General features: G+C 62.5%; 60 protein-coding genes (1 of these 60 only partly in view). 36 read left to right on the top strand and 24 right to left on the bottom strand.

What is annotated here, in order from left to right; translation table 11 throughout:
* Positions 1–809, bottom strand: the 5' portion of a protein-coding gene (locus ACX3P1_RS16650; RefSeq protein WP_459080711.1) for a branched-chain amino acid ABC transporter permease. The gene continues 97 nt to the left of window position 1, outside the view; only the first 809 of its 906 coding nucleotides appear in the window; the start codon lies at positions 807–809; its stop codon lies beyond the left edge, outside the window.
* A gap of 93 nt (positions 810–902) precedes the next feature.
* Between ACX3P1_RS16650 and ACX3P1_RS16645 the strand changes: the two genes are divergently transcribed.
* The 10 genes from ACX3P1_RS16645 to ACX3P1_RS16600 all read left to right on the top strand — a co-directional run bounded on the left by ACX3P1_RS16645 (position 903) and on the right by ACX3P1_RS16600 (position 12,802).
* The gene (locus ACX3P1_RS16645; RefSeq protein ID WP_459080710.1) at positions 903–1,511 is read left to right on the top strand and encodes a CGNR zinc finger domain-containing protein; all 609 of its coding nucleotides are present in this window, start codon (positions 903–905) and stop codon (positions 1,509–1,511) included.
* Complete coding sequence (locus ACX3P1_RS16640; RefSeq protein ID WP_459080709.1) at positions 1,504–2,034, top strand: hypothetical protein; 531 nt, start codon at positions 1,504–1,506, stop codon at positions 2,032–2,034. The genes ACX3P1_RS16645 and ACX3P1_RS16640 overlap by 8 nt, the downstream gene beginning before the upstream one ends.
* Before the next feature lie 114 nt (positions 2,035–2,148).
* Positions 2,149–5,622, top strand: coding sequence for an indolepyruvate ferredoxin oxidoreductase family protein (locus tag ACX3P1_RS16635; protein ID WP_459080708.1), 3,474 nt, complete (start codon positions 2,149–2,151; stop codon positions 5,620–5,622).
* Between the two features lie 139 nt (positions 5,623–5,761).
* Positions 5,762–8,074 (top strand): putative bifunctional diguanylate cyclase/phosphodiesterase, encoded by a 2,313-nt coding sequence (locus ACX3P1_RS16630; RefSeq protein WP_459080707.1) that lies wholly within the window; start codon positions 5,762–5,764, stop codon positions 8,072–8,074.
* 129 nt (positions 8,075–8,203) lie between these two features.
* Positions 8,204–8,980, top strand: coding sequence for an N-acyl amino acid synthase FeeM domain-containing protein (locus ACX3P1_RS16625; protein ID WP_459080706.1), 777 nt, complete (start codon positions 8,204–8,206; stop codon positions 8,978–8,980).
* Positions 8,981–9,074: 94 nt separating this feature from the next.
* Entirely contained in the window at positions 9,075–9,224 is a 150-nt protein-coding gene (locus tag ACX3P1_RS16620) for a DUF3096 domain-containing protein (protein WP_459080705.1), read from the top strand.
* Positions 9,225–9,394: 170 nt separating this feature from the next.
* The gene (locus tag ACX3P1_RS16615) at positions 9,395–9,622 is read left to right on the top strand and encodes an aa3-type cytochrome c oxidase subunit IV (RefSeq protein ID WP_459080704.1); all 228 of its coding nucleotides are present in this window, start codon (positions 9,395–9,397) and stop codon (positions 9,620–9,622) included.
* Between the two features lie 84 nt (positions 9,623–9,706).
* Complete coding sequence (locus ACX3P1_RS16610) at positions 9,707–10,981, top strand: Re/Si-specific NAD(P)(+) transhydrogenase subunit alpha (protein WP_459080703.1); 1,275 nt, start codon at positions 9,707–9,709, stop codon at positions 10,979–10,981.
* Entirely contained in the window at positions 10,978–11,400 is a 423-nt protein-coding gene (locus ACX3P1_RS16605) for an NAD(P) transhydrogenase subunit alpha part 2 (RefSeq protein ID WP_459080702.1), read from the top strand. The genes ACX3P1_RS16610 and ACX3P1_RS16605 overlap by 4 nt, the downstream gene beginning before the upstream one ends.
* Before the next feature lies 1 nt (position 11,401).
* Positions 11,402–12,802 (top strand): NAD(P)(+) transhydrogenase (Re/Si-specific) subunit beta, encoded by a 1,401-nt coding sequence (locus ACX3P1_RS16600; protein ID WP_459080701.1) that lies wholly within the window; start codon positions 11,402–11,404, stop codon positions 12,800–12,802.
* A 66-nt stretch (positions 12,803–12,868) separates the two neighbouring features.
* Here ACX3P1_RS16600 and ACX3P1_RS16595 read toward each other — a convergent pair whose 3' ends face one another.
* From ACX3P1_RS16595 to ACX3P1_RS16585, 3 genes are all read right to left on the bottom strand, one after another.
* A complete protein-coding gene (locus tag ACX3P1_RS16595) occupies positions 12,869–13,786 on the bottom strand; it encodes a hypothetical protein (RefSeq protein ID WP_459080700.1) in 918 nt (305 codons plus the stop codon).
* Between the two features lie 227 nt (positions 13,787–14,013).
* Complete coding sequence (gene gyrB / locus ACX3P1_RS16590) at positions 14,014–16,485, bottom strand: DNA topoisomerase (ATP-hydrolyzing) subunit B (RefSeq protein ID WP_459080699.1); 2,472 nt, start codon at positions 16,483–16,485, stop codon at positions 14,014–14,016.
* A 179-nt stretch (positions 16,486–16,664) separates the two neighbouring features.
* Positions 16,665–17,237, bottom strand: coding sequence for an NADPH-dependent FMN reductase (locus ACX3P1_RS16585; RefSeq protein ID WP_459080698.1), 573 nt, complete (start codon positions 17,235–17,237; stop codon positions 16,665–16,667).
* A gap of 150 nt (positions 17,238–17,387) precedes the next feature.
* Here ACX3P1_RS16585 and ACX3P1_RS16580 point away from each other — a divergent pair, with 150 nt between their 5' ends.
* Positions 17,388–18,755 (top strand): cytochrome P450, encoded by a 1,368-nt coding sequence (locus ACX3P1_RS16580; RefSeq protein WP_459080697.1) that lies wholly within the window; start codon positions 17,388–17,390, stop codon positions 18,753–18,755.
* A complete protein-coding gene (locus ACX3P1_RS16575; protein WP_459080696.1) occupies positions 18,752–19,027 on the top strand; it encodes an acylphosphatase in 276 nt (91 codons plus the stop codon). Before ACX3P1_RS16580 ends, ACX3P1_RS16575 begins: the two co-directional genes overlap by 4 nt.
* A 23-nt stretch (positions 19,028–19,050) precedes the next feature.
* Here ACX3P1_RS16575 and ACX3P1_RS16570 read toward each other — a convergent pair whose 3' ends face one another.
* The 7 genes from ACX3P1_RS16570 to rph all read right to left on the bottom strand — a co-directional run bounded on the left by ACX3P1_RS16570 (position 19,051) and on the right by rph (position 23,686).
* Positions 19,051–19,281 carry a DUF3297 family protein gene (locus tag ACX3P1_RS16570; protein WP_459080695.1) on the bottom strand — a complete coding sequence of 77 codons (231 nt, stop codon included), beginning with the start codon at positions 19,279–19,281 and terminating at the stop codon, positions 19,051–19,053.
* Positions 19,282–19,365: 84 nt separating this feature from the next.
* A complete protein-coding gene (locus ACX3P1_RS16565) occupies positions 19,366–19,761 on the bottom strand; it encodes a YraN family protein (protein ID WP_459080694.1) in 396 nt (131 codons plus the stop codon).
* A gap of 8 nt (positions 19,762–19,769) precedes the next feature.
* On the bottom strand, positions 19,770–20,663 hold the full coding sequence (gene rsmI, locus ACX3P1_RS16560; RefSeq protein WP_459080693.1) for a 16S rRNA (cytidine(1402)-2'-O)-methyltransferase: 894 nt from the start codon (positions 20,661–20,663) through the stop codon (positions 19,770–19,772).
* 63 nt (positions 20,664–20,726) lie between these two features.
* On the bottom strand, positions 20,727–21,890 hold the full coding sequence (hemW, locus tag ACX3P1_RS16555; protein WP_459080692.1) for a radical SAM family heme chaperone HemW: 1,164 nt from the start codon (positions 21,888–21,890) through the stop codon (positions 20,727–20,729).
* The gene (gene rdgB / locus ACX3P1_RS16550; protein ID WP_459080691.1) at positions 21,887–22,543 is read right to left on the bottom strand and encodes an RdgB/HAM1 family non-canonical purine NTP pyrophosphatase; all 657 of its coding nucleotides are present in this window, start codon (positions 22,541–22,543) and stop codon (positions 21,887–21,889) included. The genes hemW and rdgB overlap by 4 nt, the downstream gene beginning before the upstream one ends.
* Positions 22,543–22,953 carry a VOC family protein gene (locus tag ACX3P1_RS16545; protein ID WP_459080690.1) on the bottom strand — a complete coding sequence of 137 codons (411 nt, stop codon included), beginning with the start codon at positions 22,951–22,953 and terminating at the stop codon, positions 22,543–22,545. Before ACX3P1_RS16545 ends, rdgB begins: the two co-directional genes overlap by 1 nt.
* A gap of 16 nt (positions 22,954–22,969) precedes the next feature.
* Positions 22,970–23,686, bottom strand: a complete 717-nt coding sequence (rph, locus tag ACX3P1_RS16540) for a ribonuclease PH (RefSeq protein WP_459080689.1) — start codon at positions 23,684–23,686, stop codon at positions 22,970–22,972.
* A 146-nt stretch (positions 23,687–23,832) separates the two neighbouring features.
* Here rph and hrcA point away from each other — a divergent pair, with 146 nt between their 5' ends.
* The 7 genes from hrcA to ACX3P1_RS16505 all read left to right on the top strand — a co-directional run bounded on the left by hrcA (position 23,833) and on the right by ACX3P1_RS16505 (position 31,512).
* A complete protein-coding gene (hrcA, locus tag ACX3P1_RS16535) occupies positions 23,833–24,918 on the top strand; it encodes a heat-inducible transcriptional repressor HrcA (protein WP_459080688.1) in 1,086 nt (361 codons plus the stop codon).
* Between the two features lie 28 nt (positions 24,919–24,946).
* Positions 24,947–25,144: a hypothetical protein gene (locus tag ACX3P1_RS16530; protein WP_459080687.1), complete on the top strand. Its 198-nt coding sequence runs from the start codon at positions 24,947–24,949 to the stop codon at positions 25,142–25,144.
* 117 nt (positions 25,145–25,261) lie between these two features.
* Positions 25,262–26,611 (top strand): PQQ-dependent sugar dehydrogenase, encoded by a 1,350-nt coding sequence (locus tag ACX3P1_RS16525; protein ID WP_459080686.1) that lies wholly within the window; start codon positions 25,262–25,264, stop codon positions 26,609–26,611.
* A gap of 213 nt (positions 26,612–26,824) precedes the next feature.
* On the top strand, positions 26,825–27,805 hold the full coding sequence (cysK, locus tag ACX3P1_RS16520) for a cysteine synthase A (RefSeq protein WP_459080685.1): 981 nt from the start codon (positions 26,825–26,827) through the stop codon (positions 27,803–27,805).
* Positions 27,806–27,967: 162 nt separating this feature from the next.
* The gene (locus ACX3P1_RS16515; protein WP_459080684.1) at positions 27,968–28,927 is read left to right on the top strand and encodes a TAXI family TRAP transporter solute-binding subunit; all 960 of its coding nucleotides are present in this window, start codon (positions 27,968–27,970) and stop codon (positions 28,925–28,927) included.
* A gap of 96 nt (positions 28,928–29,023) precedes the next feature.
* Positions 29,024–31,138, top strand: a complete 2,115-nt coding sequence (locus ACX3P1_RS16510) for a TRAP transporter permease (RefSeq protein WP_459080683.1) — start codon at positions 29,024–29,026, stop codon at positions 31,136–31,138.
* Positions 31,135–31,512 (top strand): DUF1850 domain-containing protein, encoded by a 378-nt coding sequence (locus ACX3P1_RS16505; RefSeq protein WP_459080682.1) that lies wholly within the window; start codon positions 31,135–31,137, stop codon positions 31,510–31,512. Before ACX3P1_RS16510 ends, ACX3P1_RS16505 begins: the two co-directional genes overlap by 4 nt.
* Here ACX3P1_RS16505 and ACX3P1_RS16500 read toward each other — a convergent pair.
* A complete protein-coding gene (locus ACX3P1_RS16500) occupies positions 31,506–31,661 on the bottom strand; it encodes a hypothetical protein (protein WP_459080763.1) in 156 nt (51 codons plus the stop codon). The two genes, ACX3P1_RS16505 and ACX3P1_RS16500, sit on opposite strands and share 7 nt — an antisense overlap.
* Positions 31,662–31,898: 237 nt before the next feature.
* Complete coding sequence (locus ACX3P1_RS16495) at positions 31,899–32,579, bottom strand: ArsR/SmtB family transcription factor (protein ID WP_459080681.1); 681 nt, start codon at positions 32,577–32,579, stop codon at positions 31,899–31,901.
* A gap of 67 nt (positions 32,580–32,646) precedes the next feature.
* Here ACX3P1_RS16495 and ACX3P1_RS16490 point away from each other — a divergent pair, with 67 nt between their 5' ends.
* On the top strand, positions 32,647–32,862 hold the full coding sequence (locus ACX3P1_RS16490; protein WP_459080680.1) for a DUF1127 domain-containing protein: 216 nt from the start codon (positions 32,647–32,649) through the stop codon (positions 32,860–32,862).
* Positions 32,863–32,968: 106 nt separating this feature from the next.
* On the opposite strand, the gene mbfA is transcribed toward ACX3P1_RS16490, so the two are convergent.
* Positions 32,969–33,952 (bottom strand): iron exporter MbfA, encoded by a 984-nt coding sequence (gene mbfA / locus ACX3P1_RS16485; RefSeq protein ID WP_459080679.1) that lies wholly within the window; start codon positions 33,950–33,952, stop codon positions 32,969–32,971.
* Positions 33,953–34,126: 174 nt separating this feature from the next.
* Between mbfA and ACX3P1_RS16480 the strand changes: the two genes are divergently transcribed.
* The gene (locus ACX3P1_RS16480) at positions 34,127–34,450 is read left to right on the top strand and encodes a hypothetical protein (protein ID WP_459080678.1); all 324 of its coding nucleotides are present in this window, start codon (positions 34,127–34,129) and stop codon (positions 34,448–34,450) included.
* A 288-nt stretch (positions 34,451–34,738) separates the two neighbouring features.
* Here the strand turns inward: ACX3P1_RS16480 and ACX3P1_RS16475 are convergent, their stop codons facing one another.
* Complete coding sequence (locus ACX3P1_RS16475; protein ID WP_459080677.1) at positions 34,739–35,134, bottom strand: hypothetical protein; 396 nt, start codon at positions 35,132–35,134, stop codon at positions 34,739–34,741.
* Between the two features lie 382 nt (positions 35,135–35,516).
* On the opposite strand from ACX3P1_RS16475, the gene ACX3P1_RS16470 reads away from it, so the two are divergent.
* The 5 genes from ACX3P1_RS16470 to ACX3P1_RS16450 all read left to right on the top strand — a co-directional run bounded on the left by ACX3P1_RS16470 (position 35,517) and on the right by ACX3P1_RS16450 (position 39,464).
* Entirely contained in the window at positions 35,517–36,515 is a 999-nt protein-coding gene (locus tag ACX3P1_RS16470) for a threonine ammonia-lyase (RefSeq protein WP_459080676.1), read from the top strand.
* 156 nt (positions 36,516–36,671) lie between these two features.
* Positions 36,672–37,598: an ABC transporter ATP-binding protein gene (locus tag ACX3P1_RS16465; protein ID WP_459080675.1), complete on the top strand. Its 927-nt coding sequence runs from the start codon at positions 36,672–36,674 to the stop codon at positions 37,596–37,598.
* The gene (locus ACX3P1_RS16460; protein WP_459080674.1) at positions 37,595–38,356 is read left to right on the top strand and encodes an ABC transporter permease; all 762 of its coding nucleotides are present in this window, start codon (positions 37,595–37,597) and stop codon (positions 38,354–38,356) included. Before ACX3P1_RS16465 ends, ACX3P1_RS16460 begins: the two co-directional genes overlap by 4 nt.
* Positions 38,357–38,426: 70 nt before the next feature.
* Positions 38,427–38,765 (top strand): hypothetical protein, encoded by a 339-nt coding sequence (locus tag ACX3P1_RS16455; protein WP_459080673.1) that lies wholly within the window; start codon positions 38,427–38,429, stop codon positions 38,763–38,765.
* Positions 38,766–38,789: 24 nt separating this feature from the next.
* A complete protein-coding gene (locus ACX3P1_RS16450) occupies positions 38,790–39,464 on the top strand; it encodes a phosphatase PAP2 family protein (protein ID WP_459080672.1) in 675 nt (224 codons plus the stop codon).
* 15 nt (positions 39,465–39,479) lie between these two features.
* Here ACX3P1_RS16450 and ACX3P1_RS16445 read toward each other — a convergent pair whose 3' ends face one another.
* Both ACX3P1_RS16445 and ACX3P1_RS16440 read right to left on the bottom strand, forming a co-directional pair.
* A complete protein-coding gene (locus tag ACX3P1_RS16445) occupies positions 39,480–40,280 on the bottom strand; it encodes a C40 family peptidase (protein WP_459080671.1) in 801 nt (266 codons plus the stop codon).
* Positions 40,281–40,330: 50 nt separating this feature from the next.
* Complete coding sequence (locus ACX3P1_RS16440; protein ID WP_459080670.1) at positions 40,331–40,804, bottom strand: CYTH domain-containing protein; 474 nt, start codon at positions 40,802–40,804, stop codon at positions 40,331–40,333.
* Between the two features lie 104 nt (positions 40,805–40,908).
* On the opposite strand from ACX3P1_RS16440, the gene ACX3P1_RS16435 reads away from it, so the two are divergent.
* The 5 genes from ACX3P1_RS16435 (at position 40,909) to ACX3P1_RS16415 (ending at position 45,153) form a co-directional block, all read left to right on the top strand.
* Entirely contained in the window at positions 40,909–41,619 is a 711-nt protein-coding gene (locus ACX3P1_RS16435) for a CerR family C-terminal domain-containing protein (RefSeq protein ID WP_459080669.1), read from the top strand.
* The gene (locus tag ACX3P1_RS16430) at positions 41,616–42,563 is read left to right on the top strand and encodes an HlyD family secretion protein (protein ID WP_459080668.1); all 948 of its coding nucleotides are present in this window, start codon (positions 41,616–41,618) and stop codon (positions 42,561–42,563) included. Before ACX3P1_RS16435 ends, ACX3P1_RS16430 begins: the two co-directional genes overlap by 4 nt.
* 115 nt (positions 42,564–42,678) lie before the next feature.
* Positions 42,679–43,599 carry an ABC transporter ATP-binding protein gene (locus tag ACX3P1_RS16425; protein WP_459080667.1) on the top strand — a complete coding sequence of 307 codons (921 nt, stop codon included), beginning with the start codon at positions 42,679–42,681 and terminating at the stop codon, positions 43,597–43,599.
* 100 nt (positions 43,600–43,699) lie between these two features.
* Positions 43,700–44,836 carry an ABC transporter permease gene (locus ACX3P1_RS16420; protein ID WP_459080666.1) on the top strand — a complete coding sequence of 379 codons (1,137 nt, stop codon included), beginning with the start codon at positions 43,700–43,702 and terminating at the stop codon, positions 44,834–44,836.
* A gap of 59 nt (positions 44,837–44,895) precedes the next feature.
* Positions 44,896–45,153 (top strand): PepSY domain-containing protein, encoded by a 258-nt coding sequence (locus ACX3P1_RS16415; RefSeq protein WP_459080665.1) that lies wholly within the window; start codon positions 44,896–44,898, stop codon positions 45,151–45,153.
* 8 nt (positions 45,154–45,161) lie between these two features.
* Here the strand turns inward: ACX3P1_RS16415 and ACX3P1_RS16410 are convergent, their stop codons facing one another.
* From ACX3P1_RS16410 to ACX3P1_RS16400, 3 genes are all read right to left on the bottom strand, one after another.
* Positions 45,162–46,466: a glucoamylase family protein gene (locus tag ACX3P1_RS16410; RefSeq protein ID WP_459080664.1), complete on the bottom strand. Its 1,305-nt coding sequence runs from the start codon at positions 46,464–46,466 to the stop codon at positions 45,162–45,164.
* A gap of 16 nt (positions 46,467–46,482) precedes the next feature.
* Positions 46,483–47,190 (bottom strand): peptide-methionine (S)-S-oxide reductase MsrA, encoded by a 708-nt coding sequence (msrA, locus tag ACX3P1_RS16405; RefSeq protein WP_459080757.1) that lies wholly within the window; start codon positions 47,188–47,190, stop codon positions 46,483–46,485.
* A 220-nt stretch (positions 47,191–47,410) separates the two neighbouring features.
* Positions 47,411–47,686 carry a pentapeptide MXKDX repeat protein gene (locus tag ACX3P1_RS16400; RefSeq protein WP_459080663.1) on the bottom strand — a complete coding sequence of 92 codons (276 nt, stop codon included), beginning with the start codon at positions 47,684–47,686 and terminating at the stop codon, positions 47,411–47,413.
* Positions 47,687–47,940: 254 nt separating this feature from the next.
* On the opposite strand from ACX3P1_RS16400, the gene ACX3P1_RS16395 reads away from it, so the two are divergent.
* Together ACX3P1_RS16395 and ACX3P1_RS16390 are read left to right on the top strand one after the other, a co-directional pair.
* A complete protein-coding gene (locus tag ACX3P1_RS16395) occupies positions 47,941–48,477 on the top strand; it encodes a sigma-70 family RNA polymerase sigma factor (protein WP_459080662.1) in 537 nt (178 codons plus the stop codon).
* 1 nt (position 48,478) lies between these two features.
* Positions 48,479–49,114, top strand: coding sequence for an NrsF family protein (locus ACX3P1_RS16390; protein WP_459080661.1), 636 nt, complete (start codon positions 48,479–48,481; stop codon positions 49,112–49,114).
* 12 nt (positions 49,115–49,126) lie between these two features.
* Here ACX3P1_RS16390 and ACX3P1_RS16385 read toward each other — a convergent pair whose 3' ends face one another.
* The gene (locus ACX3P1_RS16385) at positions 49,127–50,260 is read right to left on the bottom strand and encodes a pilus assembly protein TadG-related protein (protein WP_459080660.1); all 1,134 of its coding nucleotides are present in this window, start codon (positions 50,258–50,260) and stop codon (positions 49,127–49,129) included.
* 211 nt (positions 50,261–50,471) lie between these two features.
* Between ACX3P1_RS16385 and lepA the strand changes: the two genes are divergently transcribed.
* The 3 genes from lepA to ACX3P1_RS16370 all read left to right on the top strand — a co-directional run bounded on the left by lepA (position 50,472) and on the right by ACX3P1_RS16370 (position 53,168).
* Positions 50,472–52,283, top strand: a complete 1,812-nt coding sequence (lepA, locus tag ACX3P1_RS16380; RefSeq protein ID WP_459080659.1) for a translation elongation factor 4 — start codon at positions 50,472–50,474, stop codon at positions 52,281–52,283.
* A 421-nt stretch (positions 52,284–52,704) separates the two neighbouring features.
* Positions 52,705–52,977 (top strand): DUF4258 domain-containing protein, encoded by a 273-nt coding sequence (locus tag ACX3P1_RS16375; protein ID WP_459080658.1) that lies wholly within the window; start codon positions 52,705–52,707, stop codon positions 52,975–52,977.
* Positions 52,974–53,168, top strand: a complete 195-nt coding sequence (locus tag ACX3P1_RS16370) for a DUF2283 domain-containing protein (RefSeq protein ID WP_459080657.1) — start codon at positions 52,974–52,976, stop codon at positions 53,166–53,168. Before ACX3P1_RS16375 ends, ACX3P1_RS16370 begins: the two co-directional genes overlap by 4 nt.
* A 24-nt stretch (positions 53,169–53,192) precedes the next feature.
* On the opposite strand, the gene ACX3P1_RS16365 is transcribed toward ACX3P1_RS16370, so the two are convergent.
* The 3 genes from ACX3P1_RS16365 to ACX3P1_RS16355 all read right to left on the bottom strand — a co-directional run.
* Positions 53,193–53,489, bottom strand: a complete 297-nt coding sequence (locus ACX3P1_RS16365; protein WP_459080756.1) for a GIY-YIG nuclease family protein — start codon at positions 53,487–53,489, stop codon at positions 53,193–53,195.
* 131 nt (positions 53,490–53,620) lie between these two features.
* A complete protein-coding gene (locus ACX3P1_RS16360) occupies positions 53,621–53,857 on the bottom strand; it encodes a hypothetical protein (RefSeq protein WP_459080656.1) in 237 nt (78 codons plus the stop codon).
* Positions 53,858–53,889: 32 nt separating this feature from the next.
* Positions 53,890–54,768 (bottom strand): hypothetical protein (locus ACX3P1_RS16355; protein ID WP_459080655.1); only part of this gene is annotated, 879 nt, incomplete at its 5' end.

Raw genomic sequence — 54,768 nt, 5'->3', positions numbered from 1 at the left:
TAGCCGGCCCAAAGCGATTCGCAGATGCCGAAGGCGGCAGCACCCAGCGCTGCCTTCACGGGCGACAGGAAGCCGCCGACTGCCGTTGCGAACAGGATTTTCAACCCATAGACCAGTCCGTCGCCGAAGCCGACATTGCCGTAGTAGAGTCCGGCCATGACGCCCGCCATGGCGGCGCAAAGCGCGCCCGCCAGAACCGCCCCGCGAAAGACAGCGAGCGTATCGACGCCGCAAAAGGCGGCGGTCAGCGGATCGTCGGACACAGCGCGCCATTTGCGGCCGAAACTCGATTTCGCCAGCACCCATCCAGCCAGCACCACCGTGATCGTGACGACGGCGCAGTCGACAAGCTGGATGACCGTCAGCGTGGCCTTGAAAGCGCCGTCATGGGCAAACACGACCGGCTGCGACAACAGCGGCGGAAGCCAAAAATCATGCGTGTCCGCCGCGATGCGCGCCAGTTCCATCAGCACCACCAGGACGCCCAGCGTGGCGGCGACGATGGTGTTGGGCGACCGATCCGCCAGCGGCTCAAACACCCGGCGCGACAAAATGCGGGCAAGCAGGCCCGCATGGAGGAAAGCGGCGGCGACCCCGAGCGCCAGCGTGACCGGCAATGTCAGCCAAAGCATGTCATAGCCATAGACGGCCGTCAGGATCATCGCCTGTCCGCAAAAGGCGAAGATCGCGCCATAGGCGAGGTTGATGCGGTGCAGGACGCCGTTGGTCAGCGCATAGCCGAAGGCCAGCAAGGCGTAGAGCGCGCCGGAGTGCAGCCCGTTCAAAACCTGCTGAAAGAAATAGAGCATGCGCCTGGCCATTGCGGAAATGCGGGGGTTCCATTCAATGCTGCGCCGTCAATTCTAACTTGTCAAACTCGATTTACCAGTTAGAATTGACGCATGACGGTTTCGTGGATCCCCCATCGCTTCGCCGGCGGCGTTCTCGCGCTCGACACGGCCAACACCGTCGTGCTGCGGGGCGATCCGCAAAAGACCTTCGACCGCTTCGACGACCCGGCCGAGATTGCGCGCTTTGCAGAAGTGGCAAGCACTATTCGCACCTCCGAGCTTGGCGGCAGGCGGCTGGCAGCGCCACGGCCGCAGGAAATCGCGCCGGTGGTGGTGGCGATCCGAGAGGCGACCGACGCCCTGTTTAGGAATGCCGTGCACGAAGGCGCGCTCGATACCGGCGCGTTGCCGCCGCTGCTCGAAGCTTGCGCCAGGGGGCTGGTGGGAACGGCGGAAAAGATCGGCGGGTCCAAAAAACCGTTCGGCGAGCCGGCAACGCCGATCGCCTTCGAGGCAGCCCTTGCCGTCTCGGCTCTGTCGCTGCTTGCGCCGGGTGCTGCCGAGCGGCTGAAGATTTGCCCCAATTGCGGATGGCTGTTCCTAGACCGGAGCCGCAACGCAAGCCGTCTCTGGTGCGACATGGCGGTTTGCGGAAATCGGCGCAAGGCCAGCCGCCATTACAAGCGCCGCATCGCGCAAAGGGAGGTCGATAATGTCTAGAAAATACGCAAATTCGCTCGCTCTGGCTGTAGGCGTGGTTGCCGCACTTACGCTTGGCGCCTGCCGCGATACCGGCAAGGAGGCGCTTTTCCAGGTGACCGGACGGCTGGTGGTCTTCAACTACCGCGAAGCCATGCTCACCTATTTGGTCACGCTCAAGCCGCTGAAGCCGATCGAGGCGGGCCAGACGGCGGTGACGACCATGGACAATCCGGCGGGTGGCGCGCCCTTGGTGTTCAGCCAGAAACTGTTTGTCGGCCATACCAAGGTGACGATTGAAAGCCCGTCGCTGGAATGCGTGGTCAAGGACCATCCCTACAAGGTCTCCATCCGCATCAACGGGGCCGACGGCACCGTGCTTCAGGACATCGAAACCACCATGGTATCGGCCCAGGACGAGGCCATGCTGCCGGACCGCAAGCTTGTCGTCGGCCCCGGCTACGATCCCAATCCCGAACTCAAGGGCCACCCGGACGGCAAGCTTCCCGGTGGCCGTGGCGTTGCCTGTCCTGCCTCGACCTGATCGTCGCAGCGCGCTTTGTCGCCTCGATTTTGTTTGACCTGTCCGGTAAGGGGATGAAGACTGGCTTCGACGTTGACCGTGACTCGAAGTCCGGTCTTCGCAGGAAGTTGCCCGATGACGCTGCACGATGTCGCGCTCGACGACAAGTTCGACCTTGCCAGGGAGCACGTCTTTCTTTCCGGCGCGCAGGCGCTTGTGCGCATGCTGCTCATGCAGCGCGAGCGCGACCGGCGCGCGGGGCTGAACACGGCCGGCTTCGTTTCCGGCTATCGCGGCTCGCCGCTCGGTGGGCTGGATCTGCAGCTGTGGAAAGCCAAGGCCCAGCTCGCCGCCTCCGATATCGTCTTCGAACCCGGCCTCAATGAAGAACTTGCCGCCACCGCCTGCTGGGGCTCGCAGCAGGCCGAGTTGATGGGCGAAGGCAAGTATGACGGCGTGTTTTCGGTCTGGTACGGCAAGGGGCCGGGCGTCGACCGCTCCGGCGACGTGTTTCGCCACGCAAATCTCGCCGGGTCGTCCAAACATGGCGGCGCGCTGGCCCTGATGGGCGACGACCATATGGCGGAATCGTCCACCAACGCGCACGCAACCGAATTCGCCTTTGTCGACGCGATGATCCCGATCCTCAATCCGGCCGGCGTTCAGGAAATGATCGATTACGGGCTCTACGGCTTTGCGCTGTCGCGCTTCGCCGGCACCTGGGGGGCGATCAAATGCGTCAAGGACAATGTCGAATCCACCGCCAGCGTCGACGCCTCGCTCGAACGCCTGAACATCGTCCTGCCCGAATTCGACATGCCGCCGGGTGGCCTCAACATCCGCAACGAGATTAATTTCCTCGGCCAGGAAGAGCGCCTGCATGAATACAAGCGCGACGCAGCCAGCGCCTTCATCCGCGCCAACGGGTTGAACCGGCTGATCTATTCGGGCGGGCGCAATCCGAAGATCGGCATCATTACCGTCGGCAAGAGCTACCTCGATGTGCGGCAGGCGCTGGAGGATATCGGCATCGACGAGGCGGAGGCCAACCGCCTCGGCATCTCCCTGTTCAAGGTCGGCTGTCCGTGGCCGCTCGATTTCCAGCACATAGCCGATTTTGCGCGCGGCCTCGACACCATCGTCGTGGTCGAGGAAAAGCGCTCGCTGATCGAGGTTCAACTGCGCGAAAACCTCTACGGCACCGCCATCCAGCCCACCATCGTCGGCAAGAAGGACGAGCGCGGCGACTGGCTTTTCCCGGCCAAGGGCGCGCTCGACCCCAACGATATCGCCATCGCGCTTGGCGAGCGCATCCTGAAGACCATCGGCCATTCCGAAGAAATCGCCGCGCGGGTGGCGAACCTGAAGCAGTTCCAGGCGATGCTGGCGGAAACGGTCGATGTCGGTTCGCGCACGCCCTTTTTCTGCTCGGGCTGCCCGCATAATTCATCGACCAAGGTGCCGGAAGGCTCGATCGCCGGCGCGGGCATCGGCTGTCATTTCATGGCTCTGTGGATGGATCGTTCGACGGTCGGCTTCACCCAGATGGGCGGGGAGGGCGCGCAATGGGTCGGCCAGGCGCCGTTCTCGACCCGCGACCATATTTTCCAGAATCTGGGCGACGGCACCTACAACCATTCCGGGGCGCTCGCCATCCGCTTCGCGGTGTCGGCCGGCGCCAACATCACCTACAAGATCCTCTACAACGACGCCGTCGCCATGACTGGCGGGCAACCGCATGAGGGCGGGCTGACCGTCGACATGATCGCGCGGCAGGTGCGCGCCGAAGGGATCGAGCGGATCGCCATCGTCACCGACGAGCCGGAAAAATATGCCGGCCGTGTCGAATTTCCGGCCCGGTCCACCATCCATCACCGCGAGGAACTCGATAGCGTGCAGCGTGAACTGCGCGGCGTGAAGGGCGTGTCGGTGCTGCTCTACGACCAGACCTGCGCCGCCGAAAAGCGCCGCCGCCGCAAGCGCGGCACTTATCCCGACCCCGACAAGCGCATCTTCATCAACGAACTGGTCTGCGAAGGCTGCGGCGATTGCGGCGTGAAATCCAACTGCGTCTCGATCCAGCCGGTCGAGACTGAATTCGGCCGCAAGCGGCGCATCGACCAGTCGTCCTGCAACAAGGATTTTTCCTGCGTTGACGGGTTCTGCCCGTCCTTCGTCACCGTGCATGGCGCGAAGATCAGGAAGGCCGACGGCATCGCCGGCAAGGCCGATCCGCTGGACGGCGTGCCGGAACCGGCAAGGTTTGCGCTCGGGCGTGACGGCTGGGCGGGCATCATAGATGGCGTCGGCGGCACCGGCGTCGTCACGGTGGGCGCGATCATCGGCATGGCGGCGCACCTAGAAGGCAAGGGCTGCGGCATGATCGACATGGCCGGCCTGGCCCAGAAGGGCGGTTCGGTGTTCACCCATGTGCGCGTGGCGAACACGCCAGACGACATCCACGCCATCCGCGTTTCGGCCGGCAAGGCCGATCTCGTTCTGGGCTGCGACCTCGTCGTGTCCGGCGCGAAGAAAGTGCTGGCGGCGGTGCGTGAAAACCACACGATCTTCCTGGCCAACACCGCCGAGATCATGCCCGGAGAATTTACCCGCTCGGCCGATTTCTCGCTGCCGACCGAACGCCTGAAGAAAGCGATCCGCACGGCTGCCGGCGAGGACAAGGCGCATTTCTTCGACGCCACGCATACGGCGACCACTTTGTTCGGAAATTCGCTTGGGGCGAACATGTTCATGCTCGGCTTTGCCTATCAGCATGGCGGCCTGCCGCTGTCGGCGGAGGCGGTCGAGAAGGCCATCGAACTCAACGGGCAGGCGGTCGCCATGAATATCTCGGCCTTCCGCTGGGGCCGCCGCGCCGCGCACCAGCCGGAATTCGTCGAAAATCTGGTCGAGGGACCCGGCATGGCCACCGCGCCGGCACCGATCGCCGAGACGCTGGACGCCATCATCGCGCGCCGTGTCGCCTTCCTCACCGCCTACCAGAATGCGGCTTACGCCAAGCGCTATGCGGAGCGGATCGCGACGCTGCGCGCGGCCGAAGCCACCCTCGGCTCGACAACCGTCACCGAAATGGCCGCCAAGAACCTGTTCAAGCTGATGGCGATCAAGGACGAGTACGAGGTCGCGCGCCTCTACACCGACGGGTCCTTCGCCCGCGAACTGGCGAAGCAGTTTCAGGGCTATGACAGCATCGAATTCCACCTCGCGCCACCGATCCTGGGGCGCAAGGGCGCCGACGGCATGCCGAAGAAATCCAGTTTCGGCCCGTGGATGATGAAGGCGTTTCGGGTTCTGGCGGCGTTGAAAGGCTTGCGCGGCACCGTCTTCGACGTCTTCGGCTATCACTCCGAGCGCCGGCTGGAACGGGCGGTTCTGGCGCAATATGAGGCGGACCTTGCCCTCATTGGCCGCCGGCTTGCGCCACCTTCCATCGAAGCGGCGGCGGCGCTGACCTCGGTGCCGTTGCTCATTCGCGGCTTCGGCCATGTCAGGCGAGCCTCCATCGAAAAGGCAGCGGCAGAGCGCGCGCGGCTGACCGAACGGCTGGAAGCCGCCTCGGCAGCGACGGAACTTCAGGCGGCCGAATAAATATACCCGTTGTTCACGCTATGGCGGTTTGCCCCGCTCTCCTTGCCGGTTGCAACGCTTGCCGGGCGGGACCGCGCGGAGCTCTAAGTCTTTCTTAAGGCGGATGTGCCAGTTCTAGGCTCCCGGAGTGGGAACTGACGTGGCAGTATCGCGAAAAAAAGAACTTCCTGACGACGTCTATATCCCGTTCGTGGAAACCCTTTTTCGCGACGGGTTTACGCTCGCCATTGGAATTTCCGCTCAGGTTGCGCTGATCACGCTGGTTTGGATAAAGACCGGCAATCCGGCCTATCTGGCGGTTGTGCTCTGCCTGATGGTCGTGGGCGTGGTGCGCGTGCTGGACATGCGCAATTTCGCCTCGTTGCCGCCCTTGGCGACGCGCGCCGAAGCGCGCAGGCGCGAAAACGTCTACATCGTCTATGGCGGCATGCACGGTATCGTCCTGGGCTTGTTCTGCCTTGTCGCCATCATTTCGGCCGAGGACAGTTTCTCCGAAACCGCGGCCGTTTGCATAGCCTTGGCGACGGCGGCGGGCATTGCCGGGCGCAATTACGGCTCCCCGCGCATGGTCATCATCCTGATCGTCACGCTGACATGCCCTATGGCGCTCGCCTTCATTCTGCGCGGTGATTTCTACCACGTCACGCTTGGGCTTTTGTCCGCCACCTTCCTGCTCAGCATCCATCGCTATGCCGACATCGTCCGCGACGTGCTGTTTACCGCCATTTCGGCCGAAAAGCGCGCCAACCGGATCGCCGAGCGCTTCAATCGGGCGCTGAACACCATGCCGCACGGGCTGATCATGCTCGATCCCGACGGCTGCGTCGTGGTGGCCAATGCGGAAGCCGCGCACCTGTTGTCGCTGAAAACGCCCGATGCGCTGTTGGGCCGTTCGGTCCATTCGCTGCTCAAGCGTGGCATCGCCGGCAAGATGCTGACGCCGAAGGACAGCCGGTATGTCGAGGCGCAACTGACGCGTGCGCTTCGCGAGGGCAGGGACCGCAAGGTCGTCGTCGGTTTCGGCAACGGCCAGCACTATGAATTCTCGGCGCGCGAGGGCAGCCAGGAACTCGGCGTCATCACATTCGAGGATGTGACCGCGCGCGTCGAAGCAGAGGAAAAAATCCGCTTCATGGCCCGCTACGACAGCCTTACCGGCCTGTCCAACCGCGCCTTCTTCCACGAGGCCGTCAGCGAAAGCATGGCGGCGGGCGACCAGAGCCGCCAGGTCGGCCTCGCAGCCTTCGACCTCGATGATTTCAAGAGCGTCAACGACACGCTCGGCCATCCCATCGGCGACGGCTTGATCTACGCCGTGGCGGAACGGCTGGCCACCTTCTCCGCTCCCGGTGTTTTTGTCAGCCGGTTTGGCGGCGACGAATTCATGATCTTTTTCGACCGCATCGAAAATGCCAGCCACATGACGGCATTGATGCAGGACATCTTCGCCACGCTTCAGGGCGAGATCGACGTCGCGGGGCATCTGCTGCGCATCCAGGCCAGCGCCGGCGTGGTTTTGTCGTCCGTGGCCAACACCAGCGTGGGCGAGATGATCGTCAAGGCGGACCTCGCACTTTACCAGGCCAAGGAACTCGGCAAGAACGGCTGGCGGATGTTCGAGGCGTCGATGGATGCGGCCTTCCGCGACAAGCAGGCGATGAAGGCGGATTTGCGCAGCGCCGTCGAAGCCAAGGGGCTGCGCGTCGTCTACCAGCCGATCGTTTCCATGGCCACGATGCGCATAGTCAGTTGCGAGGCGCTGTGCCGCTGGGACCACCCGGACCTCGGCCCCGTCTCGCCCGCCGTCTTCATTCCGCTGGCCGAAGAGATGGGCATCGTTTCCGATATCAGCACATTCATGCTTCACGCGGCTTGCGCGGAATGCGTCGGCTGGCCGGAGCAGATCAGCGTTTCGGTCAACCTTTCCGCCAAGGACTTCCGCAACCGCGATGTGATCCAGAAAATTCACGACGCGCTTGGCGTGTCGGGCCTGGCGCCGCACCGGCTGGAAGTCGAGGTTACCGAGACGGCCATTCTGGACGACAAGGTGGCTACGAGCGGCCTGATTACCGAGATCAAGGCGCTTGGCGTGAAGATCGCCCTCGACGATTTCGGCACCGGCTATTCCAGCCTGAGCTACCTGCACAAGCTGCCGCTCGACAAGATCAAGATCGACCGAAGCTTCCTGATGGACGTTACCCGCAACCCGCGCTCGCTCCAACTGCTCAAGGGTATCGTGGACATGTCGCGTCCGCTCGGCCTTTCCGTCACTATCGAGGGCGTCGAAACCTTCGAGCAGCTCGAGATTCTCAGCCGGGACATCCGCCCCGACCTGCTTCAGGGCTTCCTGTTCGGGTCGCCGCTCAGCGCTCTGGGCATTGATACGATGTCGAGCACGGTCTGGCCGTTCGCCGAAGAGATGAAAGCTGCAAAGCGTAGCGGCCGTTCTTGAGAGACCGCGCTGCCGATTGCCGAGCGATTATTAAGGTTAATATTCGGTAAACGGCGTCTCTTTCATTTAAATCTTTACATGCGCGCCTCGCTGCCTACCCTTTCATTGCGGTGGAATACGGGGTGCGAAATGGATATTCGGCAGATGGTGCCCGACCCGGGCACCGGCGATGCGGCGGCGCGTGATTTCGGAACATCCAGCTTTGCGAGCAAGGTGTTCTCGCTGTTGGAAAAGGTCGAGTATCGCCGGTGCGACAAGGGCGAGGATCTCGAGGACATCTACCGGCTTCGTTACAAGGCCTATCGGTCCAACGACATGGTTCCGGACGACGAGCGCCATTCGATCAGCGACGAACTGGACGAAACCGCGAACGTGCATCGCTTCGGCATCTATATCGACCAGCGCCTTCTCAGCACCATGCGCATCCATCATGTGACGAAGATCGAGCCGGCGTCGCCCTCGACCAAGGCGTTTGGCGATATCGTCCTGCCCATGCTCGATGCCGGTGACACCTTTGTCTGCATGAGCAGGTTCGCATCCGATCCCGAATGGACGCGCGTTTACCCGCAACTGGCCTATGTCACGCTACGGCTGGCCGGCATGGCCTGCTTCTACTTCGAGGCCTCCTATGGCCTTTCGACGGTGCGTGATGATCACGCGGGGTTCTACCGGCGCATCTACTATTCCGAACAGATCAGCGAGGCACGATCCTATCCCGGCGTCTTCAACAAGGTCGTCCTGTTCCGTACCAATCCCTATGCCAACAAGGAGCGCTATTATGCGCGCTTTCCGTTCTTTCGCTCGACGCCGATGGAGCGGCGCATGCTGTTCGAAACGCCGGGCAGGGGCGAGCTTGCGCCGCTGACGATCCTGCCCACGGCCAAATATTTTCGTGAAGCGGCCTGATTTTTGCAAACCGGCCCGATTTTTGCAAACCGGCTCGGAGCTTTCGGCGGCCTTCAACGTTGTTGGACCGCGCAAACGAAACGCGGAGCTGAAAATGACCTTTTCCACCTTGACGCTGACGCCGTTGATCTCGCTGGTCGCGGGTGTCCTTATCCTGGTGATGCCACGGCTTTTGAACTACATCGTCGCCATTTACCTGATCGTTGTCGGCCTGCTCGGGCTGTTTCCCAATCTCGCGCACTGAGCCGGCATCGGCTGGCGTATTGATCTTGAAATTCGCCTCGATGCCGATGCAACAAGTGTCGATTGGCCTGCAAGAAGTCTGTAACCAATCGGCTGGTGCGGCATCACACCCATTGCCCTACGCCCGGCTTTTCGCTATGTGCGCTTAAGACGATTTCGGAGGGTATTCTCATGGCTGATCACACACCGACCGGCCCGGTCGAATTGGGCGCGGATATGGACTACCCGGAGCATGAGCGCACCTATCACGGGTTTATGATGCTGGCCAAATACGGCTCGCTCTTCTGCGCCGCCGTTCTCATTGCCATGGCGTTCGGCTTCTTCACCTCGGCCGGGTTCTTTTCTGCGACAATCCTCTTCATCCTGATCCTGATCGTCGGCGGCTATATTCTCCGCTAGGCGTTTCGATCCGCTTCCAGCGCGCTGTTGCGGGCGCAGCCGGCGCCCTGCCGGACATTGAATGTCAGCCGAAAGGAACTTGCGGTGGGACAGACGGTATTCATCCCTCGTGAAGTCGATGCGACGGAAACACGTGTCGCGGCTTCGCCGGATACGGTAAAGCGGCTCGCAGCGCTTGGGCTCACCGTGATCGTTGAAACCGGCGCCGGCACGTTCTCGCGCATTACCGACGACGAGTATTCCAAGGCTGGCGCCGTCATTGGCAAAGCCTCGGATGTGGCCAAGGCCGATGTCGTGCTGAAGGTGCGCCGTCCCACCGATGGCGAGTTGAAGAACTACAGACAAGGCGCGGCGGTTCTCGCCACCATGGACCCTTACGGCAACGACGCGGCGGTTGCCGCTCTCGCCAAGGCCGGCGTTACCGCTTTTTCCATGGAATTCATGCCGCGCATTACCCGCGCGCAGTCGATGGACGTGCTGTCCTCGCAGGCCAACCTGGCCGGCTATCAGGCGGTGATCGACGGAGCGGCCGAATACGACCGCGCGCTGCCGATGATGATGACGGCGGCGGGCACGGTGCCTGCGGCAAAGATCTTCATCATGGGCGTCGGCGTTGCCGGCCTGCAGGCCATCGCCACCGCGCGGCGTCTTGGTGCGGTCGTCACCGCGACCGACGTTCGCCCCGCAGCCAAGGAGCAGGTCGCCTCGCTCGGCGCGAAGTTCCTTGCCGTCGAGGACGAGGAATTCAAGGCGGCCGAGACGGCGGGCGGCTACGCCAAGGAAATGTCGAAAGAATACCAGGCCAAGCAGGCGGCACTGACCGCCGAGCATATCGCCAAGCAGGACATCGTCATCACCACGGCGCTGATCCCCGGCCGGCCCGCGCCGAAGCTGATCTCGGCGGCGATGGTGGCCTCGATGAAGCCGGGTTCGGTCATCATCGACTTGGCGGTCGAGCGCGGCGGCAATGTCGAGGGTGCGCAAGCCGGCAAGGTCGTGACCACCGCCAACGACGTCAAGATCGTCGGCCATCTCAATGTGTCGGGCCGTATCGCCGCTTCAGCCTCGCTGCTTTACGCCAGGAACCTTTATGCCTTCCTCGAGACGCTGGTCGACAAGGAAACGAAGCAGCTTGCCATCAACCGCGAGGACGATCTGGTCAAGGCGACCATGCTGACCGATGGCGGCAAGATTGTGCATCCAGCCTTCGCAAAGGCCGAACAGCCGCGCATCGAGCCGGCAGCCATTCCCGCAACGACCATGGTCGCCGACGCCTCCGCGTCGCGTGCCAAGGCAGCGCCTAAAAAGGCTGCCGCCGCGAAGAAGCCGATGCCAAGCAAATCGAAGGGGACCGCATGATGGAAGCCTTGCAAAAAGCGCTTGACCAGCTCGACCAGGCGTCCGCCGCCGTGCGCATGGCCATCCAGGACCTGGCCGCCGCCGGCCCCGGCGATGCAGCGGCCAATACGGCGCATGCGCTGTCGGGCGGCGCCATCGACCCGTTCGTCTTCCGCTTCGCCATTTTCGTGCTGGCGATCTTCGTCGGCTATTACGTGGTGTGGTCGGTGACACCGGCCCTGCACACCCCGTTGATGGCCGTCACCAACGCCATTTCCTCGGTCATCGTGGTGGGCGCGCTTCTGGCGGTCGGCGTATCGGCGGCGGGGGCGGCCACCGGCTTCGGCTTCGTGGCGCTGCTGCTGGTCTCGGTCAACATCTTCGGCGGCTTCCTGGTCACCCAGCGCATGCTCGCCATGTACAAGAAGAAGGAAAAGTGAAGTGAACGCGAACTTCGCCTCTTTCCTCTACCTCGTTTCGGGCATCCTGTTCATTCTGGCGCTGCGCGGCCTGTCGCATCCGACCACCAGCCGCAAGGGCAATACCTACGGCATGGTCGGCATGGGTATCGCCATCGTCACCACGCTGGCGCTGGCGGTTCCGTCGCCAAGCGGCTTCGGCCTGATCGTGCTTGGGTTGGCCATCGGCGGCGGTGTCGGTGCCTATATCGCGCGCCGCATCGCCATGACGGCCATGCCGCAATTGATCGCGGCCTTCCATTCGCTGGTCGGTTTTGCCGCCGTCATGGTGGCGGCTGCCGCCATCTATGCGCCGCACAGCTTCGGCATCGGCGAGATCGGCTCGATCCACGCGCAGGCGCTGGTCGAAATGAGCCTTGGCGTGGCCATCGGCGCGATCACCTTCACCGGCTCGATCATCGCCTTTTTGAAGCTCGACGGGCGCATGTCGGGCAAGCCGATCATGCTGCCGGCGCGACACGTCATCAATATCCTGCTGGCGCTGGCGCTGGTCGTGTTGATCGTGCTGCTGGTCGCCACGGAAGCCAAGCTCGTGTTCTGGCTGATCGTCGCCGTCTCGCTGGTGCTTGGCGTGCTGCTGATCGTGCCGATCGGCGGCGCGGACATGCCGGTCGTCATCTCGATGCTCAATTCCTACTCCGGCTGGGCAGCGGCGGCACTGGGCTTCACGCTCGGCAATCTGGCGCTGATCATCACCGGCGCTCTGGTCGGCTCGTCCGGCGCGATCCTGTCCTACATCATGTGCAAGGGCATGAACCGCTCCTTCATCTCGGTCATTCTCGGCGGCTTCGGCGGCGATGCGGCTGCCGCGAAAAGCGACGACGGCATCGAGCGCACGGTCAAGCAGGGATCGGCCGACGACGCCGCCTACCTGATGATGAACGCCCAGAAAGTTATCATCGTGCCGGGCTACGGTATGGCGGTGGCGCAGGCGCAGCACGCGCTGCGCGAAATGGCCGACAAGCTCAAGGCCAATGGCGTCGAAGTCAAATACGCCATCCATCCGGTCGCCGGCCGTATGCCCGGCCATATGAACGTGCTTCTGGCCGAAGCCAATGTGCCCTATGACGAGGTGTTCGAACTGGAGGACATCAACTCCGAATTCGCGCAGGCCGACGTCGCCTATGTCATCGGCGCCAACGACGTCACCAACCCATCGGCGCGCGACGACAAGTCCTCGCCGATCTACGGCATGCCGATCCTCGACGTCGACAAGGCGCGCACCTGCCTTTTCGTCAAGCGCTCGCTCGGCTCCGGCTATGCCGGCATCGACAACACGCTGTTCTACAAGGACGGCACCATGATGCTGCTCGGCGACGCCAAGAAGATGACCGAGGAAATCGTCAAGGCGATGGATCACTAGGCAACGCGAATTGCGACCATGAAAAAAGCCCGGCTTCGCGCCGGGCTTTTTCGTTGCGCAGCGGTGTCAGCGTTGGGCGAGGTAAAGCGTCTCCTCGTCGTCGCGCTGCTGGCCGCCGAGGACTGCGGCGGCACTGGCGATAAACGCGCCGATGACCAGCGAAAGAGCAGCGATCAGCGCGAAGGTAGCCGCCGCCTTGCGGGCCGTATCGGCGGCCTGCTGTGTCTTAACCTTGGTGTCCTCCACCTTGGCGAGCATGGCGTCGACGCGCGCCTTGGCGTCCGCTTCGGAAAGACCCGTGCGTGCCGCCACCAGTTGCGACAGATAGGTCTTGTCTTCGTCGGAAACCGTACCCTCGGCAGCACTGGCGATGAGGATGCGGGAGGCTTGCGCGGTGGCTGCCGCGTCGCCTTCGCTACCTGGAGCCGTCAGTTTGGCAGGGTCGGATGGCCGGAACAGCGAATCGACGAAATAGGACGTTGCATTACCAGCATTGTCGCCAGCGCCGCTTGACGAGGCCACGGTCGAAGCGCCTTGGGCAACGCCCGAGACGACGGTCGAAGCCGCTTGCACGCCGCCGCCGATGAGGGATGTGAGCGCCGACCCCAGGATGCCCACGACGAGAAGCGTGGCAAGCGCCCATGCCAGGAAGCCGTGCGCGGTGTCGCGAAAATAGGTCTCGTCGGTATGGACGCCGACCCATCGGGTACGAAGCCGCCCGGTCAGGTAGCCGCCAACGCCCGACGAAAGCCATTGCACGACCACCAGCCAGACGGCCGTGGACGCGGCAAAGGTGGTGATGCTGGCGCCTGAACCCGACCATGGCGATACCATGGTGAGGCCAAAGCCGGAGCCGAGCAGCATCAGGATGAAGGTCAGTGTGGAGGCCGCGAATGCGCCCGCGATAATCGGCCCCCAGCTGACGGCGGAGGATGACGATTCGACGGGTCCGGCGACTTCCACGGCGGAAACGGTGGCTTGCATGGCGCCCACCTATCGTAGGAACAGAAGGATAAGGATGATGATCGGAATAGGAATACCGAGCAACCAGAGCAGAATACCGCGACCCATGACAATCTCCTGTTACGATGGTGAGGTGCATGCTCACAATGTGACAGGCGACTTTCCGTTCCGATCGGCCGGTTGAAATTTACACCGAATCTGATCGCCAGAGCGCGGCACAGCCTGCCGCGCGCCGTTACGCTGCGCGGTCAGATGTCGAGATTGGCGACCGACAGGGCGTTGTCCTGAATGAATTCGCGGCGCGGCTCCACCTCGTCGCCCATCAGGCGCGTAAACAGCGAGTCGGCGCCGGCCGCATCGTTGACCCTGACCTGCAGCAACGAGCGCACATTCGGATCGAGCGTGGTTTCCCAAAGCTGCTCGGCGTTCATCTCGCCCAGACCCTTGTAGCGCTGCATGGTCAGGCCCTTGCGGCCTGTGGCGAAAATGGCGTTGAGCAGCGCCAGCGGCCCGGCGATCGTCTCCGACACTTCCTTACGCCGCAGCACGGGCGGCTGGTCGTAGATTTCGCCGAGGCGTGGCGCATAGCGGTCGAGCTGGCGCGCATCGGCCGAGTTGATCAGCGCCAGGTCGAGATGCGCGTATTCCTTGACGCTGCGCACGGTGCGCTCGAACACATAACCGCCGACGCCCTCATTGGAGGTCGACATGCGGCCGGTCCAGCCGCGTTCGGTCTCCTCGGCGATGATGTCGAGGCGCTTGGCAATCCGCTCGGCCATCTGGTTTGCATGGGCGAGATCGACAAAGGTTTCCGGGTTGAGACCCCCGGCAATCGCCGCCTGCTCGACCACCGCATGGCTGTAGCGCGTGTGCAGGCCGTTGATGAGCTGCCTTACCGCCAGCGCGTCGTCGATGACGGAACGCAGATCCTGACCGGTGCGCACCTCGCCGGAACCCAGCGTCAGCGACGCCTCTTCCAGACCGGAGCCGATCAGGAATTCCTCGAAGGCTGCTTCGTCCTTGATGTATTGCGAACTCTTGCCGCGCGTCACCTTGTAGAGCGGAGGCTGGGCTATGTAGAGATGGCCGCGCTCGATCAGTTCCGGCATCTGCCGGAAGAAGAAGGTGAGCAAAAGGGTGCGGATATGCGCGCCATCGACGTCGGCGTCGGTCATCAGGATGATCTTGTGGTAGCGCAGCTTGTCGGCGTTGAACTCGTCCTTGCCGATCGAGGTACCAAGCGCCGTAATCAGCGTGCCGATCATCTCGGAGCCGAGCATGCGGTCGAAGCGCGCCCGCTCGACATTGAGGATCTTTCCGCGCAGCGGCAGGATCGCCTGGTTCTGGCGCGAGCGCCCGCCCTTGGCCGAGCCGCCGGCCGAGTCACCCTCGACGATGAACAATTCGGACTTTGCCGGGTCTTTCTCCTGGCAATCGGCAAGCTTGCCCGGCAGCGAACTGACGCTGAGCGAACTTTTGCGGGTGATGTCGCGCGCCTTGCGCGCCGCCTCGCGCGCCGCCGCCGCCTGGATGACCTTCTCGATCACGATCTTGCCTTCGCTCGGATGCTCTTCCAGCCAGGTGCCGAGCGCCTCGTTGACGAGGCCTTCGACCACCGGGCGGACTTCCGAGGAAACCAGCTTGTCCTTGGTCTGCGAGGAGAATTTCGGATCGGGAACTTTTACCGAAAGCACGGCCGTCAGCCCCTCACGGCAATCGTCGCCGATCAGGCCGACCTTTTCCTTCTTGGTCAGGCCCGAGCTTTCGCCATAGCCGGTGATCTGGCGTGTCAGCGCGCCGCGAAAGCCGGCCAGATGGGTGCCGCCATCGCGCTGCGGAATGTTGTTGGTGAAGGCCAGCACATTCTCGTGGTAGCTGTCGTTCCACCACATCGCGACTTCGACGGTGATGCCGTCGCGCTCGGCGCGGATGGCGACGGGCTTGTCGAGCAGCGGCTTCTTGGCGCGGTCGAGATATTTGACGAACTCTTCCAGCCCTCCGTCATAGTGCAGTTCCTTGTGCACCACGTCGGCGTGCCGCTTGTCGGTCAGCAGGATACGCACGCCCGAGTTCAGGAAGGCCAGTTCGCGCAACCGGTGTTCCAGCGTTTCGAAGTCGAAATCGATCATGGTGAACGTGTCGGTCGAGGGGAAGAACGAAATCTCCGTCCCGCTGCGGCCCTCATAGGTGCCGGGCAGATTGTTTTCCTCATAGTCCCCGGTGACTTTAAGCGGCGCATCGGCATTCCCGTGCGTAAAACTCATTTCGTGGATATGGCCATGGCGGCGGATCTTCATCTTCAGCCACGAAGAGAGCGCATTCACCACCGAGACGCCGACGCCGTGCAGGCCGCCCGAAACCTTGTAGGAATTCTGGTCGAATTTACCGCCGGCATGCAGCTGCGTCATGATCACTTCGGCCGCCGAAATGCCCTCGCCGGTGTGGATGGCGGTCGGAATGCCGCGCCCGTTGTCCGCCACGCTGACCGAACCGTCAGGGTTGAGCGCCACTGAAACAAGATCTGCGTGACCGGCCAATGCCTCGTCGATGGCGTTGTCGACCACCTCATAGACCATGTGGTGCAGGCCCGAACCGTCGTCGGTGTCGCCGATATACATGCCGGGCCGCTTGCGCACGGCATCCAACCCCTTCAAAACCTTGATGGAATCGGCGCCGTACTCATCTGGCACGCCAGTGGCGGTGTCGGTCTGGTCGCTCATGAAAATCCGTTCGATTGCTGCAGCTTAAAGCGCTCGGAAAAAGGGCCGCGAATCGCGGCCCGATGCTCACCCAGATATAGGCCTTTGCGGCCGATTTTCCAAGGTTTGCAGGCATTTGAGCACAGATTGCGAGCCGGCTGGAACCGCCGCTCGAAATCACGCCGCGAACGGTCGATGAACTATGCGGCGCTCCGCAGCGGCTTCAGCGCTTCGCTCCAGCGCAGAAGCTCGTCCAGCATGGTCTTTGCGCCCGAAAGCACTTGCGCGCCCGGATTGAAAACGCCGCTGGCGTCCCGCAAATTCGAATGCATCGGCAGCACCACCGCTTCCGGGATCGGCATCACCTTGACCGTGGTCAGCAGCGGCTTGACCGCCTGCACCGAGCGCATGCCACCCGAGACGCCGCCATAGGACAGGAAGCCGGCCGGCTTGTAAGCCCACTCGTTCGACAGATAGTCGACGGCGTTCACGATCGCGGGGGCGGCGAAATAATTATACTCCGGCGTCACGAACACGAAGGCATCGGCGGCGTCGATCGCCTTCGCCCACGCCTTGGTATGCTCTTTCTCGTATTTGCCGAGGCGCGGATGATGCGGCTCGTCCAGGATCGGCAGGTTGAAGGCCGCGATATCCGTCAGCACCGGCTCGAACCCGCCATGCGCGCGCGCTAAACCCTCCAGCCATTCGGCGTAGACCGGGCCGACGCGGCCGGGGCGGGTGCTGCCGACGATGATGCTCAATTGGTGCTTCAAGGTAAACTCCTGATTGTAGGTGGTATCCGTTGGTGACTGTCATTTATGGCGGATGATCCTATCGGGCAAGCAGGCACCTTTTGGTAACTCATTGGTCACGTGGACGTTGCCTCGCCTCCTCCCTACATTGGTTGCATATCGGAGAACGCCATGGACGCCCGGCCCGCCCCCTTCGTTCCGCCTGCACCGAAGCCGCGTACCACGCCGCCTTCGGCGCTGGAGATGATCCGCATCGTTCACCGCAACCCGCTCGAATTGTGGGGCGAGGCGACCTACAACGAACCGTGGATTTCGGTGAACGGCATCGGCGGTCCGCTGGTCATCGCCAACGATCCCGGCCTCATCCGCCATGTGCTGGTCGACAACGCCAAAAACTACAAGATGGCGACGGTGCGCCAGAAAATCCTGCGCCCGATCCTGCGCGACGGCCTGCTGACGGCCGAGGGCGAGGTGTGGAAGCGCTCGCGCAAGGCGATGGCCCCAGTGTTCACGCCGCGCCACATCTTTGGGTTCGCGCAGCCGATGCTGAAGCGCACGCTGGAGTTCGTGGAGCGCTACGAGGACGGCACAGTCTCGGAAATCGCCCACGACATGACCATGCTGACCTACGATATCCTGGCCGAAACGCTGTTTTCTGGCGAGATCGCCGGCGAGAAAGGCACGTTTGCGCAGGATATCGACCGTTTGCTGGAAACCATGGGCCGCGTCGATCCGCTCGATCTTCTGCGCGCGCCCGACTGGCTGCCGCGCCTGACCCGCATTCGCGGCCGCAAGACCATGGCCTATTTCCGAAAGATCGTGACCGACACGGTTTCGATGCGCGAGGACCGGCTGAAGCGCGATCCGGATGGCGTGCCGGAGGATTTTCTGACGCTGCTCCTGCGCGCCGAAGGGCCGGACGGGCTGACCCGCGCCGAGGTCGAGGACAACATCATCACCTTCATCGGCGCCGGCCACGAAACCACGGCGCGCGCGCTCGGCTGGACGCTCTACTGCCTGGCCGAAGCGCCGTGGGAGCGCGAGCCGATCGAGCGCGAGATCGACGCCGTGCTGGCCAGCGAACCCGATCCGGCCAAATGGCTGGACTTGATGCCGCTGACGCGCGCGGCCTTCGACGAGGCGCTGCGGCTCTACCCGCCGGCCCCCTCGATCAACCGCGAGCCCATCGTGCCCGAGCACTACAAGGATTTGTACATTCCGCCGAAAGCCGCCGTGCTGGTGATGCCGTGGGTCATCCACCGCCACCGCAAGCTGTGGGACCAGCCGGACGCCTTCATGCCGGAACGCTTCCACCCCGGAAACCGTGAAAAGATCGACCGTTTCCAGTATCTGCCGTTCGGGGCAGGGCCGCGCGTCTGCATCGGTGCGGCGTTCGCCATGCAAGAGGCAATCATCGCGCTGGCGGTGCTGCTTTCGCGCTTCCGCTTCGACACGACACCGGAGACGAAGCCATGGCCGGTGCAGAAATTGACCACGCAGCCGCAGGGAGGCTTGCCAATGCAAGTTACACGACGATGACCAGGGCCTATAAGGTGCATATTACCGGGCGCGTGCAGGGCGTAAGCTTCCGCTTCTGGGCGCGCGAAGAAGCCGAGCGGCTTGGCCTAAAAGGCTGGGTGCGCAACGAGCCGGACGGCTCGGTCGCAGCCCTCATCGCCGGGCCGAACGGCGCTGTCACACTCATGCTGGAGCGGTTCTGGCAAGGGCCGGCCGGAGCCGTCGTGGCCGATGTCAGGACGGAAGCGGCCGACAGCGCCGATGCGCCGACCGGGTTCCGCATCGCCGGCTAACGCGCGGTTGTAGGCTCGAAAATCTATTCCTTGACGAAGGGCTTTACCTCGCCCTTCAGCTTGATGGTCAGCGGCTGGCCGTAGCGGTCCTTGGATTTCGGCGTGGCGACGCGTATCCAGCCTTCGCTCACGCAATATTCGCTGACGTCTTCGCGCTCCTTGCCGTTGAAGAGGATGCCGACGCCGCGCTCGAGCGCTTCGGCATTGTAGAACGGGCTGCGCTCATCGATGCTCATTCTGTCGGGCAGGGTCATCTTCAATCTCCGGTAGGCCGGCTAAGACCGGCGAGCCGGCGATAACCGGCAGCGGTGATGGTTTCAAGTCCGAAAGGGTCTATTTCAGCTGCGTCCATGGAAAACATTCTCCACATGCACCGGCCAGCGCCACGGCAACACCGCCACCATGTCGAAGCGCACCGACAGCCTGCCATAGTCCGGCTGGCGCGACAGCCACAGATCGGCCGCCCCCTCGATGCGCCGTTCGGATTCGCGGGCGATGGCCTCCATCGCCTCGATCAGCGTCCGGCGCGCCTTGACCTCGACGATCAGCACCAGATCGCCGCGCCGCGCGATCAGGTCGATCTCGCCGAGTTTTGTGCGGTAGCGGCGGGCGAGGATGCGAAAGCCTTTCAGCCGCAAAGCCAGCGCCGCCAACCCTTCGCCGCGATGCCCGCGCCGATAGGCCGATTTGCGCCGAGCCAGCGTCTTTTGCCGTTCGCCTCGCTGGTCAGCCACCGCCGCCTTCAACCTTCCTTCAACTCCAGCAGCCGCCGATAGAGCGCCTGCTTGTGCCCGCCGGTCATTTTTGCCGCTTCGCCCGCCGCCTTGGAAGCCGGCATCTCGCTTGCCAGGGCCAAAAGCAGCCGGTCGATATCCGCCGGTTCTTCCACGGTTGTTTCCGGCGGGCCGACGCAGATGACGATTTCGCCCTTCGGCGTATCGGCGGCCGCATAGTGGTCGGCCAGCGCCTGCAATGTACCGGGGCGCATCTCCTCGAAAGTCTTGGTCAGTTCGCGCCCGATCGCGGCCTTTCGCGCGCCGCCATAAGTCTCGACCATGGCGGCCAACGTATCGGCAAGCCGGCGCGGCGATTCGAAGAAGATCAGCGTTGCCTGCACCGCTTTCAGTTCCTGAAGCCGCGTCAGCTTTTGCCCCGCCTTCACCGGCAGGAACCCGGTGAACAGGAATGCGTCGGAGGGCAGGCCGGATGCGGTCAGGGCTGCAAGCGGCGCGGATGCGCCGGGGATCGGCACGACGCGGATGTTCTTCTCCTGCGCCTCGCCGACAAGCCGGTAGCCGGGGTCGGAGATCAGCGGCGTGCCGGCATCGGAAATCAGCGCCACGCTTTGCCCCCGTTCAAGCGCTGCGATCAGCTTCGGCCCGGCCTCGCTCGCATTGTGTTCGTGATAGGCGGTGGTACGGCGGCGGATTCCGTAGCGTGAAAGCAGCACGCGCGAAACCCGCGTATCCTCGCAGGCGAGAATATCGGCGGCGGCCAGCGTTTCCAGCGCGCGCAGCGTGATGTCGCCCAGATTGCCGATCGGCGTCGCCACCAGATAGAGCGCCGGCTCCAGCGGCCGGGCGGTCATTTCCGTTTGCCCGATCACATAGCTGTGTTTGATCGCGTCGCCGATCATGCGGACCCCTTGTTTCGCCCTGTGTGGCACGGCTTGGCGCCGCTTGGCAAAGGTGCGCCCTTTTCAGCGCGCCAGATCGGCCACCACCGCATCGAGCACGATCATTCCGGCGGGCGTGACGCGCAGGCGCGAATTGCCGACCGGTGCGACCAGCCCTTCCTCCTGCAGCGTCGACAGCCGCGTCGAAGACAGGCCGCGCCCCGAATATGTCTCGTAGCGGGCAAGATCGATGCCTTCGACCAGCCGCAAGCCCATCAGCAGGAATTCGTCGGCCTCTTCCGAGCGGCTGAGGATCTCGCCGTCGACCACGCCATGCCCCTTGGCCTCGACCAGATTGGCCCAGGTTTCTGGCATCTTTTCCGCAATCGTCACTACGCGGCGGCCGTTTTCGACAAAGCGGCCATGCGCGCCGGGGCCGACGCCGACATATTCGCCGTATCGCCAGTAGGTGAGGTTGTGGCGGCTTTCCGCGCCGGGCTTGGCGTGGTTCGAAATCTCGTAGGCCGGCAGGCCGCGCGCCGTGGTGATCTCCTGCGTGATTTTATACAGTTCGGCGGCATGGTCGTCGTCGGGAATGGCGAATTTCTTCGCCCGGTGCAGGGCGTGGAACGGCGTGCCTTCCTCGATGGTCAACTGGTACAGCGACAGATGGTCGGCTGCGTGGCCGATGGCCTGCTCAAGCTCGGCCTCCCATGCTTCCGGCGTCTGGCCGGGCCGCGCATAGATCAGGTCGAACGACAGGCGCGGGAAAATCTCGCGCGCCAGCCCGATGGCCACAAGCGCCTCCGACACATTGTGCAGCCGGCCGAGAAAGCGCAGGTCGGTATCGTTCAGCGCCTGCACGCCCAGCGACACGCGGTTGACGCCGGCGGCGCGGTAGCCGCGAAAACGCTCCGCCTCGACGGAAGAGGGGTTGGCCTCCAGCGTCACCTCGATGCCAGCCGGCACTGTCCAGTGTTTCGCGACCGCCTCCAGCACCGCACCGACCGTTTCCGGCTTCATCAGCGAAGGCGTGCCGCCGCCAAGAAAAATCGAGGTTACCTCGCGCGGCCCGGTGCGGGCGCGCATGGTGGCGAGCTCTGTCTCAAAGGCGCGGGCAAACCGCTCCTGATCCACCGGCTGGTGGCGGACATGGCTGTTGAAGTCGCAATAAGGGCACTTGGCCGCGCAGAACGGCCAGTGGATATAGATGCCGAAACCGGGCGTCCGGTCGAGTTTCATCATCATTCCGAGCCGAGCCTTGCCAGCCTTGCCTGCGCAAACTTCTGGAAGGCCCGTGCCCGGTGCGACAGCGCATCCGGTTGTCCTGGCTTCCAGCCGTGCTTTTCCTGCGCCGACATTTCCCCGAACGTCTTGGCGTAGCCGTCAGGCAAGAACACCGGGTCGTAGCCGAAGCCGAGTTCGCCGCGCGGTGGCCATACAAGCTGGCCTTCCACCTCGCCGCGGTAATATTCGGCCTCGCCATCGGGAAACGCCAGGCAGATGACCGCCACGAAACGGCCGGTGCGTGCCGCCGGCTCCTTCGCGCCGACTTCCTGCATCGCCACTTCGGTGCGCTGCATGGCCATGTCGAAATCGCGCGTGCCCTCGGGCGTTTCCGCCCAATTGGCCGTATAGACGCCGGGCGCGCCGTCCAACGCATCCACGCACAGGCCGGAATCGTCGGACATCGCCGGCAGGCCGGTGGCGCTGGCCGCCGCGAACGCCTTGATATAGGCGTTTTCCTCGAAGGTGATGCCGGTTTCGTCCGGCTCGGGCAGGCCGAATTCCTTGGCCGATTTCGCCTCGAAGCCGAACGGCCCCATCAAATCGGCGAATTCGCGCAGCTTGCCTTCATTATGGCTGGCGACGACAATTTTTTTCCCATTGAGAGAATGCATCACAGGTTCCAGATTCTTGGCTCAGTGAATTCCAGCGAATTGCCGGAAGGATCGCGAAAATAGATTGAGCGGCCACCGCCTGACCACTCGAAATCGGCCTCGATAGCGATGCTTTGTGCGGTCAGCCGCGTCTTCCAGCTTTCGATTTCCTCAGCCGTGGCGGCAAAGCACAGATGGCCCTGTCCGGTCGTACCATGCGGCGGCACCGGCACCTTCGCGTCGGGCGAGGGCGGCTGGCGCGTCGCTTGCGCATTGAACAGCAGCAACACGCCCGATCCGCATTTGAAAAAGACGTGGCGGTTGGCGACGATCGCGATCTTTTCCAGCCCCAGCACCTCGGCATAAAACGCTTCCGCCGCATCGAGATCGGTGACGTACAGCGCGGATTCGAGGATGGCGGAGGGGGTCATGGCGTGACGCTGCCCCTCAACCCACCGCCATTTTCTGCAAATCCACCAGCCGGGCGATGCCCTTCTTGGCCAGTCCCATCAGCGCGGAAAATTGTTCCTCGGAGAACGGCTCGCCCTCGGCTGTGCCCTGGATTTCGACGATGCCGCCCTTGCCGGTCATGACGAAATTGGCGTCGGTGCCGGCGGTCGAGTCTTCCGGATAGTCAAGATCGATGACCGGCTGGCCGTCATGGATGCCGCAGGAAATCGCCGCGACATGGTCCTTCAGCACACGCTGCACGCTTGTCATCTGGCGCGCTTCCATCCAGCGCAGGCAATCGTAAAGCGCTACCCAGCCGCCGGTGATGGCGGCGGTGCGGGTGCCGCCGTCAGCCTGGATGACGTCGCAATCGACGGTGATCTGCCGTTCGCCCAGCGCCTGCAAATCGATCACGGCGCGCAAGCTCCGCCCGATCAGCCGCTGGATCTCCAGCGTGCGGCCGCCCTGCTTGCCGGAGGACGCCTCGCGGCGCATGCGGTCGCCGGTCGAGCGCGGCAGCATGCCATATTCCGCCGTCACCCAACCCTTGCCGGAATTGCGCATCCAGCCCGGCACTTTTTCCTCGAGGCTGGCCGTGCACAGGACATGCGTGTCGCCGAACTTGACCAGGCAGGAGCCTTCCGCATGTTTGGAGATGCCGCGTTCGAAGGAGATGGCACGCATTTCGTCGAACTGGCGTTTGGAAGGGCGCATTCGGGCATCTTTCTTGTGAGTTTGGAAATCCTGGCCGGCTTGTAGCCGCATGAGAAGCAAGGCGCAAAGGAAAAGGCCCTCAACGCACCCCGGCTTGCGTCCCCGGCATCCACCTCTATATCCTCATGACAGAGGGTTTTGCTCCGATGACCAAGCCGATCACCGATCCGAACATGCAGTCGCCGGCGTTGCAGTCGCTCGACATGCGCTCGCGCGATATTTTCCGGCGCATCGTCGAATCCTATCTCAAAGACGGCGAGCCGGTCGGCTCGCGCTCGCTGTCGCGCATCTTGCCCTCATCGCTGTCGCCGGCCACCGTGCGCAACGTGATGAGCGATCTGGAGCATCTCGGCCTGATCTACGCGCCGCATATCTCGGCCGGACGCCTGCCGACGCAGACCGGGCTTCGCTTCTTCGTCGACGCTTTCATGGAACTGGGCGACCTGTCGGACGAGGAGCGCCGTTCCATCGAAGCGCAGGTGAAGGCGTCCGGCTCGGGCATGACGCTTGAACACATGCTGACGGACGCCAGCCAGATGCTGTCGGGCATGTCGCGGGGTGCCGGCCTTGTGCTGACCGCCAAGAACGAAGTGGCGCTGAAGCACATCGAATTCATCCAGCTTGAGCCGACCAAGGCGCTGACCGTGCTCGTCTCGCAAAACGGCGATGTCGAAAACCGCGTCGTCGATCTGCCGGCCGGCATAACGGTTTCGCAGTTGCACGAGGCCTCGAATTTCCTCAACGCCCATATTCGCGGTCGCACGCTGGCTGAGGCCAGGGTGGAGATCGCGCGCCTCAAGGAGGAGACCAGGCTCGCCCTCGATTCGCTGTCGCAAGGCCTGGTGGAAAAGGGACTGGCGGTATGGGCCGGCACCGAAGGCGGCCTGCCGGCGCGGCTTATCGTGCGCGGCCGCGCCAATCTGCTGGAAAACGTCACCGCGCAGGCCGACATCGAGCTTCTGCGCCACCTGTTCGAGGACATGGAAACGCAGGAAGGGCTGATGCAACTGCTCGACCTTGCCGAACAGGGTTCTGGCGTGCGCATCTTCATCGGTTCGGAAAACAAGCTGTTTTCGCTGTCCGGCTCGTCGCTGGTGGTCGCGCCCTATCGCGACAAGGACGCCCGCGTCGTCGGCGCGCTTGGCGTCATCGGGCCGACGCGGCTGAATTATGCGCGCATCGTTCCGATGGTCGACTATACGGCGCAGCTTATTTCCCGCATGCTGCGCTGACCGTATCCGGCTCGGCAGGGAGACAAAAATGGCGCTCGAACAGTTCAAGGCCCAGATTGCCCTCTTGATGGAAGAGATGATCAACCAGCCGCAGGACCAGCACGAAATTCAGGAACAGCTCCGGGAAAAATTGTCGGAGATGCGCGCCATGGGCATGCCGCTGCCGGCCGATCTCGTGCAGTTGGAAAAGCGATTGGACGACGATTTTTACGAAGCGGGAACCTGATCCCGCCGGCGCTTCCTCAGACCCTTTCTTGCGGCAGGTCGTTCACATCAACGTGCGCGACGGAACTGGCAGGGCTTCGGCCAGTTTGCTTTCCGGGTCCACTTCATGGAGACAGCGATGCACCGCCTCGCCGCCGTGAGCGCCATGGCTGCGCTTTTTCTTGCCGCTGGAGCGGCCTTCGCCCAGCAGGCAGACGACACTGTCCTGAAAGGCAAAGCCGCGTTCGGCGACTGGCGGCAGGACGGGCCGGGCGTTCGCCGCCTGATCCGGCCGGACGATCTGCAAAAGCCGTTCGTTACGGAATCGGTATCGAACGGCGCTGACAAGGTGGCGATGCCGAAAGACGCCCGGCCATACTTGCCGCCGGGTTTTTCGGCCGAGTTGATCGCATCCGGCCTGCGCAGCCCGCGCGTCGTGCGCGTTGCTCCGAATGGCGATCTCTTCGTCGCGGATTCCAGGGCCAACCGCGTGCTGGTCTATCGCCTGGGCGACCCCGGTGAAAAGCCCAGCGAAGCGGTCTTCGCCAAAGGCCTGCGCCAGCCCTACGGCATAGCCTTCTATCCGGCAGATAATCCGCAATGGGTCTATGTCGCCAATTCCAACAGCGTCGTCCGCTTCCCCTACAAGTCCGGCGATCTCGAAGCGTCGGACAAGCCGGAAACCGTCGTCGCCGGCATTCCCTCGAACCATCACTGGACGCGCGACATCGCCTTCTCGGCGGACGGCAAGACGCTTTATTTGTCCGTCGGTTCCGGCTCGAACGTGGCCGAAGACATCGGCAGCGCGCCCGCCGGCGGGCTCGAGGCATGGACGGCCTCCGCGCCGCTGGGAGCCGCCTGGGGTTCGGAGCAGGGCAGGGCCGAAGTTCGCGCCTTCGACCCGGACGGCAACAACGAGCGGGTCGTTGCAACGGGTTTGCGCAATTGCTCCGGCATGACGGTACAGCCGGCCACGGGCGCGTTGTGGTGCGTTGTCAACGAGCGCGACGGGCTGGGCGACAACGTTCCGTTCGAATACGCCACGACCGTCCGGCAGGGCGCGTTCTATGGCTGGCCGTGGACTTACATCGGCGAGCACGAGGACCCGCGCCATGCCGGCGAGCGCCCCGATCTTGCCGGCAAGACCACGGTGCCCGACGTGTTGATGCAGGCGCATTCGGCACCGCTGAACATCGCCTTCTATGAGGGTGCAAATTTCCCCGCCGGCTACAAGGGCGACGCCTTCGTTGCGCTGCATGGTTCGTGGAACCGGGGTGCGCGCACGGGCTACAAGGTGGTTCGCCTGAAATTCAAGGACGGCAGGCCGACCGGCGAGTACGAGGATTTCATGACCGGCTTCGTCGTTTCCGACGCACAGGTGTGGGGCCGTCCGGTCGGCGTGGCGGTCGCGAAAGACGGCGCGCTCATCGTTACCGAGGACGGTTCCGGCACGATCTGGCGCGTCGTCCATGACGCTCCTAAAAGCTGACGGCCGGCGGCCGGTTCAATCTGATGCCTGACGCGCCTGACGGGCATGTCGATGACCCGTGCAGGAATATTATTCCGTCTGAATACAGAGTTCGGAAATGACTTTCCTTGAATGGGCGGCTTTAAGCACGCCGTCCACTCGGATTTTCTCGCCTCCATCTCTATCATGCCGCCGCGACAGCCTTATTCGCCCCACGACCCGGAGAGACACTCGATGACCAAGCCTGCCACTCCTGCGCGTGCGCCCGGCCGCGGCCGCGTCTACAATTCCATCACCGAGACGATCGGCGACACGCCGCTGGTGCGGCTCGACAAGTTCGCGGCCCAGAAGGGCATCGTCGCCAAGCTGATGGCCAAGCTCGAATTCTTCAACCCGATCGGCTCGGTCAAGGACCGCATCGGCGTCGCCATGATCGAGGCGCTGGAGGCCGAGGGCCGGATCACGCCCGGCAAGTCGACGCTGATCGAGCCGACATCCGGCAATACCGGCATTGCGCTGGCTTTCGCCGCCGCCGCCAAGGGCTACAAGCTGATCCTGACCATGCCGGAAACCATGTCCATCGAGCGCCGCAAGATGCTGGCGCTGCTGGGCGCGGAACTGGTGTTGACTGAAGGGGCCAAGGGCATGAAGGGCGCCATCGCCAAGGCGCAGGAACTGGCTGCCTCCATTCCCGGTTCGGTCATTCCGCAGCAATTCGAAAATCCCGCCAATCCTGAAATCCACAGGGCCACCACCGCCGAGGAAATCTGGAACGACACCGAAGGCGGCGTCGACATCTTCATTGCCGGCATCGGCACCGGCGGCACCATCACCGGCGTCGGCCAGGTGTTGAAGGCCCGCAAGCCTTCGGTGCAGATTGTTGCCGTCGAGCCGGCGGCATCGGCCATCCTGTCCGGCGGCCAGCCCGGCCCGCACAAGATTCAAGGGCTGGGCGCGGGTTTCGCCCCGAAAATCCTCGACACCACCGTCTATGACGAGGTCGTCACGGTTTCGAACGAGGATTCCATCGCCAATGCGCGGCTCGTCGCGCGGCTTGAAGGCGTTCCGGTCGGCATCTCCGCGGGCGCTGCCCTTCAGGCGGCCATCGTCGTCGGCTCGCGCCCGGAAAATGCCGGCAAGAACATGGTCGTGGTGATCCCGTCCTTTGCCGAACGATATCTCTCCACCATCCTGTTCGACGGCCTCGGCACCTGACCGCACGCCGCCGGCCTGCCAGCGTCCGGGATGGCGGTCGAAAAACATCGTTCTACGATGCGATTATCGGTTGGCATTTGACGAACGCTGTCTAAACTCGCCCGTCCAGCGCCGCTGACGGTGTTGCGAGATTGATAACGAGGCATGTCGGGGAGGAATTGCATGCAACATTTCAGGACCAGACTGATCGCGGCCGGTGTCGTCGCATTTTCACTCGGCGCCGGCGTCGCTTCCGCAGCGGCCCAGGAATTCATCAACGTGCTGACCGGCGGCACCTCGGGCGTTTATTATCCGCTCGGCGTCGCGCTCTCGGAAATTTATAGCAAGAACATCGAAGGCGCCCGCGTCCAGGTGCAGGCGACCAAGGCTTCCGTCGAAAACCTCAACCTGCTCGAGCAGGGCAAGGGCGAGATCGCCTTCGCGCTGGGCGATTCGGTCAAGTTTGCAGCCGAAGGCAACACCGAGGCCGGCTTCCGCGGCAAATTGGAGAAGTTGCGCGGCATCGCCGCTATCTACCCGAACTTCATCCAGATCGTCGCCAGCAAGGAATCCGGCATCAAGACGCTGGCCGATTTGAAGGGCAAGAGCCTGTCCGTCGGCGCACCGGCATCCGGCACCGAACTCAACGCGCGCGCCATCCTTCAAGCCGCCGGCATGAAATATGAGGATCTGGGCAAGGTCGAATATCTGCCCTTCGCCGAATCGGTCGAACTCATCAAGAACCGCCAACTCGACGCCACGCTTCAGTCGGCCGGGCTTGGCGTCGCCTCTATCCGCGATCTTTCGACCTCGCTGCCGATCAACGTGGTCTCGGTGCCTGCGGCGGATGTCGAAAAGATCGGCTCGCCCTATATCTCGGTCATGATCCCAGCCGGCACCTATGACGGCCAGACCGAGGATGTCCCGACGGCCGCCGTCGGCAATTTTCTGGTCACCCAGAGCGACGTTTCCGACGAGACGGCGTATCAGATGACCAAGCTTTTGTTCGAGCATCTCGATCAGCTCGTGGCGGCGCATGCCGCCGCCAAGGGCATCGACGCCACCAAGGCGCTGGACGGCATGCCGATCCCGCTGCACCCCGGCGCCGAGCGCTACTACAAGGAAGTCGGCCTGTTGAAGTAGTTGACGGCATCTTTGACAAGCTCTTAGCACCTCCTCTGGCCGGCAGGCTGGAGGAGGTGCCTTGGATTTAGCGCTCCGGCAAGAGGAATGCATTCGATGAGCCAAGCCGTAAATCAGGCCGCCGAAAACCCCGAAATCATCCACATACCGGAGGTCGAGGAGCATGTAGAGGGCCTGCCGCCCGGCTTCGGCGAAGGGATGATGGGCAAGATCGCTTTCCTGATCGCGGTCGCCTTCTCCGCGTTCCAGATCTATACCGCCGCCTATGGCAATCTGCCGAGCCAGGTGGTGCGGGCCATGCATGTCGGCTTCCTGCTCCTGCTGGGTTTCGGCCTCGTCGCCAATCTGCGCACGACGTCCAGGGCCGCCAAGATGCTGTTCTGGACCCTTGGCATCCTCGGCTTCCTGACCGGCGTCTATCACTGGGTGTTCTACACCCAACTGATCATGCGCTCCGGCTTCCTGACCGTGCCGGACCTGGTTGTCGGCAGCGTGCTAGTGGTACTGGTTTTTGAGGCGACAAGACGGCTGATGGGCCTGCCGCTCGCCATCATCGCCTTCCTGTTCCTCTGCTATTGCTTCGTCGGCAACCATCTGCCGCCGCCCTTCGTCCATCGCGGCTACGATTTCTCCCAGATCGTCGATACCTTCGCGTTCGGCGTGGAAGGCATCTACGGCACCCCGGTCTATGTCTCGGCGGCCTATATCTTCATCTTCGTCGTCTTTGCCTCCTTCCTCGAACGGGCCGGCATGATCGCCCTGTTCAACGATTTCGCGCTCGGCCTCGTCGGCACATGGCGCGGCGGCCCGGCGCAGGTCTGCGTGCTTTCCTCGGCGCTGATGGGTACCATTTCCGGCTCCGGCGTCGCCAATGTGGTGGCGTCCGGCCAGTTCACCATTCCCCTGATGAAGCGCTTTGGCTTCCGCTCCGCCTTTGCCGGCGCCGTCGAGGCAACCTCGTCCATGGGCGGCCAGATCATGCCGCCGGTGATGGGCGCGGTCGCCTTTATCATGGCCGAGACGCTGAACATTCCCTATGCGTCGGTGGTCAAGGCCGCGATCATCCCGGCCATGCTCTATTTCGGCGCTTGCTTCTGGCAGGTGCATCTGGAAGCCGGCAAGCAGGGCCTTTCCGGCATGGACAAGGCATCGCTGCCCAACCCGTGGACTGCGGTGCGCCTGCATTGGCCGCTGGTGCTGCCGCTGGCGGCGCTGGTCTATCTTTTGTTCGCCGGTTACACGCCGATCTTCGCCGGCACCATGGGGCTGGCGCTGACCGTCGTGCTGATCCTTGGCACGCCGCTGGCGGCGTCGATCGGACCCTTTGCGTTCCGCGTGGTGTTCTGGCTGGCGCTTGGCGTGGCCGCCGCCTCCTTCATGGAATACGGCGTCAACATCCTGGCGCTGGTCATCCTGGCTCTGGTCGTTGCCTGCCTCATGTTCAACGGCGGACGCCAGACGCTGCGCATCTGCGTGGATTCGCTGGCCGAAGGCGCCAAGAACGCGCTGCCCGTCGGCATCGCCTGCGCCATCGTCGGCATCATCATCGGCACGCTGACCCTGACCGGCATCGCATCGACCTTCATCGGCTGGATCATTTCCATCGGCGAGAACAATCTGTTCCTGTCGCTGGTGCTGACCATGCTGACCTGCCTGGTGCTCGGCATGGGCATCCCCACCATCCCAAACTATATCATCACCTCGTCGCTCGCCGGCCCCGCACTGTTGTCGCTCGGCGTGCCGCTGGTGGTCAGCCATATGTTCGTCTTCTATTTCGGCATCATGGCGGACCTCACCCCGCCGGTGGCGCTGGCCGCCTTCGCGGCCGCGCCCATGGCCAAGGAAAGCGGCCTGAAGATCGGCGTGCAGGCATCCAAGCTGGCGATGGCCGGCTTCGTCGTGCCGTTCATGGCCGTCTATACGCCGGCCCTGATGCTGCAGGATCCCGGTCCGATCGCCGCCGCCTACGGCTATCCGGTCGAGGTCGTCTATATCGTCGCCAAGGCCTGCATGGGCATCCTTTTGTGGGGCGCCGCCGCCGTCGGCTTCCTGTTCGCACGCGCCGCCTGGTGGGAGCGCATCGTCGCCTTCGCCGCCGGGCTGCTGCTGGTGCTGGCGGTACCGCTGACCGATGAACTCGGCTGGGCGCTGGCCTTCGCCTGGATCGGCTGGCACTGGTGGCGGTCGAGGCAGACCGCTGCCGTCGCATGAGCCTCTGCATCCTCGCGGCCGGCAAGGTGACGGTGCTTGCCGCGATGGCCTTCACGCTGTCGTGGACCCATTCGGTCGAGAAGACAGGGTGGCAGGAGCACTGGAAGGTGACGCCCGCCGGCCTTCAGGTCGTGGAGGCGCGCATTAAGGGGTCGGGAGCCGGCATGGACCCGCCCGAAGGCTCCGTCCTGAAAGATGGCTGGTGGGTTTACGCGCCGAAGGTAGCACCGCTCAAAAGGCTGGTGCTGGCCGCCTCAGGGGCGACCGGTGGCGGCTGGTCGCTCTGTACGCCAACTGGTTGTACGATGATCGGCGAGCGGTCGGGCGATCCGACCGTTGTGACGGTTTGCGGCGATCATGGCGAGGCTCAATGAGCGCTGATGCCGAGCGGATGGCCGCGCCGCGCGCAGGCCGGGCCGGGGCCGCGCATGTAGTAGCGCTCCGGCCGATAGGTCGGCGAAACGAACTCGCGAATGGCGGCGGCATAGCCCGCGATGTGGCTCCAGATACGCATGTTACTCAAGTCCCTGTCCCGATTTTCGGATGTCCCGTCCGATTGCGAACATCCTAGCTCGCAAGCATGAATAGTCGGTGAACCTGATGTTAACTTTCGGCTGAAACCGCGTCGCTTCGTGGCGGGAATGCGGCAAATCCGGGGTGTTTTGGTGGGCTTTGACGCCATTGCCCGGACTGTGCCTTTTCCATCACATTCCTTTCGGCTGTTCGGTGGATAGCACCCTCATCCGACGACGCCCGGCATTCACCCCAGAAACACTTTCGCAAATTCCATCCTGCCTTTGGGCGAGAACGTCACCACGCGGCTGCCCTTCTCGCGGCGCGCCCATCTTTCGGCGATGATCCTGTCGAGGATGGCCGCACCCAGCGTACCGGCAAGATGCGAGCGCCGCACGCTCCAGTCGAGGCAGGCGCGGCACACCGGCCGCCGTGATTTCGCTGGCGCATCAAGGTCGATGCCGATGGCGCGGAAATGTGAAGCGCCGTGATCGCTCAACCTGATTTCGTCGCCATCGCGGACCAGCAGTCGCCGTTCCAGAAAACCGTCCAGCATTTTCACCGCATGCTCACCCGCCAGATGATCGTAGCAGACGCGCGCCTCGCGCAGCGTCGCTTCGCGCGGGCCGGGCCGCACCTGTTTGGGGCCAAGCGTGGCGGCAACGCCCATGATCGCTTCCAGCATGCCGGCGACCTGAGGGCCGGCCAGCCCGTAATAGCGGTGCCGGCCTTCGCTCGCTACGCTCAACAGTCCGCCCTCCAACAGCTTGGCAAGGTGCGAGCTTGCCGTGGGCAGACCAACGCCCGCTTCCTGGGCCAGTTCGCTGGCCGTTAGCGCCGTCCCCGTCATCAGGGCCGTCAGCATGTTGGCGCGCGCCGGGTCGCCGACGAGACTGGCGACGCGGGCAAGATCGGGTCCGTCTTTCATAGTTCGCTCTCCGTCGAAGTATTGAAGGCAGAGAACCACTATTCTCAGGCGAGATCAAGGAGCCATCATGACCGAATTCCACCTCGCCCGCCCACAGCCGGCCACGCGCCCGCGCTTGCGCCTTTTCAGCTTGCGCCGGCTGTGGGCGTGCATCGCAGGCGGCTACGACCGCCATTTGCAGCGCTGCGACCTCGCCGAGATCGATGACCGCATGCTGCATGACCTTGGCCTGACGCGGGAGGACGTTCGCCGCGAATGCGCCAAATCGTTCTGGCGGCTGTGATCTGCTAGAGCATCGGACCGAAAAGTGGCGACGGTTTTCGGATTATTCCGATGCTCAATCAAAGTGTTAGAGCGTCCTTTGTGCGTCCAATCGGACGCACGGCACCCTAAGCGTTGCCGATCAGCACGCCTGCCGCGAACACCAGCGCGCCGCCCAGAACCACCTGGAAGGCGGCACGCAGGAACGGCGTCTGCATGTAGCGGTTCTGGATGAAGGCGATCGCCCACAGCTCGAAGAACACCACGATGGCCGCGACCGTCGTCGCCGTCCAGAAATGCGGAATGAGGTAGGGCAGGGCATGGCCAAGCCCGCCCAGCGTCGTCATCAGCCCGACCGTCAGGCCGCGCTTGATCGGCGAGCCGCGCCCCGACAATTTGCCGTCGTCGGAGGCGACCTCGGTGAAGCCCATCGAGATGCCCGCGCCGATCGAGGCCGCCAGCCCGACCAACAGCGTCTGCCAGGTGTCATGCGTGGCGAATGCGGCGGCGAAGATCGGCGCCAATGTCGAGACCGAGCCGTCCATCAGCCCGGCCAGCCCCGGCTGCACATAGGTCAGGATGTACTGGCGACGCTCCGTCGCGGCTTCCCCGTCGCGCACATCGCCCGGCACCAGCTTCTGTTCGAGATGCTGCGCCAGCGTTTCGTGGCGCTGCTCGGCCGCCGCCAGATCGCCGAGAAGTTTGCGGGTCGAGGCGTCGGTGGTGCGCTTGGCGGCCTCGACATAGAAAAGATAGGCCTGCCGTTCCATCGTCTCGGCCTGCGCGCGCACCGTGTCGATGCCAAGCGGCCGCACAAGCCAGTCGGGCCGGCGTTCGTAATAGCCTTTGACATGCTCGCGTCGTATCAGCGGAATGCGTTCGCCGAAGCGCTTTTTGTGCAACTCGATGAGGGAAGCGCGGTGGCCGTCCTCTTCGACCGCCATTGCCTCGAACATCTTGGCCGACTGCGGAAAGCTTTCCGCCAGCCCGTCCGCATAGGCGCGGTAGATGCGTCCGTCGTCTTCCTCGGAAGAAATGGCGAGCGCCAGCACTTCCTGCTCCGACAGCGAATCGAAACGGCGACGGCCAAAGCCCATAACACGGGAAAGCATGATAGCGGTTCTCTAGTTTAGAATAGTTCTAAACTAGAGAATGAGCCCGCCAGGGTCAATTGGCGATCGTTCAGGGGTTCCGGAATTTTCGCCCTCAAAAATGAAAGAGACCCTTTTTAGCGGCGAAGCGCCACTTATATAGGGAAACCTAAGCCAATAGAGAAAGGCAGCCGCATGACGGCCAAGCAACACCACAAGGCATTCGAGGCGAAGCCTGTCCTCGACCTCATTGCCTCCATCGAGGCGGATCTTCTGCGCCTGAAGGGCATGATCGAGGCCGAGGTAGAAAGGTTCGATCCGGCCAACCCGCACAACAAGGCGCCCGACGGCAAGCTGACCGAGGAGGGCGTGGAATGCTGCTACCGCCTGTTCGACGAGGGCAAGTCGCGCTATTCGGTGGCGCAGCAGATGAAGATATCCTTCGCCGCCGCCACGCACCGATTCAATAGCTGGCGCAAAATCGGCGGCGAAAAGCGCAAGCGCGCGCTGTTGGGGTGAAGGGAGTGTGCAGGCTCGTCGGCGGGAGTGGGATTTGCCTAGGCCACTTGGGCTGAATGGTTTTGCATGCTAGCCGGCCCAGGTTTCTGCCAAGGCGCCCCCACCCCCAACCCACTAGGGGGAGGGGGAATCAAGCGGCAACTGTCACAATATTAGCGGCTTACGAACGACTGGTCGCATCAGTGTTCCCCTCCCCCTTGTGGGGAGGGGTTCGGGGTGGGAGTGCCGCCGGCAGAACGGCTACCGTTGAGTTGCTCTCAACTGTCTACAGCCAACGAACCCGGTGCTTTACCCGATCACGCCGCAGCGGCGGTCGCGGCGGTCGAAGCTGACGATCACGCGATTGCCGTTTCTTGAACGGCCGGCAACGTCGATGGTGCGGCGGCCGACATCGGCGATGCGCGCGCGTCGAATGCCCATCCGTTCGGCCTTGTCCAGCGCCCGGTCCGGCGTGCAGCCGCGGTCGTGCCGGCGGCTCTCGCGATTGTCGTCGCGGCGGTCATTGCGATCACGCCGCCGGCAGTCCTCGCGGTCCGGATCGCAATTGTCCCGCAACTGCATGGTCGGGCCGTTGCGGCCAAGGTGAAGTTCGATGTCTTGCGCCGAGGCGGCGCTGAACGAGAAGGGCAGGCTGGTTGCCGCAAGGGCTAGAGCGAGCGTCGCAGATGTGATGATCTTGTGCATGGTCTGGTTCTCCTGTGCTCAGCCATAACGGCGGCGAGGGCATCCGGTTCAAATCAGATTTTAGCGGTTTTGAGATATATTGCGTGATGGCTTTGCCTTTTGCCGGCGGCTGTTGTTCCAGCGGTGGCGATCGGTTGGCCGTTTGCCGGCGCGGCCTACTTTCCAATGGCGCGTCGCGGTGGTTTTCGTGCACAAGGGCTGCTCAGGGTCTGTTTGATAATTCGCCCTGCCGAGGCATCTGGCGTGGCTTTCGGGGTCGCCATCGGCGGCGAGCGAAGCGTACTACAGTACGTGAGCACCGGAAGCGCAGAAAACCACGCCAGATGGCCGGCAGGGTAGAATTTCCAAATAGTCTCTCAGGATTGAACAGCAGGAGCCACGCATGCCCGCCATACCCGCCCCTCCCGGAATTTCCGAAATTCGCGCCGCAGCCACCCGCCTTGCCGGCCTGGCCGTCGAGACGCCACTGCTGGAATCGCCGATGCTGAACGAGCGTTTCGGCGCACGGCTTCTGTTCAAGCCGGAAGTGCTGCAGCGTACCGGTTCGTTCAAGTTTCGAGGCGCCTACAACAAGATTTCCTCGCTGTCGCCGGAAGAGCGCAGCCGGGGCGTCGTCGCGTTTTCGTCGGGCAACCATGCGCAGGGCGTGGCGCTTTCGGCCGGCATGTTCGGCATCAAGGCGGTCATCGTCATGCCGTCCGATGCGCCGGCGATGAAAATCGCCAACGTCCGGGCCATGGGCGCGGAAGTCGTTCTCTACGACCGTATCCGCGAAGATCGCTCAGCCCTTGCCCAGGCCTATGTCGACAAGGGCATGGTGCTGGTGCCGCCCTATGACGACCCGGCCATCATTGCCGGGCAGGGCACGATCGGCCTCGAACTGGTAGCCCAGGCCGAAAAACTCGGCGCGAAACTCGATACCGTCGTGGTGCCGTGCGGCGGCGGCGGCCTTGTCGGCGGCATTTCCGTTGCGATCAAGCATGCCTCGCCCGCGACCATGCTCTGGGGGGCGGAGCCGGAGCATTTCGACGACACCCGCCGCTCGCTGGCCGCCGGAAAGCGCATTGGCGTCGAGCCCGGCCACACCTCCATCTGCGATGCGCTGTTGACGCCGGAGCCGGGCGAAATCACCTTCGAAATCAACCGCCACAATCTGGCCGGCAGCGTTGCGGTTACGCCAAAGGCCGTGGCGGCGGCTATGCGTGATGCGATGGCGTACTTGAAACTGGTGGTGGAGCCGGGCGGCTGCGTGGCGCTTGCAGCACTGTCTTCGGGCGAGATCGACATCGCCGGCAAATGCGTGGCCGTCGTGCTGTCGGGCGGCAATGTCGATTACGGACTTTATGCGGACATCATCGCGGGCAAGCCGCCTTACGATTGAGCGTTACGGCAGGACAGAGAGGGGCAATGTCGAGCGCTGACCTTCACGGATCGACATATACTGACCGGAAATGTCAGCAGCGGCATTGATATCTGCATACGTGACACGATATTCAGCCTTCTTCCAACGTCCCTTTTCAAGCAGCAGTTTGTCTCCATGCAGCCCATCATTGCCATTTCCGGGGTCTCGAAGACCTATGCGAGCGGGTTTTCCGCGCTTAAGACGATCAATCTCGACATAGAGCGCGGCGAGATTTTCGCGCTGCTCGGGCCGAACGGAGCGGGCAAGACGACGTTGATCTCCATCGTCTGCGGCATCGTCAACCGCTCGTCCGGCACGGTGACGGTGGACGGCCACGACATCGGCACGGATTACCGCGCCGCGCGCAGCCTGATCGGGCTGGTGCCGCAGGAACTGACCATCGACGCCTTCGAGACGGTGTGGTCGACGGTCAACTACAGCCGCGGCCTGTTCGGCAAGCCGGCCAACCCGGCTTTTGTCGAAAAGGTGCTGCGCGACCTGTCGCTGTGGGACAAGAAGGATGCCAAGGCGATTACGCTTTCCGGCGGCATGAAGCGCCGGCTGATGATCGCCAAGGCGCTGTCGCACGAGCCGCGCGTGCTGTTCCTCGACGAGCCGACCGCCGGCGTCGATGTCGAGCTTCGCCAGGATATGTGGGCCATGGTCCGGCGGCTGCGCGAGGATGGCGTCACCATCATCTTGACCACGCATTACATCGAGGAAGCGCAAGCGATGGCCGACCGCGTCGGCGTCATCAACCATGGCGAGATCATCCTGGTCGAGGACAAGGACGAACTGATGCGCAAGCTTGGCCGCAAGCGCATGGTGCTGGAACTGCGAAAGCCGCTTGATGCCGTCCCCGCGCTCCTGTCCAGTTACGAGCTTGAGCTTTCCGCAGATGGCCAGCAACTGACCTACACCTATGACGACCAGAGCGATCGGCCGGGCGTCGCCTCGCTGCTGCGCGACCTGAGCACGGCCGGCATCGAGTTCCGCGACCTCGACACCAAGAACAGTTCGCTGGAGGAAATCTTCGTCACGCTGGTCAGGAGCGCAGCATGAACCCGCGCGCCGTCTGGGCGATCTACCGGCAGGAAATGGCGCGCGCCTACCGCACGCTGCTGCAGAGCATCGTCTCGCCCGTCATCTCCACCACGCTCTATTTCGTCGTGTTCGGCTCGGCCATCGGCTCGCGCATCACCGAGGTCGACGGCATCAGCTACGGCGCTTTCATCGTGCCGGGGCTCATCATGCTGTCGCTGTTGACGCAGTCGATCTCCAACGCCTCCTTCGCCATCTATTTCCCGAAATTCGTCGGCTCCATCTACGAACTTCTGTCCGCGCCGGTGTCCTATCTGGAGATCGTGCTCGCCTATGTCGGCGGGGCGGCCACCAAGTCGATTGCGCTTGGCCTCATCATCCTGGCGACGGCGACCCTGTTCGTGCCTCTGCACATCCAGCACCCGTTCTGGATGCTGGGTTTCCTGGTGTTGACGGCGGTGACGTTCAGTCTGTTCGGCTTCATCATCGGCATCTGGGCCGGCAGCTTCGAGCAGTTGCAACTGGTGCCGCTGTTGATCGTCACGCCGCTTACCTTCCTTGGCGGCAGTTTTTATTCGATCGACATGCTGCCGCCGGTCTGGCGCACGGTCACGCTGTTCAACCCCGTCGTCTATCTCGTCAGCGGGTTCCGCTGGAGCTTTTATGGCAAGGCGGACGTGTCCATCGGTGTCAGCCTGGGCATGACGATCGTGTTCCTGCTTGTATGCATCGCCATCGTCAGCTGGATTTTCAAAACCGGCTACCGGCTCAGGAACTGACTTCGTCTCTTGACCGCGACCAGCGCTTCGGAAACAAGGCTGGGCTGGTCATTTCGAGGCGGACAATAAAATGAGTTTCTGGGGCCTGTTTCAACTCGGCCTGTCGACGGGGGTGTTCCTGCTGGCGGCGACCGTGGCGAAATACTGGGGGCTTGCGCCCACGCTCGGCAAATTGCTGCTGACCCTGGCGCTCTACTCGCTGGGAAACCTCATCATGCTGCGCCTGATCCGCGAATTCGGCATGGGCGTCTCGCTCAGCCTTTCGGCGGTCATCCAGCTTGTCGCGGTCAACGCCATCGCGCTGGCTTTTTTCGGCGAGCGCCTCAATTCCTTGCAGGCTATAGGCCTGGCGCTCGCCATCGTGGCGGTGGGGCTGATCACGCTCGGGCCATATTTGCAGGGCCGATGATGCCTGAAAAGCCGCAGGATTGAGATGACAGGCCGGCATTCGGGTAGGATCGACGCTTCCACCGCCATGGCCGTGCTGGTGGCGCTTGCAGGGGCGCTGGGCTTCGCGGTGCTGGTGTGGGTGGCCGCAGCCGTTCCACCGCATGCCTTCGACACGCAGATACTGCTTGCCTTTCGCCAAGCCGGCCGTCCCGAAATCCCGCTCGGGCCTTTATGGCTGCAAGAGGCGATCCGCGACCTGTCCAGCCTGGGCAGCGTGATCGTGCTGCTGCTCGTCATGGCGGCGGCCGTGATCTATTTGCTGTTGGTCCGCCGCCCGGCGACCGCGCTGTTCGTCTTCCTTGTGCTGGCCGGCGGACAGGTCCTGTGCAACGCGCTCAAGCTTGTCGTGAACAGGCCGCGCCTCGATCTCGTCTCGCATCTCAGCCACGTATCGACGCTGTCTTTCCCGAGCAGCCACGCCATGATGTCCGCCGTGACCTACCTGACGCTCGCGGCACTGGCCGGGCGCTTCCTGCCCGGCCGGATGAGCCGGATCTACCTGCTGGCGCTGGCGCTGTTGGTCACGCTCGCGGTCGGCATCAGCCGCATCTATCTCGGCGTCCACTGGCCGTCCGATGTCCTCGCCGGCTGGTGCGCCGGCTTTGCCTGGACAGCCATCTGCTGGCTGGCGGCGAGGTTCTGGAACTGGCTGCCCTGAAATATACCGGCAGCCCTATCCTTTAGAAACCCCAGCCGCAGCCGGCTTCGCCCAAATCAGCGCCTTGTAGTCGAAGCCATATTCCAGCGTCGGCTTGACGATGCGGAAATAGGGCGAAAGGTCGAAATCGCGCGGCGTAAACAGCGAATGATGCCGGATATGCAGGATTTCCTGCCGCGAATAGTTCGATTGCGCCGAAGCCCGGCCGGGGGCGCGGGTGATTTCCGGCAGGATCGGGTAGGCGATCTCGCCATAGGCCTGCGCGATCAGCGTCGAGCAGATGGCGCGGGTCGGATCGCCCGAGCCGAAGGCGATCATGCGGCGGCGCCAGCGCACCGGCACCGGTGGCGTTGGCAGGAAATAGCGCAACATGTCGAAAATGTTCTTCAGATCGTAGCGCAGGCCGATCTTGCCGGTCATGAAGGCGACCATGCGGTCGCGGTCGTCCGGCGAAAGCCCGCTCGCGCGGCAGATGCGCGTATTGTAGGTCTTGTAGCGCGACAGCGGCACTGCAACGCAGCCTTCGCCAAGCGTCACCTCGATCAGGCGCGGCCGCTCCGAACCGTCCTGCGGCTCCGGCATGGCGTCGCCGATATAGAAGGCCGCATGGGACCATGTCGATTGCGTCAGGTACTTGATCGCCGCTGAAATCTTCTGGTTGCCTTCGACCAGCAGGATGTCGCCGGGTTCCAGCGCGCGCCGCAGCGTTTCGGGATCGGAGGGCGTGTAGGGTTCATAGCCGGAGGATTCGGCCTGCAGCCGGCCTGCAATCCATCGACCCAGCCGGTCGAGCAGCGTGTCGGTAACCCCAGTCATTCAGTATGCGCCGGGCGTGAAGGCCGCCCGCCAAGCCTTTGCCGGCCGGGTCATCGCACCAGCTCCGGAAAGCCGTTCAGCGCCAGCGATGCGTTGGAATAGCGGATTTCACCCGTAACCTCGCGGTCGAGCCAGGCGGGCAGCATCGCGTCCGGCACCCGGTCCGGCGTTTCCAGTTCGGCAACGATCAGGCCGTCGAGATCGCCCGAAAAAACGTCGACCTCGTAGAGATAATCCTGATGACGCACATGATGCCGGGTCTTGGTGATGACGGTGCCGATGGCAAACGCCATCATTTCCTTCGCCTCGTCCAGCGGCACCGCATATTCGAACTCGTCACGCTCGGCGAGGTCGGAGCCGAATTTCAGCGTCAGCTTGGCGGCCTTGCCGTTGCTGATGCGCAAGCGGATCGAGCGTTCCGCCGAAATCGCCAGATAGAACTGGACGATAGCGATTTTCTTCTCGACGCCGGCAAGCCACGACGCATCCTTCAGCAGAAATTTTCGTTCTATTTCCTTGGCCATGGCCGACTAAAGCCCGGCGTGCCGCTCAAATCAATTGCGGCAGCGGCAAATTTGGACAGAGGAGCCTCAATTGACATTAATCAATCGATTGATTAAATAAGGCGATGGCCAAACCCACGACGAAATCCCCGTTGCGCGCGCTGTCGTCTGAAGCGACCCGCGCGACGTTGATTCTTTCGGCGCTGAGGTTGTTTGGGCGATATGGCTACGACGGCAGTTCGACGCGGCAGATCGCGGCCGACGCCAAGGCCAATATCGGTTCCATCGCCTATCATTTCGGCAGCAAGGAAGGGCTGCGCATCGCCGCCGCCGACCATATCGTGGAAACCATCCAGGCCGTTGCCGGCCAATCGCTGGGCGACGCGCAGGCCGATGCCGGCACGCCGGACGCCGCGAAAGGAAAGCTGTTTGCGGTGCTCGACCGCATGGTGACGTTCATCGTCGCCAGTCCCGAAGCCGGCGAGATCGTGCAGTTCATCCTGCGCGAGATGGCGAGCCCGTCGCCGGCGCTGGACCGCATCTATGACGGCGTGTTCGAGCCAACCCACCGCCGCCTGTGCCTGCTGTGGGAGCAGGCGACCGGCGAACCCGCCGAAAGCGATGCGACCAAACTGACCGTATTCACGTTGATCGGGCAGGTCGTCTATTTCCGCATCGGCCGCGAGGCGGTGCTGCGCCGCATGGGCTGGAGCGGCATCGGCGCGGCTGAATCCGTGCAGGTGGCGGCGGTTGCCGCCAACAATCTCGGCGTCATCCTGAATGCCCGAAAAGGGCCGGGATCAAAAAGGCAAGAATCAAAGGGGCAAGGATCATGAGTTTCCTCTGTTCGATACCGCTTGCCGTCCAAATGTTTTCGGCATGTGCGCCGGCGGCACCGCTGGCCGTCGGCTATGTCGAGGGCGACTACGTGCTTTTGGCGCCGATCGAAGTGGCGCAGGTCGAGACGATTTCGGTCAGGCGCGGCGACCGCGTCGAAGCCGGCGCGCCGCTGGCCACGCTGGAAAGCGACGACGCGGGCATAGCCGTGGCGCTGGCCGAGGCGGCGCTGGCGCAGGCGAAGGCCCAGCTTGCCGATTTGCAGGTAGGCAAGCGGCCGGAGGAGATCGCGGTTTTGGAAGCCGCCCTGCGTTCGGCCAAGGCGCAGGCCGACGACGCCACCCGCACGCTGGCGCGCACGCAGGATTTGTTGAAGCGCAACGTCGCCACCCAGGCGCAGTTCGACGACGCCACCACGCAGGCGGAAGTCACGCAGGCGGCGATCGGCCAGGCCGAGGCCAATCTGGCGGTCGGGCGGCTGCCTGCGCGGCCGGAAACCATCAAGGCTGCGGAAAACCAGGTCAAGCAGGCTGAAGCCGCGCTCGAGCAGGCGCACTGGCGGCTTTCCCAGCGCACGCTGACCGCGCCGGCAGCGGGCCGCATCGACGACGTGATCCGCAATCCGGGCGATACGGCCGGCCCGAGCGCGCCGGTCATCTCCATGCTGCCGGACGGCGCGGTCAAACTCACTGTCTACATTCCCGAAGCCGCGTTTTCCTCGATCAAGATCGGCACGCTGCTGAGCGTGCGCTGCGACGGCTGCGGGCCGGATTTGAAGGCCAGGGTCAGCTATGTCTCGCCCGACCCGGAATTCACCCCGCCGGTCATCTACTCGCTCGAGAACCGGCAAAAGCTGGTCTATCTGGTCGAGGCCCGCCCGCAGGGCAATGCCGGGGCGTTGCAGCCGGGGCAGATCGTGGATGTGGGGCTGGTGAGCGAATAGGAAAGTAGCGAATAGCGAATAGAAAGTTTGGTTCGAGAGTGAAAATGTCGAGATTGTTTTTCCCTATTGGCTATTCGCTACTCCCTATTCGCTCGCATGCCAAAGGCATGCGCTAATGAACGTCATCGACGTGCACGGCCTCGTCAAGCGCTTCGGCGACAAGACCGTCGTCGACCATGTGACGATGAATGTGGCGCAAGGCGAGATCGTCGGCTTTCTCGGGCCGAACGGTTCGGGCAAGACCACCACCATCCGCATCATGTGCGGGCTTCTGACGCCGGACGAGGGCGAAGGCACCGTGCTCGGCCTCAACATCCGTACCGACAGCCTGAAGATCAAGCGCGAGGTCGGCTACATGACGCAGCGCTTCTCCTTCTATGAAGACCTTACCATCGGCGAAAATCTCGAATTCGTGGCGCGGCTCTACCAGTTGAAGCCGCTCGATGAGTATGTGTCGAAAACGCTGGAGGATCTTGGCCTCACTTCGCGCCGCAACCAGCTTGCCGGCACGCTTTCGGGCGGCTGGAAGCAGCGGCTGGCGCTCGCCGCCTGCATCATGCACAAGCCGAAGCTGCTGTTGCTGGACGAGCCGACCGCCGGCGTCGATCCGAAAGCGCGGCGCGAGTTCTGGGACGAGATCCACCGACTGGCGCGCGGCGGCCTGACCGTGCTGGTTTCCACCCACTACATGGACGAAGCGGAGCGCTGCCACCGCATCAGCTACATTTCCTACGGCAAGATGCTGGCGACCGGCACGGTCGACGAGGTTATTCGCGACGCGGGCCTGACCACGTTCGTCGTCACCGGGCCGAAACTCAACGAGGTCGCGGCAGCGCTTGAAGGCAAGCCCGGTGTTGACCAGGTGGCCCCGTTTGGCACGACGCTGCACGTCGTCGGCTCTGACAAAAAGGCACTGAAGGCGGCCCTCGCCGATGTCGAGAAAAACCACGAGGGCGTAAAGGTGACGCCCGGCGAAACCAGCCTGGAAGACGTGTTCATCCAGTTCATGGCCGGCTCGAAGGACAATATGGGATGATGAGGAGCGGTTCGCGAAGCGAACGAAAAGCCCCCAAATGGGCTTTTCGAGTGACGAATGCCCGAGGCCATAGCCGAGGGCCGGATGAGATGGTGCTGCTATGAACGCCGTCTTCTCCCTCGCTCGCCTTAACGCGCTTTTGGCCAAGGAATTCATCCAGATGCGGCGCGACCGCGTCACTTTCGCGATGATGCTGGGTGTGCCGCTGATGCTGTTGATCCTGTTCGGCTTTGCCATCAACAACGATCCCAAGCGCCTGCCGGCGGCTCTCTTGGCGATGAGCAGCGACCAGTACAGCCGCGCCATGGTGGCGGCGCTGGAAAATACCGGCTACTACCGTTTCGACCATATCGTCGAGACCGAGGCCGAGGCGGACTTTCTTCTGGCGCGCGGCGACGTTTCCTTCGTCGTCACCATTCCCGCCGATTTCGGCCGGCGCGTCGAGCGCGGCGATCATCCGCAAATCCTGATCGAAGCGGACGCGACCGATCCGTCGGTGGCGTCCGGCGCCATTTCCACGCTGGGAACGGTCGCCGGGCAGGCGTTGCTTCGGGCGCAGGGCAGGCAGGATCAGGCGGCCGAGAACGCCGCCAGCCAGCTCGATGTGGTCGTGCATCGGCTCTACAATCCCGAAGGCGTGTCGCAGTACAACATCGTTCCGGGCCTGCTCGGCGTCATCTTGCAGATGACCATGGTGATGATGACGGCGGTGGCGCTGACGCGCGAAACCGAGCGCGGCACCATGGAAAACCTGCTGGCCATGCCAACCAGCCCGCTGGAAATCATGCTGGGCAAGGTGTTGCCCTATGCCTGTGTCGGCGCGGTGCAGGTCATGGTGGTGCTGATCGCCGCCAAGCTGTTGTTCTTCGTGCCCTTTGTCGGCGGCCTCCCGCTTTTGCTGTCCAGCATCTTCGTCTTCGTGCTCGGGCTTGTCCTGCTCGGCTATTCCATCTCGACCGTGTCGCGCACGCAGATGCAGGCCATGCAACTCACCTTCTTCTTCTTCCTGCCGTCGATCCTGCTTTCCGGCTTCATGTTCCCGTATCGCGGCATGCCGGCCTGGGCGCAGACCCTTGGCGAGATATTGCCGCTGACGCATTTCCTGCGCATCGTGCGCGCGGTGATGCTGAAAGGCGCGGAACTGCCGGCCATCGCCACGGAGATCGTCTGGCTGGTCGGCTTTGTCGTGCTGTTTGCCGGCACGGCGCTGGTGCGGTTCCGGCGGACCCTGGATTGAAAATGGAACAAAGCTGGCCCGTCCGGGTTCACCTACTCCAATTCGAATGAGGGAAAACCATGCTCAAACTGATTTCCGCCGCCGGTGCCGGCCTGTTGTTGATGGGCAGCGTTGCCATGGCGCAGGATGCCAACAGGTTTCCGCCGCAGAACGCCAAGAAACTGTCCGAAATCGTGGCCAAGGTCGAGCAGCGCCAGGGCTTTCGCTACATCAGCGAGATCGACTGGGACGACGGTGCCTATGAGGTGACCTATTACACCACCGACAAGGCCAAGGTGGAGATCAAATACGATCCGCTGACCGGCGAGCCGAAATAGCGGGTATTCTACAGCCATCCATTGGCAAAGCCCGCGCGCCGTAGCCCGGCTACGATATAGGGGCAGCCCCGCATCAGCTTCCAGATGAAGTCGCTGCGGTAGTTCTCGATCATCAGCGCGATCGGCCCCTGGTTGATGCCGACATGCTCCGGCGCCTGCCAGCCGCGCGGGTTCTCGTCGCTGCCGCCCAGTGTCGGGTTGAAGCTCGCGGTAAAGCCGTAGCGATGATCGTCCTTCAGGCCGATCGTGTGGAAATGGGTCAGCGCCGGCAGCACGATTTCCGGCGCGAAAGGCAGCGACGCGACCGTCGCCCAGGGCGAAATGGTGCCGTCGTCGGGGCCGAAGGGCACGCCTCGGGCGCGGTATCCGTAAAAGCGCCGCGCAGCTCCGTCTTTGTTTACCCCCTGCGGTCCCGGTCCGTCGCTTGCCGTGATGCCCCAGCAATCGGCATGGTAGCCCTCGAATCCGCGCGGATTGTTGATGGCGTATTGCTGCTGCACATAGGTGGCCTGCCGGCTGTTTTCGAAATAGTCGCTGCCATGCTCGCGCATGAAGGCGTCCTGGATGCCGCGAAAGTCGATCCAGATGTGCGACATCTGGTGGATGAACAACGGTCCGGCAAAGAGAAACTCGCGCCCGTAAAGCTTTTTCCAGCGGTAGCCGGTCAGCCATGCACGGTAGCTTTCGGCAGTCAGCGGATGGGTGGGCGAGCCGAGGCCCAGAATGTAGAGGATCAGCGCTTCGTCATATCCAATCCAGTGATAGGGCAGGAAGCCGCGTCCCGGCCGCCAGCCCATCGTCACCGCAGCGTTGCCGTCCTGCGCCCATTTCCAGTCGACACGTCGGTAGAGCGCGTCGGCCAGTTTCCTGATCTCCGCTTCTTCCTCTTCCTCCTCGCGAAAATAGGCGGCGGCAACGAGAATGCCCGCCATGAGCAGGGCGGTGTCGACCGTGGAAAGCTCGCATTTCCACGCCCGGCGGCCGGTCTGCATGTCCAGGAAATGATAGTAAAAACCCTTGTAGCCGGTCGCGTCCTTTTCCGGCCCCTGGCGACTGTTCCAGAAGAAGCGCAACGTCGCCAGCGTCCGTTCGCGTGCGTGATGGCGGGTCATGAATCCCCGCGCCACCGCGACCGGATAGGCGGTAAGCGCCATGCCGACCGCCGCGATACTGGCCGGAACGCCGGGACGCGTCCGGTCGGCGATCAATCCGTTGGCCGGATTGCACTCCTCCAGAAAATAGTTGAACGAAATCTTCTGGAGAGCCGCCAGCCGGTCGTGGTCGAGCGCCGCCGCGTGGGTCGTGCCGTGCAAATCCCGATTATCCCGATTATTCCTTGGCCTGAGCCATCACCAATACCGGCTTGTCCTGATAAAGCACGGGGAAAATCTGCTTGAGGTTCTCGACCTTGGGCAGGTCGTTATAGACGATATAGGGATAGGTCGGGTTGAGCGTCAGGAAATCCTGATGATAGGCCTCGGCGGGATAGAAGGTCTTGCCGGTTTCCAACGTCGTCACGATCGGTTGGTCGAAGGCCTTCGCCTTGTCGAGTTGGGCAATGTAGGCTGCGGCGATCTTTTTCTGGCTGTCGTTCGCCGCGAAAATGGTCGAGCGATACTGCGTGCCCTGATCCGGCCCCTGATAGTCTAGCTGGGTCGGGTTATGCGCAACCGAAAAATACACCTGCAGCAACTGGCCATAGGTGATTTTCGAGGGCTGGTAGGTGATCTTGACCGATTCCGCGTGGCCGGTGCGGCCCGAGCCGACCGTCTCGTAGGAAGCCGTATCGGCGCTGCCGCCGGTGTAGCCGGACACGGCGCTGTCGACGCCTTTGACATGCTGGAACACGCCCTGCACGCCCCAGAAGCAGCCGCCGGCAAACACCGCCGTTTCGGTGCCGGATGCGGCCTGTTCGTCCATAGTTGGCGCCGGGATGACCACCGCGTCCTCGGCGGCTTTCGCCGGCATCTGCCAGAAGGCGAAGCCGGCTGCGGCTATCGCCAAGGCAACCAGCACGGTTCCGGTAAGGCTGGACATGCGGCTTGCTGTCGAATTCAGTCGTTTCGTCATGGATGGCTCCAATCGTGTATTTGGGGACAATCATACGGCATCAATCGGGCGACATCGCCTCACATTCCTGTGCGTGGCTTCGTCTTGGCCCTGGTGGAGGAACGGCCGTCCTTCGCAGTGGGCAGGGACGGCCCGATGCAGGCGAACTGAACACGCGCCACGCCCGATCGCTGAATATCGATTGTTCCTAGTTCGCCTTGGTGGCGTCGCAGGCCTTGGTCGCCGCGTCTTTCTTCATCGTGTCGGTTTCCATGGCCGCCTTGTCCATGCACTCCTTCATCATCTTTTCCGCCTTCATCGCGTCGGCCGGTTTCATCGCGTCGCCCGGCTTCATCGCGTCGGTTTTCATGCTGTCGGCGGGTTTCATTGCATCGTCGGCATAGGCGGCAGCGCCGGCGAAAAGCACGCTCGAAGCAAGAGCGAAGGCGAGCGCGGGAAGGGTGGTCCGGGAAATGTACTTCATTGCAGTCTCCTCTGGGTGGTTGGCGTCTCTGACGGGCGCCGGCATTTTGCGGCGCCGCGGGTGCGGCGTTGCGCAAATCTTGCTGGTCGGCTGCCTTTCTTGCTGGCAACGCATTCATCGGCATTTCGCGGGCCAGCCGCCGTTGTTACCGCTGCCAGGCAACACAGTTTCGTGATCGTTGGCTGCATTGCTTGGACATTTCCGCTGCTGCCCGTAACAACGAGCGTCGGCGGCCGAATAATAAGGGAGACCGTGTGCGGATCGCTGGCGAAGCCGAACTTGCCGCGTTGCTCAGGGCTTCAATTGCTGGAGATGAGCGGGCCTATGCAGCTTTCCTGGCTGAGGTCGCTTCGCGGGTGCGCGGCTTTGCGCGGAAGCGATTGTCGCTGGGTGGTATCGACGCAGAGGATATCGTGCAGGAGACGTTGCTGGCGATCCATCTAAAGCGCCACACATGGAGGCAGGATGCCGCAGTCCTGCCTTGGGTATTCGCAGTCGCCCGGTTCAAGATAATCGACGCATTCCGCCGGCGCGGTCGCGCTATGGAAATAGATATAGCGGACTTTTCAGAAAAGTTGGCCGAACCCGAGAGGCAGAGCGTCAGCTCTCGGGACATCAGCCGGGTAATAGAGACTTTGACGCCGGTCCAAAGGACGGTCGTGCGCGCCATATCCGTCGAGGGACGCTCTATTGCCGAGGCCGCCAAGTCCGTTGGCATGACGGAGGCCGCCGTCCGTGTCGCATTCCATCGGGGTTTGGCCGCGATCGCAAAACGGTTCGGGAACGATTGACATGAAAACCGACGATCTTATCGCCACCCTGGCCATGGACACACGAGCGACAGGACCGTCGTTCGGCTTGGCGCTTGCCGGCGCGATCGTCATCGCCCTCCTGTTGGCGGCGGCGGTGTTTTTCAGCTTGCTTGGACCGCGCCCCGATTTTCAATCGGCCGTCGAGACGCCCCGCTTCCTGCTGAAGATCGCCATGGCTGTGACCTTGGCGATAACAGCGCTTGCCTGTACGGCGGTGCTGGCTCGGCCGCAGGCAAGCCCACGCATTGCAGGCCTTCTTGCCTTGGCTCCGGCGCTGCTGGCAATGACTATGCTCGGCGAGATGATGGTTGTGCCGCCATCGGGTTGGTATGTCCGCTGGATCGGGACCAACAGTACGGTCTGTCTCCTGTTCATACCGCTGATCGGCATCGCCCCGCTTGCCGTTCTTCTCGCGGCCCTGCGCCGTGGAGCGCCGGCCAGACCTCTTTTGTCGGGAGCCGTGGCCGGTCTTCTGGCCGGAGGCATCGGAGCCGGCTTCTATGCCATCCACTGTCCCGACGACTCGCCCCTGTTCGTCGCCACTTGGTACAGCGTGGCAATTGCCTTGCTTGCCGTCCTCGGCGCAGCAGTCGGCAGGCGTGTATTGCGCTGGTAGGTCGGGCCGCTCCTACTGCGTAAGCACAGTTTCGGACGGGCGCTTGTTGAAATCGCATTTGCCGGTCACGAAATAGGAAAAGTCGGCATGTTCGGCCATGTCGTCGTCCGAACCGCCATCTTCCCAGGCTTGCTTGCTGGTCTTGCCGCATGGAACGGCGGTAAAGATGTCGACGACTTTTTTCTGTTCGACCTGGAGCATCTTGCCGTCCTGGATGTCCGGATTGCCGATATACAAATGATCCGACGTTTCCGGGTCATCGGATTTCAGCTTGTTGGTCGGCTGCAATCCGTTGGTCTTGTACACATCCATTTGCAGGTACAGGCTGTTCATCTGGCTGACGTCAATCACCGCGCCCTCGTTGCTGGGCGGGGGGCACGTCGTCTGGAAATAGATTTTCTTGCCGTCTTTCCGCTGCGCATCGTTTGTAATTACCCCTGCCGGAGCATTGTTGGTGTCGCTTACTTTAGTATCGCATGTTTGAGACTGTATCGGTTCAAGTTTTTCTTTTCCGGACACAGTTGTAATTTTATTGACAACGGTAGTGCCATAGCCTTTTGGCTCGGATATAGTCTCGCTCTTCCCACCATACTTATAGGTATAGTTGTATTGTTTGTAGGTATAATCTATCTCCAGGAGCTTTTGCGCTTTCGTTTCGCCAAACTTCACGCCATACAGATATATCTTCTTGCTCCACCAGCCCGAAGCCAGGTCGATCTTGAACGTGGCTTCGACCAAGGCCGGCGTCTTGTTGACGGATGTCTGGACGCCAACCGGCACGGCTTTGATCATGGCAAGCTGCATGAAGTTGGTGGGCATGGCGTAGGTTGCCGATGCCTGCAGGTTGACGGTGCCGTCCGCGCCAATGGAAAAGGCATTGAGCGCTGCCGCGCCGTTGCCGCCATTGCCGAGGAACGCTGCCTGCAAGGCCGTCTGGCGGTCGGCGCGCGATGCATCCTTGGGCATGGTGACGATCGACAGGCTGGCGGCGTCAAGCGCGCTCTGCATGTCCGCTTTCGTCGTCGTGGCCGATGTGTAGTCCACCGACAGCCCGACCGCGAGCAGCAGCGGCAGCAGCGAAAGAGCGAAGATCGGCACGAGAGAGCCACTCTCGGATGCAAGGAATTTGGATCGGTTCGACAGCATGATAGCCCCCGGAAACAGTCTTGGCCGCCGATTTACCATGCAGGTCGCGAATTTCGCGCTAACAAATTTGGTTACAATTTAATGTTTTGCCGTTCCCGCATGCCCGCCTGAAGCCGCCCCGGTCGCCGCTTCCTGCATGCTTCCGTCGTTTGCCGGCCCCCATTGCTGCTGCCCATTGCCGCTGCTTGTCTTGCCTGCTAAAGCGCGCGCCATGAGCACACCCATTTCCCACATCCGCAATTTCTCCATCGTCGCCCATATCGACCATGGCAAATCGACGCTTGCCGACCGGCTGATCCAGTTGACCGGCGGCATGGATGCGCGCGAAATGGCCGGCAAGGAGCAGGTGCTGGACTCGATGGACATCGAGAAGGAGCGCGGCATCACCATCAAGGCGCAGACCGTGCGCCTGAAATACCGCGCGAACAACGGCGAGGATTACATCCTCAACCTGATCGACACGCCCGGCCATGTCGACTTCGCCTATGAAGTCTCGCGCAGCCTCGCCGCCTGCGAGGGTTCGCTGCTGGTCGTCGACGCCAGCCAGGGCGTCGAGGCGCAGACGCTGGCCAATGTCTACCAGGCCATCGACAACAACCACGAGATCGTCGTGGTCCTGAACAAGATCGACCTGCCCGCCGCCGAGCCCGAGCGCATCCGCGAACAGGTCGAGGAAGTCATCGGCATCGACGCCTCGAAGGCCGTGCTGATTTCGGCCAAGTCCGGCATCGGCATCCCCGACGTGCTGGAGGCCATCGTCAACCAGTTGCCGCCGCCGCGCGAGGGCGACGCCAAAAAGCCGCTCAAGGCGATGCTGGTCGACAGCTGGTACGATGCCTATCTCGGCGTCATCGTCCTGGTGCGCGTCATCGACGGCGTTATGAAGAAGGGCCAGACCATCCGCATGATGGGCACCGGCGCCAAGTATCTGGTCGAGCGCACCGGCGTGTTCACGCCCGCCCGCGTCGCCGTCGACGAACTCGGCCCCGGCGAATTCGGCTTCATCACCGGCTCGATCAAGGAAGTCGCCGACACCCGCGTCGGCGACACCATCACCGAGGACAAGCGCCCGACCGACAAGGCGCTGCCCGGCTTCAAGCCGGCCCAGCCGGTGGTGTTCTGCGGCCTGTTCCCGGTCGACGCCGCCGATTTCGAGGATCTGCGCGCCGCCGTCGGCCGGCTGCGCCTCAACGACGCCTCCTTCTCCTATGAAATGGAAAGCTCGGCGGCGCTCGGCTTCGGTTTCCGCTGCGGCTTCCTCGGCCTGCTGCATCTGGAAATCATCCAGGAGCGGCTGGAGCGCGAGTTCGACCTCGACCTCATCGCCACCGCGCCCAGCGTCGTTTACAGGCTGAACCTCTCCGACGGCACGCAAAAGGAACTGCACAACCCCGCCGACATGCCCGACGTGATGAAGATCACGTCCATCGAGGAGCCGTGGATCCGCGCCACCATCCTCACCCCCGACGATTATCTCGGCGCGATCCTGAAACTCTGCCAGGACCGGCGCGGCATCCAGGCCGACCTTTCCTATGTCGGAAAGCGCGCCATGCTGGTCTACGACCTGCCGCTGAACGAGGTTGTGTTCGATTTCTATGACCGGCTGAAGTCGATCTCCAGGGGCTACGCCTCCTTCGACTACCATTTGACCGACTACCGCGAGGGCGACCTCGTCAAGATGTCGATCCTCGTCAACGAGGAGCCGGTCGACGCGCTGTCGATGCTGGTGCACCGCACCGCCGCCGAAAAGCGCGGCCGCGTCATGTGCGAGAAGCTCAAGGAACTGATCCCGAACCACCTGTTCAAGATCCCGATCCAGGCCGCCATCGGCGGCAAGGTCATCGCCCGCGAGACGATTTCCGCCCTGCGCAAGGACGTGACCGCGAAATGCTACGGCGGCGACGTCTCCCGCAAGCGCAAGCTGCTCGACAAGCAGAAAGAGGGCAAAAAGCGCATGCGCCAGTTCGGCAAGGTGGATATCCCGCAGGAAGCGTTCATCCAGGCGCTGAAGATGGGGGATTGAGCGGTCCGGCCCTTTGGGCCGGACGCATCGACCCGGTGGGTCGATGCGAGCGAAAATCCGGGTGGGAGGTGCCGCAGGCACCGGGTCCCACCCCGGGGGGTGGCGCTAGTCAGCGCATACCTCTCTTTTCTTTTTTTACCAAGTGATCACAGGCCACGAAAAGCCAATTGCTTGGCTTTTCGAACTTCGAACGCCCTGAGCCTGCGAAGGGCTGGGAAGCCGGGGGCGCCGGGCCTCCTTCCTCGCACCCTTGGGGAGAGGTGCCGAGCGCAGCGAGGCCACCTTCAGCGACCTGAAACGACGGCCGGGTTTATTCATCGCGAATTCTATTTTTCATCCAAATGCAATCCAAGGTTGTTAAAAGTGGCAATAATCGCTTGCGGCCTCTATTGTAATATGCCATTATTATGATAATATTCCTATGGTAAACGCAATGGTTGCATTGAAGCCAATTCGATACACGGCCCATGCCTCGACGGTCATGCAGGAGCGAGAACTGGAAAAAGCATGGGTGGAGGAAACGGCGCGAGCACCGTCCTGGGTTGAAGCCGACCCGATACAGGATGGGGTTGAACGCCGATTCAGAGCGGTTTCCGCGCGGCAAGGGCGTATATTGCGTGTCGCCGTGGTGGAAACACCTGAGGAAATGCGTATAATATCGGCGTTCCTTGACCGCCGAGCGAGGTCTAAATGACGCCTAAATTTGAATATGATCCGGAAGCCAATGCGGCTTATATCCGGTTTTCCTCGGAGAAAGTCCTCGAAAGCGAAGAGGTTTCCGACGGGATTGTTCTCGACTACGACACCGAAGGTCACATCGTTGGCATGGAAGTGCTTGACGCCCGCCAGAACTTGCCGCGAACTATGCTGGAGCAGGCGGCCTAGGGCACATCGTTTTACCGGCTACCCTCATTCTGCAGGCAAGACGAAAAGGCTCGCCAACTCCGGCAAAGCCTCATAATCCAGCGCGATCAGCGCTTCCTTCTTCACCCGCGACCATCCCTTGATCTGCCGCTCACGCTCGATGGCGTCGGTGATCCGGTCATAGGTCTCGGTGAACACCAGCACCACCGGCCGCCGCTTCCTGGTGTAGCCGTCATAGACGCCCTCATTGTGCTCCCACACCCGAGCCTCGATCTCCTGCTTTGTCAGTCCGGTATAGTAAGAGCCATCAGAACAGCGGACGATGTAGACGGTTATTTCCATGGTAGGCCGCAGCACTCATGTTTGCTTCATATCCGATGGTGTACTTGTCCATACCCGACCGCAACATGAGGCGCGTCGTAGCCTTTTTGCCCCTTTGAGAGAGGCGCTTAGCGCCTGGGAAGCGAGATTATCTAAGTCACGCCATACAATTCTTGCGCAGCGTTGATAACCTCCTGCGGAGTATCTTCTATCAGTTCCCGTAGATAGGAGAGAAACTCGTCTGAGCGTTTCAGGCAGAAGATTCGCGCCTTGAGCGTCACTCCCCTCGCAACGGAACCCTCTTCTAAGAGGGAGGCGCACTCGTTATCTAAAAAGATGGCGTCTACATAAGGTCCGTAGAGGGAGATAGCCTTGATGTCGTTCATCATGCCCCGCGACGGTCGCCGCTTTTGGCCAAGAGCTATTCTGGAGATGCACCGCGCTTTACGAACTCACGGTTCATCTCATGAATCAGAGTAACAACCGGAGATAGCGCCCCGTCTATATACATTTGCACGTCGCCTGATTCTTCTCCCGCCTGTGCCATCACGATAAAGTGGAAATAGGCTTCGATGTAGCTCGAAACCAGCGCCCCCAGCTCATTTTCCAGCGTCCTTTGAAAAGTAGGTTTGTCGCGTGCCCATCGATCGTACAAAGGCGCGAAACTCTCTGCAGATTTATTGCGCGCTTTCCTCGTGTTTTCTACGAAGCCGCTCCAATCGGTGTTCACGGTGATATGCAGGTCGGGCAACCAAGCGTTCCGATGGCCATTAAGAATCTCGTCAACGTCAAAATTGAATGACGGTGGGTCTTCGCCTCTCAGATAGGCCTTAAAGTATCGGTAGATTTGCTGGTGTTCGATAGTGGTCGTAGCCTCGAATGAGGTGTCCCCACCCATCATCTCGTGAGCAAGTCCTAGCGCCTTCCCATCGTGATACACTATCGTTTCATCTCGATGGATGTTTGATGCAGGGCAAATGATCTGCTGATACATAATTGCCCGGTTTAGTAGGCAATTGGCTTCGGCCCAGAACCCAGCATGAGGTGCATCTGCTTTACGTTTGCTCTTCTTGACCTTGAAAATTTCGCTGATGGCAAATTGATCTAAGTAAAGAACTTTCTTATCTAATTTAGGGAGAGGATAGGTGGATTTTTCCCCGCAAGCTCTACAGCGGAGGTCATAGGAATCGGATGACACCCACAAGATGCCAAGCCCATCCTCCTTGACCTTAGACCCTAAACTTCCTCCATGTTTTGGTAGAGTCCGCCCACTTTTGGAGACGGACAATGAAGCGCAGCA

This window comes from Mesorhizobium sp. A623, assembly GCF_054489405.1.
The sequence above is the reverse complement of the archived record's forward strand: the minus strand, read 5'-3'. Positions and strand labels throughout refer to the sequence as shown.

Bases quoted from the DNA above. Each gene is read 5' to 3' on its own strand.
- ACX3P1_RS16645 (WP_459080710.1), top strand. From the start codon at position 903: ATGACGGTTTCGTGGATCCCCCATCGCTTCGCCGGCGGCGTTCTCGCG.
- ACX3P1_RS16640 (WP_459080709.1), top strand. From the start codon at position 1,504: ATGTCTAGAAAATACGCAAATTCGCTCGCTCTGGCTGTAGGCGTGGTT.
- ACX3P1_RS16635 (WP_459080708.1), top strand. From the start codon at position 2,149: ATGACGCTGCACGATGTCGCGCTCGACGACAAGTTCGACCTTGCCAGG.
- ACX3P1_RS16625 (WP_459080706.1), top strand. From the start codon at position 8,204: ATGGATATTCGGCAGATGGTGCCCGACCCGGGCACCGGCGATGCGGCG.
- ACX3P1_RS16620 (WP_459080705.1), top strand. From the start codon at position 9,075: ATGACCTTTTCCACCTTGACGCTGACGCCGTTGATCTCGCTGGTCGCG.
- ACX3P1_RS16615 (WP_459080704.1), top strand. From the start codon at position 9,395: ATGGCTGATCACACACCGACCGGCCCGGTCGAATTGGGCGCGGATATG.
- ACX3P1_RS16605 (WP_459080702.1), top strand. From the start codon at position 10,978: ATGATGGAAGCCTTGCAAAAAGCGCTTGACCAGCTCGACCAGGCGTCC.
- ACX3P1_RS16595 (WP_459080700.1), bottom strand. From the start codon at position 13,786: ATGCAAGCCACCGTTTCCGCCGTGGAAGTCGCCGGACCCGTCGAATCG.
- gyrB (WP_459080699.1), bottom strand. From the start codon at position 16,485: ATGAGCGACCAGACCGACACCGCCACTGGCGTGCCAGATGAGTACGGC.
- ACX3P1_RS16580 (WP_459080697.1), top strand. From the start codon at position 17,388: ATGGACGCCCGGCCCGCCCCCTTCGTTCCGCCTGCACCGAAGCCGCGT.
- ACX3P1_RS16575 (WP_459080696.1), top strand. From the start codon at position 18,752: ATGACCAGGGCCTATAAGGTGCATATTACCGGGCGCGTGCAGGGCGTA.
- ACX3P1_RS16570 (WP_459080695.1), bottom strand. From the start codon at position 19,281: ATGACCCTGCCCGACAGAATGAGCATCGATGAGCGCAGCCCGTTCTAC.
- rsmI (WP_459080693.1), bottom strand. From the start codon at position 20,663: ATGATCGGCGACGCGATCAAACACAGCTATGTGATCGGGCAAACGGAA.
- hemW (WP_459080692.1), bottom strand. From the start codon at position 21,890: ATGATGATGAAACTCGACCGGACGCCCGGTTTCGGCATCTATATCCAC.
- rdgB (WP_459080691.1), bottom strand. From the start codon at position 22,543: ATGCATTCTCTCAATGGGAAAAAAATTGTCGTCGCCAGCCATAATGAA.
- ACX3P1_RS16545 (WP_459080690.1), bottom strand. From the start codon at position 22,953: ATGACCCCCTCCGCCATCCTCGAATCCGCGCTGTACGTCACCGATCTC.
- rph (WP_459080689.1), bottom strand. From the start codon at position 23,686: ATGCGCCCTTCCAAACGCCAGTTCGACGAAATGCGTGCCATCTCCTTC.
- hrcA (WP_459080688.1), top strand. From the start codon at position 23,833: ATGACCAAGCCGATCACCGATCCGAACATGCAGTCGCCGGCGTTGCAG.
- ACX3P1_RS16530 (WP_459080687.1), top strand. From the start codon at position 24,947: ATGGCGCTCGAACAGTTCAAGGCCCAGATTGCCCTCTTGATGGAAGAG.
- ACX3P1_RS16525 (WP_459080686.1), top strand. From the start codon at position 25,262: ATGCACCGCCTCGCCGCCGTGAGCGCCATGGCTGCGCTTTTTCTTGCC.
- cysK (WP_459080685.1), top strand. From the start codon at position 26,825: ATGACCAAGCCTGCCACTCCTGCGCGTGCGCCCGGCCGCGGCCGCGTC.
- ACX3P1_RS16515 (WP_459080684.1), top strand. From the start codon at position 27,968: ATGCAACATTTCAGGACCAGACTGATCGCGGCCGGTGTCGTCGCATTT.
- ACX3P1_RS16510 (WP_459080683.1), top strand. From the start codon at position 29,024: ATGAGCCAAGCCGTAAATCAGGCCGCCGAAAACCCCGAAATCATCCAC.
- ACX3P1_RS16505 (WP_459080682.1), top strand. From the start codon at position 31,135: ATGAGCCTCTGCATCCTCGCGGCCGGCAAGGTGACGGTGCTTGCCGCG.
- ACX3P1_RS16495 (WP_459080681.1), bottom strand. From the start codon at position 32,579: ATGAAAGACGGACCCGATCTTGCCCGCGTCGCCAGTCTCGTCGGCGAC.
- ACX3P1_RS16490 (WP_459080680.1), top strand. From the start codon at position 32,647: ATGACCGAATTCCACCTCGCCCGCCCACAGCCGGCCACGCGCCCGCGC.
- mbfA (WP_459080679.1), bottom strand. From the start codon at position 33,952: ATGCTTTCCCGTGTTATGGGCTTTGGCCGTCGCCGTTTCGATTCGCTG.
- ACX3P1_RS16480 (WP_459080678.1), top strand. From the start codon at position 34,127: ATGACGGCCAAGCAACACCACAAGGCATTCGAGGCGAAGCCTGTCCTC.
- ACX3P1_RS16475 (WP_459080677.1), bottom strand. From the start codon at position 35,134: ATGCACAAGATCATCACATCTGCGACGCTCGCTCTAGCCCTTGCGGCA.
- ACX3P1_RS16470 (WP_459080676.1), top strand. From the start codon at position 35,517: ATGCCCGCCATACCCGCCCCTCCCGGAATTTCCGAAATTCGCGCCGCA.
- ACX3P1_RS16465 (WP_459080675.1), top strand. From the start codon at position 36,672: ATGCAGCCCATCATTGCCATTTCCGGGGTCTCGAAGACCTATGCGAGC.
- ACX3P1_RS16460 (WP_459080674.1), top strand. From the start codon at position 37,595: ATGAACCCGCGCGCCGTCTGGGCGATCTACCGGCAGGAAATGGCGCGC.
- ACX3P1_RS16455 (WP_459080673.1), top strand. From the start codon at position 38,427: ATGAGTTTCTGGGGCCTGTTTCAACTCGGCCTGTCGACGGGGGTGTTC.
- ACX3P1_RS16450 (WP_459080672.1), top strand. From the start codon at position 38,790: ATGACAGGCCGGCATTCGGGTAGGATCGACGCTTCCACCGCCATGGCC.
- ACX3P1_RS16445 (WP_459080671.1), bottom strand. From the start codon at position 40,280: ATGACTGGGGTTACCGACACGCTGCTCGACCGGCTGGGTCGATGGATT.
- ACX3P1_RS16440 (WP_459080670.1), bottom strand. From the start codon at position 40,804: ATGGCCAAGGAAATAGAACGAAAATTTCTGCTGAAGGATGCGTCGTGG.
- ACX3P1_RS16435 (WP_459080669.1), top strand. From the start codon at position 40,909: ATGGCCAAACCCACGACGAAATCCCCGTTGCGCGCGCTGTCGTCTGAA.
- ACX3P1_RS16430 (WP_459080668.1), top strand. From the start codon at position 41,616: ATGAGTTTCCTCTGTTCGATACCGCTTGCCGTCCAAATGTTTTCGGCA.
- ACX3P1_RS16425 (WP_459080667.1), top strand. From the start codon at position 42,679: ATGAACGTCATCGACGTGCACGGCCTCGTCAAGCGCTTCGGCGACAAG.
- ACX3P1_RS16420 (WP_459080666.1), top strand. From the start codon at position 43,700: ATGAACGCCGTCTTCTCCCTCGCTCGCCTTAACGCGCTTTTGGCCAAG.
- ACX3P1_RS16415 (WP_459080665.1), top strand. From the start codon at position 44,896: ATGCTCAAACTGATTTCCGCCGCCGGTGCCGGCCTGTTGTTGATGGGC.
- msrA (WP_459080757.1), bottom strand. From the start codon at position 47,190: ATGTCCAGCCTTACCGGAACCGTGCTGGTTGCCTTGGCGATAGCCGCA.
- ACX3P1_RS16400 (WP_459080663.1), bottom strand. From the start codon at position 47,686: ATGAAGTACATTTCCCGGACCACCCTTCCCGCGCTCGCCTTCGCTCTT.
- ACX3P1_RS16390 (WP_459080661.1), top strand. From the start codon at position 48,479: ATGAAAACCGACGATCTTATCGCCACCCTGGCCATGGACACACGAGCG.
- ACX3P1_RS16385 (WP_459080660.1), bottom strand. From the start codon at position 50,260: ATGCTGTCGAACCGATCCAAATTCCTTGCATCCGAGAGTGGCTCTCTC.
- lepA (WP_459080659.1), top strand. From the start codon at position 50,472: ATGAGCACACCCATTTCCCACATCCGCAATTTCTCCATCGTCGCCCAT.
- ACX3P1_RS16375 (WP_459080658.1), top strand. From the start codon at position 52,705: ATGGTAAACGCAATGGTTGCATTGAAGCCAATTCGATACACGGCCCAT.
- ACX3P1_RS16370 (WP_459080657.1), top strand. From the start codon at position 52,974: ATGACGCCTAAATTTGAATATGATCCGGAAGCCAATGCGGCTTATATC.
- ACX3P1_RS16365 (WP_459080756.1), bottom strand. From the start codon at position 53,489: ATGGAAATAACCGTCTACATCGTCCGCTGTTCTGATGGCTCTTACTAT.
- ACX3P1_RS16360 (WP_459080656.1), bottom strand. From the start codon at position 53,857: ATGATGAACGACATCAAGGCTATCTCCCTCTACGGACCTTATGTAGAC.